54 protein-coding genes, 1 pseudogene and 1 other annotated feature (1 of these 56 cut by a window edge) are annotated in these 57,671 nt (G+C 52.4%); of the genes and pseudogenes, 28 read left to right on the top strand and 27 right to left on the bottom strand.

From position 1 onward, the window contains the following. Window positions 1-4 precede the first annotated feature (4 nt). The 4 genes from fimW (at window position 5) to fimZ (ending at window position 3,462) form a co-directional block, all read left to right on the top strand. Window positions 5-598 (top strand): fimbria biosynthesis transcriptional regulator FimW, encoded by a 594-nt coding sequence (gene fimW, locus QMN38_RS10845; RefSeq protein ID WP_323605044.1) that lies wholly within the window; start codon window positions 5-7, stop codon window positions 596-598. Window positions 599-765: 167 nt separating this feature from the next. Continuing rightward, window positions 766-1,494, top strand: a complete 729-nt coding sequence (locus QMN38_RS10840) for an EAL domain-containing protein (protein ID WP_323605043.1) — start codon at window positions 766-768, stop codon at window positions 1,492-1,494. 23 nt (window positions 1,495-1,517) lie between these two features. Beyond that, on the top strand, window positions 1,518-2,240 hold the full coding sequence (gene fimY, locus QMN38_RS10835; protein WP_323605055.1) for a fimbria biosynthesis regulator FimY: 723 nt from the start codon (window positions 1,518-1,520) through the stop codon (window positions 2,238-2,240). A 589-nt stretch (window positions 2,241-2,829) separates the two neighbouring features. Next, window positions 2,830-3,462, top strand: coding sequence for a fimbria biosynthesis transcriptional regulator FimZ (gene fimZ / locus QMN38_RS10830; RefSeq protein ID WP_323605042.1), 633 nt, complete (start codon window positions 2,830-2,832; stop codon window positions 3,460-3,462). Window positions 3,463-3,512: 50 nt separating this feature from the next. On the opposite strand, the gene sfmF is transcribed toward fimZ, so the two are convergent. The 6 genes from sfmF to fimA form a co-directional block, all read right to left on the bottom strand. Beyond that, window positions 3,513-4,031: a fimbria assembly protein gene (gene sfmF / locus QMN38_RS10825; protein WP_271449446.1), complete on the bottom strand. Its 519-nt coding sequence runs from the start codon at window positions 4,029-4,031 to the stop codon at window positions 3,513-3,515. Between the two features lie 10 nt (window positions 4,032-4,041). After that, window positions 4,042-5,049, bottom strand: coding sequence for a type 1 fimbria D-mannose specific adhesin FimH (fimH, locus tag QMN38_RS10820; protein ID WP_271441958.1), 1,008 nt, complete (start codon window positions 5,047-5,049; stop codon window positions 4,042-4,044). Between the two features lie 19 nt (window positions 5,050-5,068). Then, window positions 5,069-7,675: a fimbrial biogenesis usher protein gene (locus QMN38_RS10815; RefSeq protein WP_323605041.1), complete on the bottom strand. Its 2,607-nt coding sequence runs from the start codon at window positions 7,673-7,675 to the stop codon at window positions 5,069-5,071. A 7-nt stretch (window positions 7,676-7,682) separates the two neighbouring features. Beyond that, the gene (gene fimC, locus QMN38_RS10810) at window positions 7,683-8,375 is read right to left on the bottom strand and encodes a type 1 fimbria chaperone FimC (RefSeq protein ID WP_005122054.1); all 693 of its coding nucleotides are present in this window, start codon (window positions 8,373-8,375) and stop codon (window positions 7,683-7,685) included. Between the two features lie 41 nt (window positions 8,376-8,416). Then, window positions 8,417-8,950 (bottom strand): type 1 fimbrial protein subunit FimI, encoded by a 534-nt coding sequence (gene fimI, locus QMN38_RS10805; RefSeq protein WP_271453994.1) that lies wholly within the window; start codon window positions 8,948-8,950, stop codon window positions 8,417-8,419. Window positions 8,951-9,026: 76 nt separating this feature from the next. After that, a complete protein-coding gene (fimA, locus tag QMN38_RS10800) occupies window positions 9,027-9,581 on the bottom strand; it encodes a type 1 fimbrial major subunit FimA (protein WP_271449448.1) in 555 nt (184 codons plus the stop codon). A 574-nt stretch (window positions 9,582-10,155) separates the two neighbouring features. Here fimA and folD point away from each other — a divergent pair. The 3 genes from folD (at window position 10,156) to QMN38_RS10785 (ending at window position 11,883) form a co-directional block, all read left to right on the top strand. Continuing rightward, a complete protein-coding gene (folD, locus tag QMN38_RS10795; RefSeq protein WP_069324002.1) occupies window positions 10,156-11,022 on the top strand; it encodes a bifunctional methylenetetrahydrofolate dehydrogenase/methenyltetrahydrofolate cyclohydrolase FolD in 867 nt (288 codons plus the stop codon). Between the two features lies 1 nt (window position 11,023). Next, window positions 11,024-11,236, top strand: a complete 213-nt coding sequence (gene ybcJ / locus QMN38_RS10790; RefSeq protein ID WP_003831111.1) for a ribosome-associated protein YbcJ — start codon at window positions 11,024-11,026, stop codon at window positions 11,234-11,236. Between the two features lie 122 nt (window positions 11,237-11,358). Further along, window positions 11,359-11,883, top strand: a complete 525-nt coding sequence (locus QMN38_RS10785) for a metal-dependent hydrolase (RefSeq protein WP_323605040.1) — start codon at window positions 11,359-11,361, stop codon at window positions 11,881-11,883. 94 nt (window positions 11,884-11,977) lie between these two features. On the opposite strand, the gene cysS is transcribed toward QMN38_RS10785, so the two are convergent. After that, on the bottom strand, window positions 11,978-13,363 hold the full coding sequence (cysS, locus tag QMN38_RS10780; protein ID WP_271449450.1) for a cysteine--tRNA ligase: 1,386 nt from the start codon (window positions 13,361-13,363) through the stop codon (window positions 11,978-11,980). Between the two features lie 173 nt (window positions 13,364-13,536). On the opposite strand from cysS, the gene ppiB reads away from it, so the two are divergent. From ppiB to mnmH, 5 genes are all read left to right on the top strand, one after another. Then, a complete protein-coding gene (gene ppiB, locus QMN38_RS10775; protein WP_003021875.1) occupies window positions 13,537-14,031 on the top strand; it encodes a peptidylprolyl isomerase B in 495 nt (164 codons plus the stop codon). A 2-nt stretch (window positions 14,032-14,033) separates the two neighbouring features. Further along, complete coding sequence (gene lpxH / locus QMN38_RS10770) at window positions 14,034-14,756, top strand: UDP-2,3-diacylglucosamine diphosphatase (protein WP_323605039.1); 723 nt, start codon at window positions 14,034-14,036, stop codon at window positions 14,754-14,756. Between the two features lie 240 nt (window positions 14,757-14,996). Continuing rightward, on the top strand, window positions 14,997-15,506 hold the full coding sequence (gene purE, locus QMN38_RS10765; protein ID WP_323605038.1) for a 5-(carboxyamino)imidazole ribonucleotide mutase: 510 nt from the start codon (window positions 14,997-14,999) through the stop codon (window positions 15,504-15,506). Next, window positions 15,503-16,570 (top strand): 5-(carboxyamino)imidazole ribonucleotide synthase, encoded by a 1,068-nt coding sequence (purK, locus tag QMN38_RS10760; RefSeq protein ID WP_323605037.1) that lies wholly within the window; start codon window positions 15,503-15,505, stop codon window positions 16,568-16,570. The genes purE and purK overlap by 4 nt, the downstream gene beginning before the upstream one ends. Window positions 16,571-16,666: 96 nt before the next feature. Then, window positions 16,667-17,752, top strand: a complete 1,086-nt coding sequence (mnmH, locus tag QMN38_RS10755) for a tRNA 2-selenouridine(34) synthase MnmH (protein ID WP_323605036.1) — start codon at window positions 16,667-16,669, stop codon at window positions 17,750-17,752. On the opposite strand, the gene QMN38_RS10750 is transcribed toward mnmH, so the two are convergent. The 6 genes from QMN38_RS10750 to ybbA all read right to left on the bottom strand — a co-directional run bounded on the left by QMN38_RS10750 (window position 17,753) and on the right by ybbA (window position 25,009). Next, a complete protein-coding gene (locus QMN38_RS10750; protein WP_005125237.1) occupies window positions 17,753-18,412 on the bottom strand; it encodes a methionine ABC transporter permease in 660 nt (219 codons plus the stop codon). It lies immediately after the preceding gene. After that, complete coding sequence (gene sfbB, locus QMN38_RS10745; protein ID WP_137384584.1) at window positions 18,405-19,421, bottom strand: virulence-associated ABC transporter ATP-binding protein SfbB; 1,017 nt, start codon at window positions 19,419-19,421, stop codon at window positions 18,405-18,407. The genes QMN38_RS10750 and sfbB overlap by 8 nt, the downstream gene beginning before the upstream one ends. Window positions 19,422-19,483: 62 nt before the next feature. After that, the gene (locus QMN38_RS10740; RefSeq protein WP_271454002.1) at window positions 19,484-20,314 is read right to left on the bottom strand and encodes a MetQ/NlpA family ABC transporter substrate-binding protein; all 831 of its coding nucleotides are present in this window, start codon (window positions 20,312-20,314) and stop codon (window positions 19,484-19,486) included. 275 nt (window positions 20,315-20,589) lie between these two features. Beyond that, a complete protein-coding gene (locus QMN38_RS10735) occupies window positions 20,590-21,723 on the bottom strand; it encodes a porin (RefSeq protein WP_271441946.1) in 1,134 nt (377 codons plus the stop codon). A 188-nt stretch (window positions 21,724-21,911) separates the two neighbouring features. Next, window positions 21,912-24,326, bottom strand: coding sequence for a putative ABC transporter permease subunit YbbP (ybbP, locus tag QMN38_RS10730; protein WP_323605035.1), 2,415 nt, complete (start codon window positions 24,324-24,326; stop codon window positions 21,912-21,914). Then, window positions 24,323-25,009 carry a putative ABC transporter ATP-binding protein YbbA gene (gene ybbA / locus QMN38_RS10725; RefSeq protein ID WP_271441944.1) on the bottom strand — a complete coding sequence of 229 codons (687 nt, stop codon included), beginning with the start codon at window positions 25,007-25,009 and terminating at the stop codon, window positions 24,323-24,325. The genes ybbP and ybbA overlap by 4 nt, the downstream gene beginning before the upstream one ends. Between ybbA and tesA the strand changes: the two genes are divergently transcribed. The 3 genes from tesA to QMN38_RS10710 all read left to right on the top strand — a co-directional run bounded on the left by tesA (window position 24,977) and on the right by QMN38_RS10710 (window position 27,442). Beyond that, a complete protein-coding gene (gene tesA / locus QMN38_RS10720) occupies window positions 24,977-25,594 on the top strand; it encodes a multifunctional acyl-CoA thioesterase I/protease I/lysophospholipase L1 (protein ID WP_271455941.1) in 618 nt (205 codons plus the stop codon). The two genes, ybbA and tesA, sit on opposite strands and share 33 nt — an antisense overlap. A 163-nt stretch (window positions 25,595-25,757) precedes the next feature. After that, the gene (locus QMN38_RS10715) at window positions 25,758-26,528 is read left to right on the top strand and encodes an SDR family oxidoreductase (RefSeq protein ID WP_323605034.1); all 771 of its coding nucleotides are present in this window, start codon (window positions 25,758-25,760) and stop codon (window positions 26,526-26,528) included. 59 nt (window positions 26,529-26,587) lie between these two features. Next, window positions 26,588-27,442, top strand: a complete 855-nt coding sequence (locus QMN38_RS10710; RefSeq protein ID WP_271441941.1) for a co-chaperone YbbN — start codon at window positions 26,588-26,590, stop codon at window positions 27,440-27,442. A gap of 94 nt (window positions 27,443-27,536) precedes the next feature. On the opposite strand, the gene fetB is transcribed toward QMN38_RS10710, so the two are convergent. Together fetB and fetA are read right to left on the bottom strand one after the other, a co-directional pair. Then, window positions 27,537-28,316 carry an iron efflux ABC transporter permease subunit FetB gene (gene fetB / locus QMN38_RS10705; RefSeq protein WP_271441940.1) on the bottom strand — a complete coding sequence of 260 codons (780 nt, stop codon included), beginning with the start codon at window positions 28,314-28,316 and terminating at the stop codon, window positions 27,537-27,539. Continuing rightward, the gene (fetA, locus tag QMN38_RS10700; protein WP_271449459.1) at window positions 28,309-28,980 is read right to left on the bottom strand and encodes an iron efflux ABC transporter ATP-binding subunit FetA; all 672 of its coding nucleotides are present in this window, start codon (window positions 28,978-28,980) and stop codon (window positions 28,309-28,311) included. Before fetA ends, fetB begins: the two co-directional genes overlap by 8 nt. Before the next feature lie 134 nt (window positions 28,981-29,114). Between fetA and QMN38_RS10695 the strand changes: the two genes are divergently transcribed. The 4 genes from QMN38_RS10695 to QMN38_RS10680 are packed head-to-tail and all read left to right on the top strand — an operon-like array spanning window position 29,115 to window position 33,338. Beyond that, on the top strand, window positions 29,115-30,032 hold the full coding sequence (locus tag QMN38_RS10695) for an SPFH domain-containing protein (RefSeq protein ID WP_005125227.1): 918 nt from the start codon (window positions 29,115-29,117) through the stop codon (window positions 30,030-30,032). Then, window positions 30,029-30,487 carry an NfeD family protein gene (locus QMN38_RS10690; RefSeq protein ID WP_137384593.1) on the top strand — a complete coding sequence of 153 codons (459 nt, stop codon included), beginning with the start codon at window positions 30,029-30,031 and terminating at the stop codon, window positions 30,485-30,487. Before QMN38_RS10695 ends, QMN38_RS10690 begins: the two co-directional genes overlap by 4 nt. 20 nt (window positions 30,488-30,507) lie before the next feature. Next, window positions 30,508-32,652, top strand: coding sequence for a PA5441 family protein (locus tag QMN38_RS10685; RefSeq protein ID WP_323605033.1), 2,145 nt, complete (start codon window positions 30,508-30,510; stop codon window positions 32,650-32,652). After that, entirely contained in the window at window positions 32,622-33,338 is a 717-nt protein-coding gene (locus QMN38_RS10680) for a DUF3142 domain-containing protein (RefSeq protein WP_323605032.1), read from the top strand. The genes QMN38_RS10685 and QMN38_RS10680 overlap by 31 nt, the downstream gene beginning before the upstream one ends. Here the strand turns inward: QMN38_RS10680 and cueR are convergent. Continuing rightward, window positions 33,335-33,745 carry a Cu(I)-responsive transcriptional regulator gene (gene cueR / locus QMN38_RS10675; protein ID WP_126318972.1) on the bottom strand — a complete coding sequence of 137 codons (411 nt, stop codon included), beginning with the start codon at window positions 33,743-33,745 and terminating at the stop codon, window positions 33,335-33,337. The genes QMN38_RS10680 and cueR overlap by 4 nt on opposite strands. Window positions 33,746-33,853: 108 nt before the next feature. Between cueR and copA the strand changes: the two genes are divergently transcribed. The 3 genes from copA (at window position 33,854) to ybaK (ending at window position 37,988) form a co-directional block, all read left to right on the top strand. Further along, window positions 33,854-36,358, top strand: a complete 2,505-nt coding sequence (gene copA / locus QMN38_RS10670; protein ID WP_323605031.1) for a copper-exporting P-type ATPase CopA — start codon at window positions 33,854-33,856, stop codon at window positions 36,356-36,358. Window positions 36,359-36,512: 154 nt separating this feature from the next. Then, window positions 36,513-37,307: a TraB/GumN family protein gene (locus QMN38_RS10665; protein ID WP_271454010.1), complete on the top strand. Its 795-nt coding sequence runs from the start codon at window positions 36,513-36,515 to the stop codon at window positions 37,305-37,307. A 201-nt stretch (window positions 37,308-37,508) separates the two neighbouring features. After that, window positions 37,509-37,988 (top strand): Cys-tRNA(Pro)/Cys-tRNA(Cys) deacylase YbaK, encoded by a 480-nt coding sequence (ybaK, locus tag QMN38_RS10660; RefSeq protein ID WP_137384598.1) that lies wholly within the window; start codon window positions 37,509-37,511, stop codon window positions 37,986-37,988. A 112-nt stretch (window positions 37,989-38,100) separates the two neighbouring features. On the opposite strand, the gene ushA is transcribed toward ybaK, so the two are convergent. Continuing rightward, the gene (gene ushA / locus QMN38_RS10655; RefSeq protein ID WP_271441933.1) at window positions 38,101-39,753 is read right to left on the bottom strand and encodes a bifunctional UDP-sugar hydrolase/5'-nucleotidase UshA; all 1,653 of its coding nucleotides are present in this window, start codon (window positions 39,751-39,753) and stop codon (window positions 38,101-38,103) included. 174 nt (window positions 39,754-39,927) lie between these two features. Between ushA and QMN38_RS10650 the strand changes: the two genes are divergently transcribed. After that, complete coding sequence (locus tag QMN38_RS10650; RefSeq protein ID WP_323605030.1) at window positions 39,928-41,148, top strand: MFS transporter; 1,221 nt, start codon at window positions 39,928-39,930, stop codon at window positions 41,146-41,148. A 225-nt stretch (window positions 41,149-41,373) separates the two neighbouring features. Then, complete coding sequence (ybaL, locus tag QMN38_RS10645) at window positions 41,374-43,053, top strand: YbaL family putative K(+) efflux transporter (protein ID WP_323605029.1); 1,680 nt, start codon at window positions 41,374-41,376, stop codon at window positions 43,051-43,053. Window positions 43,054-43,144: 91 nt separating this feature from the next. Here ybaL and gsk read toward each other — a convergent pair whose 3' ends face one another. Further along, the gene (gene gsk / locus QMN38_RS10640; RefSeq protein ID WP_323605028.1) at window positions 43,145-44,449 is read right to left on the bottom strand and encodes an inosine/guanosine kinase; all 1,305 of its coding nucleotides are present in this window, start codon (window positions 44,447-44,449) and stop codon (window positions 43,145-43,147) included. A 153-nt stretch (window positions 44,450-44,602) separates the two neighbouring features. Between gsk and aes the strand changes: the two genes are divergently transcribed. Continuing rightward, the gene (aes, locus tag QMN38_RS10635) at window positions 44,603-45,562 is read left to right on the top strand and encodes an acetyl esterase (RefSeq protein WP_323605027.1); all 960 of its coding nucleotides are present in this window, start codon (window positions 44,603-44,605) and stop codon (window positions 45,560-45,562) included. On the opposite strand, the gene hemH is transcribed toward aes, so the two are convergent. Continuing rightward, the gene (gene hemH, locus QMN38_RS10630) at window positions 45,559-46,521 is read right to left on the bottom strand and encodes a ferrochelatase (RefSeq protein WP_323605026.1); all 963 of its coding nucleotides are present in this window, start codon (window positions 46,519-46,521) and stop codon (window positions 45,559-45,561) included. The two genes, aes and hemH, sit on opposite strands and share 4 nt — an antisense overlap. Before the next feature lie 82 nt (window positions 46,522-46,603). On the opposite strand from hemH, the pseudogene QMN38_RS26985 reads away from it, so the two are divergent. Further along, window positions 46,604-46,684, top strand: a pseudogene (locus QMN38_RS26985) (hypothetical protein); the annotation flags it as partial. 16 nt (window positions 46,685-46,700) lie between these two features. Here the strand turns inward: QMN38_RS26985 and adk are convergent. The 7 genes from adk to QMN38_RS10595 all read right to left on the bottom strand — a co-directional run bounded on the left by adk (window position 46,701) and on the right by QMN38_RS10595 (window position 53,902). Next, window positions 46,701-47,345 (bottom strand): adenylate kinase, encoded by a 645-nt coding sequence (gene adk / locus QMN38_RS10625; RefSeq protein ID WP_003021773.1) that lies wholly within the window; start codon window positions 47,343-47,345, stop codon window positions 46,701-46,703. 237 nt (window positions 47,346-47,582) lie between these two features. Continuing rightward, window positions 47,583-49,457, bottom strand: a complete 1,875-nt coding sequence (gene htpG / locus QMN38_RS10620) for a molecular chaperone HtpG (protein WP_271449469.1) — start codon at window positions 49,455-49,457, stop codon at window positions 47,583-47,585. A 110-nt stretch (window positions 49,458-49,567) separates the two neighbouring features. Continuing rightward, a complete protein-coding gene (gene recR / locus QMN38_RS10615; RefSeq protein ID WP_323605025.1) occupies window positions 49,568-50,173 on the bottom strand; it encodes a recombination mediator RecR in 606 nt (201 codons plus the stop codon). Next, on the bottom strand, window positions 50,173-50,502 hold the full coding sequence (locus QMN38_RS10610) for a YbaB/EbfC family nucleoid-associated protein (RefSeq protein ID WP_003021764.1): 330 nt from the start codon (window positions 50,500-50,502) through the stop codon (window positions 50,173-50,175). The genes recR and QMN38_RS10610 overlap by 1 nt, the downstream gene beginning before the upstream one ends. A gap of 57 nt (window positions 50,503-50,559) precedes the next feature. Beyond that, window positions 50,560-52,485 carry a DNA polymerase III subunit gamma/tau gene (dnaX, locus tag QMN38_RS10605; protein ID WP_271449470.1) on the bottom strand — a complete coding sequence of 642 codons (1,926 nt, stop codon included), beginning with the start codon at window positions 52,483-52,485 and terminating at the stop codon, window positions 50,560-50,562. Continuing rightward, window positions 51,163-51,227, bottom strand: a sequence feature (DnaX frameshifting element). Its footprint overlaps the gene before it by 65 nt. Window positions 52,486-52,695: 210 nt before the next feature. Continuing rightward, window positions 52,696-53,247 (bottom strand): adenine phosphoribosyltransferase, encoded by a 552-nt coding sequence (apt, locus tag QMN38_RS10600; RefSeq protein WP_006685676.1) that lies wholly within the window; start codon window positions 53,245-53,247, stop codon window positions 52,696-52,698. A 277-nt stretch (window positions 53,248-53,524) separates the two neighbouring features. Beyond that, a complete protein-coding gene (locus QMN38_RS10595) occupies window positions 53,525-53,902 on the bottom strand; it encodes a DUF454 family protein (RefSeq protein WP_323605024.1) in 378 nt (125 codons plus the stop codon). Window positions 53,903-53,971: 69 nt separating this feature from the next. On the opposite strand from QMN38_RS10595, the gene priC reads away from it, so the two are divergent. Then, a complete protein-coding gene (gene priC / locus QMN38_RS10590) occupies window positions 53,972-54,499 on the top strand; it encodes a primosomal replication protein N'' (protein ID WP_271441598.1) in 528 nt (175 codons plus the stop codon). Between the two features lie 14 nt (window positions 54,500-54,513). Next, window positions 54,514-54,681, top strand: a complete 168-nt coding sequence (gene rsmS, locus QMN38_RS10585; protein ID WP_096758034.1) for a pleiotropic regulatory protein RsmS — start codon at window positions 54,514-54,516, stop codon at window positions 54,679-54,681. Window positions 54,682-54,934: 253 nt separating this feature from the next. On the opposite strand, the gene mscK is transcribed toward rsmS, so the two are convergent. Next, window positions 54,935-57,671 carry the 3' portion of a mechanosensitive channel MscK gene (mscK, locus tag QMN38_RS10580; RefSeq protein ID WP_271454015.1) on the bottom strand. It continues 629 nt past the right edge of the window, so only the last 2,737 of its 3,366 coding nucleotides appear in the window; the start codon falls outside the window, past its right edge — the gene reads right to left on this strand; it ends in the stop codon at window positions 54,935-54,937.

The following is a 57,671-nucleotide window of genomic DNA, read 5'->3' as shown; positions in this document are numbered from 1 at the left end:
GTCAATGTTAAGTATCGCTATCAAGGAAGAAAATAGTCATTTCGAACATGGGCTGAAAATCATCATCTCCCGCCTGGCAAATCAGTGGCATCAGGACATCTGCTTTTTACCTACCGAAGCTATCGATCGCGCAGACATCGCCTTTATTTCGCTGGATGACGATTGGCTCAGTGCAGGATGTTATCAGGTTCCCATCCACACCAGACGCCAACATCGGGTTATCATCTGCAACGGAGGCGATAAGGATAAGCTGATGTTTCGCCCCTGCCTGTATATGCTGCCGCTGATCTATCGGGAAGATAATGTGGAAGCGATAACCCAAAAACTGATCCTAATTCTGCAAAAACGCGCGCTCCGCCACAGTGTGCCTGCAACCGTCTGCCATTTCTGTACCACCCGCAACTTTTCGGTGGAGGAACGCCAGTTCTTAATGCTACTTGCCAGCGGTAACACGCTCGCTGAAACGGCACATCTTCTCTCCATCAGCGATATACAGGCCAGAGCAACTCGCCGCCGTATTATGAAAAAGCTGGATGTGAAAAATGATCAGCAATTTTTAAGGTATATCAGGGCACACCTGAGTTTTCTGCAACAGTAGAGTGGGCCTTGCTGTCGGGCATTTTATTGAGAAATGTCTCATCATCAATTAAGTATCGGCACCTACTGTACCTAACCGCATGCTGCCAGAATACCCTATGTATATTATTTCCGGGGAAACAAATAGACATACTCGGTAATATTTGCTCTGACGCCAGGGGGGATATCGTGGCACCGAGCCTGTTATTATGGAATGATAAATCTGAGCACTCTGTCTTTACCGCCAAAAACAGCGATGCAGAACCCCTGCAATTCGCACTTAAATTCGAGCCCATTGTCGATTTGTCTACCGCGTTGAGATACGGTTGTGAGGTCCTCACACATCTTCCCGCGAATATAAACAGTGAAAAATATTTTCACCAACTGTCGGTTCAACATCGACTGCATCTGTTTTATCAGCAAATTGACAAAATTAAGTGCTATCAACAGGGTCTGCGCTACTCATTGAATTTACCGATGCAAGCCTTCCTGAGTTGGCCGTTATTCCATTCTTTGATTACGCCCTCTCCGTCCAGCTTGATTATCGAAATACAAGATCCAAATACGTTTTATTCTTTAAGTACACCTCAGCGGACGATCGTCTATGGCGTAATTCAACATCTTGAAGACCATGGTATCCCAATATGGCTGGATGACGTCAATGAGGAACTGCTGGGCGCATTCACCGCAGCCAACTGGCATTTGTCAGGGGTGAAATTGGATAAAAATACGTTCTGGACACTTAGCCATGTGCCGGAAAAACTCCGCCAGGTTATTCAGATGGGGCGCGCAATCGCCGGCCTGGTGGTCGTTGAAGGAATCGAAACGCAAAAACAGCAGGAAATTGCCCTGCGCGCTGGCGCAAATTTGGGTCAGGGATATTTGTGGCCAGCAATTTATCCAGAGCAGGCGCAATAGATACGGACAGGGAAAAAGGAAGGATGCGCAGTGTAAAACGCCGGGAACGGCATCGCCGTTTACGAAACGCCCACTGTACCTGGCAATATGATCACTGTGCACCGCAAGAATTTGACAGAATTGAGTATCTGGCTCAAAAACTTGATTACACATTACCGGGCGACACAATATCTCAAGCAATTATCACAACAGATAACTATCTCGGCTACACGCTTAATCGCTATTTATTTTCTGGTACACACACAGCCATCTTCCAGACGATTGAATCGGCCCTACCACTGTTGAAGGAGTCTGAAGTTAGTCAGTTAGTAGTTGATATGGATGGTGCATCAAGCTCATATTTCGATGTTCTGGAATATCTTCGCCGACTCATTAAAGAGCAGAGTAATATTCAAATTTTCATATTACTTCCCAGTCGCCACGAAGCGCTCAGGCACTTTATTGCGATGGCTGGGCAATTTGATATCCTGCCGCGCCGCCAGCGCCTCCCGGAGATGCGCCATGCTTTATTATCGATGAAGCAGGATCACATTCACTCCGGGTACATAAATCAGGCTGATTGGGAGATGATCTCATTACTCTTGCAAGGTAAATCATTAAAGAAGATTGCTCTCGTGCAGGCCCAACCCTATCACCGCATTATCTATCGCCTGAACCAACTGATCACACGGCTGGGGTTGCCACATCGTCAACATTTTTTGCATCTGATACATCGCCTGAGCGTTACCTCTCCCCATTTAATTTAACACCCTAACCCTCTGTGATATAAGAATTTATAGGAAATTACTTATTTTCAACTGAGAAAACGAATGTGATTTTTACAAACATTTAATATTTACAACTATTCCTGGTATTATATATCGCGCGGGTATCCTGCTTTAGCCGACAGATTCAGTACATTTCGACAAAAAAGAATTGCCTCGCCGCCTTAACAAAACCTAAACAATTAGCCCATTGTGTCGTTTTTACTATTTAAAAAATTTTTTCAATCTGCCATAATTCAAACAGCAGGAGATTAATATCAATAGTCATTACCATACCCTGGTCTTTCAGGATATCCTAACAGACATTATGAACTTACGTGCTGTAAGCCTTTTCCGAAAGTGCAGAGCAGGTATAATCCTCACTGTTTTCTGATTAATTGTAAGTTTTCCCTGGTGTGAAATGGATATTCCACAAACTCATTGTTCTGACGTAGAACAACCGAATAAACAAGGATGATATAATATTTATTCGGTTCTTCTTCCAGAGCAATCCTTGGCTATTTGACAATATTATAACGCCTGATGTTTTATCAAAATCGCAAGATACACAAACAGTTTGAGGCATACAACAATGAAACCAGCATCCGTTATCATTATGGACGAACACCCTATTGTCAGAATGTCGATAGAAGTACTGCTCGAAAAGAATAGTAATATTCAGGTTGTTCTGGAAACCGACGACAGTCGCACGGCAATAGACCATCTGCGGACCTATCCAGTCGATTTGGTCATTCTGGATATTGAGTTACCTGGCTCCGATGGGTTTACATTACTCAAGAGAATAAAATCTCTGCAGGAAAAAACCCGGGTATTGTTTCTATCCTCAAAGTCTGAATCGTTTTATGCCGGACGGGCGATCCGTGCCGGTGCCAATGGTTTCGTCAGTAAACGAAAGGTTCTCAATGATATCTATAACGCGGTAAAAATGATTTTATCAGGATATTCATTTTTCCCTTCAGACACGCTTAATTTTATTAATAATATTAATATACGTAAAGGCATGCTGAATGACATGCCATTATCGAATCGCGAGGTTACGGTTTTACGTTATCTGGCGAACGGGTTATCTAATAAAGAAATTGCTGAGCAACTTTTATTGAGTAATAAAACAATCAGTGCTCACAAAGCTAACATCTATTCCAAGCTCGGACTACATACCATTGTTGAGCTAATCGATTATGCCAAGATGCATGAATTAATGTGATCGCACTCCCGACGAGGCGTCGTTCGGGAGTGAATTATCAGCGCATGATGTCAATTGTAGTTAATCATAAACGTAGCATCTGCTTTCGCGATCCCCGGTTGAACGCCATCTGCCAGCGCAATATAGTTGGCAAAAAAAGTCAGCATAGCATTGCCATTTTCATCAATGTTTACTGTCTGGCTGGCTTGTTCAAGCGGTAATCGCGTATGGTCACTATCGTGCAATTCAATCGCGACCTTTTGTGCCATCACGGCATCGTCCAGCGCCAACAACGTGGTACCCACTGCTGGCGTGCCGGAAAAGGTTATCGAGGCCGACCCCGGCGGGCAACCTTCAAGTTTCAACGTAAAGGGAACCGGTTGGGTCGTATCCCCGGTGGTCTTTAATTGTTTTGTTGGCCAGGTACCTAATTCAACCAACTTATTGTTGTCACTGGCAATAACCGCACAGGTGAAGTCCACGATATTGCCGTGCAGTTCGATATTAATCTCACCCAGCGAGGTATCCGCCTGGCATAGCGAACTGGCTGACACTGCGGATATCAATACGAAAAGTGCACGACGTCTCATTGTTTTCTGCTTATTCATAATCAACTCGCAGATAGCCACGGGCGGTGAAAGGCCCTTCTGCTGGTTTATTGCCCGTCACGCTGACTGGCCATGCTCTAATGCCAACCCGCGCGGCAGCGTTATCATCCAACTGAAAGGGAATGGTGCTGGACAGATTGTTGGGGGTCAGCGGTTTACCGCTGCTGTCAGCCACGATAAAACCTAAATCCGGGTTGTCCGATATCATCATTTGCCCGGACGCTTTTTCGGCCTCGACCCGCATGGTCAGATAAGCTTGTGCGGCAACGTTAGTGCACTTTATGGCGACCGTTTTCGTTTGCGTATTGACGCCTTCGGGCCGGTTACCAGCCCCCGCCTTGCTGAACAACGAGGCACCAATATCGCCAAAATCAAACTCCACGATTTGTCCGGCATTCACCTCACAGTTTTGTGGAACTTCCACCTTGCCACTGTAGCTTATGGTGTAAACCGGCGTACTCAGCGCATCTCCCGTGCTGGTTGTGACGTAGACACTGAACATCGTCTGTCGCGGGATCGGCACCATGTTGATAAATGAGCGAATCACTTTTAATTTAAACACCAGCTTAGAATCCATCACGCCAAAAGGCTGCTGTTTGGAAACGTTTGGGTGATTCCCCATGCGGATATAATTGCGTGGGGGATAAAACAACCCGGCATAGCTGTCTGTAATACTCATGGCCCCCAACAGGTAATCATTGAGTTTCAGATACTGAAAATTATTTTCCGTACTTTGCACGGGGAGCTCAGTCACATAACTTCGGTAGGTGTAATTCACCGTCGTCCCTGCCGGACAGGTTGCATTCACCCCGACCCAGCCTGACTTTTCTGGCAATGTCACTACCTGGCCCGGTTGGTTATTGCTGCTGTTAAAAACATTCGACAGATCGTAATAAACGTCCGTTGGCGTTCCGTTCGAGTTATGGCAGACCTTCGCCCATGATGTATTAGCTATAAGCAGTAAAGCGCTTCCCAGTAGCAAACCGGTTTGTCGTTTCATCATATTATCCCTGACGTGCCTACGGTCGTTGGCACGTCACGTTGGTGAGCGTTACGGCCTGTTTCAGGCTCTCCTCAGGCAAGGTGTAGTGCGCTTCGCAGCGTGCGTTTGCGCCTTCACCCCATTGGATCAGCAAGTTGCCTTTGAGCGGCAAACCACTGAGATAAATTTGTCCATCTTCACCGACCATGCTGGTGACGCCGCTCGTGGTTTCGCGTACCACCGACCCAAATGGCACCGGTTTTCCATCCCGGTTAACCGTGATAAGCGCACGCACGCCAATGCGTGTATCAAACGCCGCACGTACCAGTGCCCCCTGCGTTGGCACAACGCTGCTAACGTTATTTTCCACATCGGTGTTGTTATTCATTGAATTGGTATCCAGCGCGACGCGGTTGTAGCGATAAACGGTGGCATACGGCATGACCGCGTAGCCACGCCAGTCAGTCTGCACGCCGGTCTGGTTTTCTATCCGCACTCCCTGGGCACCTGGTGCTTTTATCAGTACGTTGGTATCGCCCAGTGGTTGGCTGAGCGTAATGCCGTCCGCATGTCCGATGACGCCACCGGAGAGTTGCCAGTTATAGTCATGCTGGTCACGGTCATAGTTGTAACCCACGCCCAGCGTGCCATAGGCCGCCTGCCAGTTCGCGTTGGCGCTCCCGCTGTACCCGTTGGAACTGCTGTGTCCCTGATTAACGCTGTAGCTGAGATTGCGCCCATCTAACAGCGTGCCGCCAATACCGCTTTGCCAGCTGTTTTGTCCATTGCTGTTACGGTTCGCATTAAACGTGGCGTAGGTGCGATCGAGTGCGTTATCACGCGAGTAGCGCCGCCCGGTCAGCAGACTGAACGGTACGGACACATTGAAGGCCAGGATGCGGTCGGTATCGGCGATCCCGACCGATTCATTCCATGACCAGGAGAGTGAATAGCTAATCCCCTGCCAGCCGCTGGCATACCCCAGCTGGTACCAGGTATTAGTATCTGAGGTGTTCCAGTACGTTTGCTGGCTACCCGAAACATACAGTGAACCGTAATCGCCAAGGTTCTGCGAAATGTTGATCTGAAAACGGCCCTTTTTGCTGTAGCTCAGATTGTGATAGCTCTTCACTTGTGGAACATCGTGGCGATTCCCTTCGCTGTCATATTCGTACTCGTAACCTTCCATACTGCGATACGCCACATCATCGAGGGTATAAAACCCGCGCGTCGAATAGCGGTACCCCAACAGCTGGAAGTTGGTACCGAAGTTGTTCAGTGATTTTGCATACAGGAAACGCAGCGATTGCCCCTGATGCGTACTGTCATCCGCCAGTTGGCTACGGGCATGCGTTAAATCGACAGAGACGGCTCCCCAGTCACCCAGGTTGCGGCCGGTGCCTAACACCAGTGCGGTGTAGCGTGAAGCTAACTGCGTGCCGCCATACGCGGTGTAACCTTCTGGTAACCCGGCGATTAACGTTCCCTGGAAAAAGAATGGCGAAGACTGCTGGCTATTACCGCTACGAAAATCCCCAGCGACAACGTCATATTTGAAACGCCCTTCACGCTGTAGCAGAGGTACCGTGGAATACGGCACCGTATAGCGCTGTTGACTGCCGTCCTTCTCATCAACCGTTACGTCCAGGTCACCACTCGACGAGGTGGGGTTGAGATCGGTTATTGAAAAAGCGCCTGGCGAAACATAGCTTTGATAAATCACGTAGCCATTCTGGCGAATAGTCAGTTTCGCTGCGGTACGCGCAATCCCACGGACGGTTGGCGCGTAGCCCTGTAAACTGTCGGGATACATGCTGTCAGACGAATAGAGACGCGCACCACGAAAACCGATGCTGTCAAAAACGTCGTTGCCAGTGTTACTGTCACCCATCACCAGCTCACCCTTCAGCGGAATAATCGCGCGCTGAAGCCATGTGCCAATATTTTTCCAGCTTTGCGAATGGTAGCCGTCACCTTTCGAGTAGTTCCATGCACCGTTATTCCTCAGCCGCCATGGGCCATAGTTAAGGCCGCTTAACATACTTAAGAAATAGCTGTCGGTATCGCTGCCGCGACTGCCAGTAAAGCTGTAGTTAACCAGCGCCGCCGGAATACCCTCATCCCACTCCTCTGGCGGAATATAACCACGCGCACTGTTCAACATTGAGGCTTGCGGCAGGCTGACATTTAAGCGCAGCGTAGAAAAATCGAAGGCAATTTCGCTACCAGGAATCGCCTCTGGCAAATTAATACAGGTATTGTTCGCATCCTGACTGAGTGCCGGAAACGCAGTGATATTGACGCCAAGGCGTTTAACCCAGTCGAGATCAAAGCACGGCATCAGCCCGCCGGATTTTTCTCCGGCTTTCCCCGCGCTGGTGGAGAAATGAATATCCTGGGTGGCCACAAACTCATCATTGCGCCAAATATCCACACGATAAACGCCTTCAGGCTGGTGATTCCCTTTTTCGAAACGAGACAAATCCGCCACGGTAGCGGTATCCGCAGATAAAAATGCCGGATTGAAATAGCTTTCACCGTGGCTAAAAGAGGGAAAGAGCGCGGCCAGCGTGGACAACGCCACCCCCGCCAGCGGTGGCGTAACCCCCGGTAACAGGCCAGGAAAATACGTTGTCTTATTCATCGTTTTCTCAACGCACGCTAACCGTTTTAGCGGTGGTTACTGCGCCATAATCGTTCACCGTCTGGAATGTAACGTTTCCCTGAACACCCGTCGGCAACAGGACCTGCGTGTCATTTTTTGGCGCAACCATGACGTTATCAATCTTCGTATTTCCGACATTGAGATTGACCAACGTGACGTAATACGCTGACGGGTTGGTGATTTTCAGGTGGTTGCCGGTACGGGAAAACTGCAGCATGCCTGGTGCATCTTCCGCGATTTGTGGCAGATTATTTGGGCGGACAAAAAGTTTGATACGCGACAAAATCGCCAGTTGCAGAACGTTTTTTCCCTCAAGACTGTTTTTATTGACCGACGGAATAGCCTTCACATTCATCCAGAACAGTGATTCACGGTCTTTGGGCAGCGGCTCGCCCGCGTAGATGATACGCAGCGTGTTTTCGCTTTTAGGTTCACTGACAAACAGCGGCGGTGTGACCACAAACGATTTATCTTTGACGCCTGCGCTGTTCTCTATCCATGAATTAATCAGGAAACGTTCTTTGGTATCACTATTACTAATGGCGAGGGACGTTTGTTTGGCCTCGGCAGGATAAATAACACGAGTTGCACCTAATGCAATTCCACCAGATGCCTGCACACTGGTGGCAGAAAATAAGGCCAGTAAAATGATAAAGCCTGATTTTAGATAATTAAACATAGCTACAAATACCTTTGGCGTGATTATCGTTAGGAAATAAATCAGGGATACACCAACGTAAACCACACATCTGAACGAAGCGTTCCCGGTGTTATATATTCCGAGACAGCCCGATAGCGCGCAGTGAAATGAAACGTCATCTCTTGCGTTAAAATCGGGGCATAATGAAGCGGCAGCGCATTCGGAATTATTTGTCGTTGTCGCTCATCAAATAACGCCAAACCAATACCCGAAGCCGCAGACGCATCACCGCTGGCAAGAAAGACCTGTGGGTCTTCGGCTGGCGTAACGCCCGCAAAGGCAATCCCCACGTGGTCATAAACATCAGCACTGCACGACGTCAGGCGCAGCGAAAACGGTACGCTGGTAGAGGCAAAGCTTCCCGTCCCGGAGAACGCGTTAGTGCGGTACTGCCCCATTTGCACCCGCAAACTCTGGCTGTCCGTGGCAACCGTACAGGCACCATTAACCAGCTGCCCGCGTAAATGAAGACGGCCACTTTCCAGTATCACTGTGTGTGCAAACGCCGGCATTACGCAGACTATTCCCGCCAGCGCTACGCCTTTCCCTATCATCTGCCACATCCTTCATCATCCCCGGATAGTGCCTCATCCCATGAGGCGGTAGTCATCCCTGCGAGAATCAAACGGCTTATTCGTACTTCATGATGAAAGTCGCATCCGCATTTGCCTGACCCGGCGTAGCGCTGGTTGCAGTGGCTTTATAACGCGCGGAGAAACGCAGGGTGTTGGTACCTTCCACCAGCGCCTGAGCGGTTGAGAAGGTCGCGCCATCTGGCTTCAGTGCGGTGGACGTGTTGTCCAGGATTTCGATCCCTACACCGCCCGCCGTGGTGCTGTTATCTGAGGAGGAGATAGCCAACAGGCTGTTGTTGGTAAGATCCGTCTGGCCCGAGAAAGCAACAGCAGCAGTCGCAGCAACTTTCGGATCACAGTCGTTCAGCACGATGGAGAACGGAATTTGCGCCGTGGTGTCACCAACCGCGGTGAAGCTGGCGGTACGATATTGGCCTAATGTGACAACCTGGTCGGCTGACTGAGTGCTCACCGCACAGGCTGCATTGACCAGTTCACCTTCAAAGTGAACCGTACCGCCGCTCACGCTTACCGGATCTGCCGCCACCGCTGCGCCCGCCATTAACATCATGCTGGCAAAAACAGAAGAGGTCATTAATTTACGTTTCATGGATTTCCCTTGAATTACACACATCCGGCTCCAGCGTCCTGCGGGATCCGTTTGAATCATTATCGACATTAAATGTCAGGCAAATTATCTCTGCGTCCTGTAAAGATATATATCGAGAGAGAATTAGCGAAACGTGTACCCCCACTCTCCTGAGTATTTGATTCACTAATTAATCTTCACGAATATGACAATTCGTCACAGGGATAAATTAAACATTTCAATTAATGAAAAATACCTGTAATTCCTTTTAATGACCCTGGCTTATTCTTATTGGACTCTAAGAAAATTCCGGGTGGAAATGAGGCAAAAACATCCATAACAAGACGTAACAGTCTGGTTTCTGAGATATTACCCATGAAAATACCAGGGTGATGAGTTGTTTCATTTAGGTTAAGTTTCATTAGCATGCTCATGAATCACGCGCCAACATCCAACACCTGTTGCCGCGCACACGGGCTACGCGAAACACGCCAACGCACGTAAAAACGCAAACGAAAACTGACAGCACGCCCCGCTTCTGACAAAATAGTCACATCCCCTTCGACTTAACGTAACAGACGGAATCCTCTCTCTGATGGCAGCAAAGATTATTGACGGTAAAACGATTGCGCAGCAGGTGCGCTCTGAGGTTGCTCAAAAAGTTCAGGCGCGTTTAGCGGCTGGATTACGCGCCCCAGGACTGGCTGTTGTGCTGGTAGGTAGCAACCCGGCTTCGCAGATTTACGTGGCAAGTAAACGCAAAGCCTGCGACGAAGTGGGGTTTGTCTCCCGCTCCTATGACCTGCCTGAAACCACCAGCGAGGCGGAGCTTCTTAAGCTGATCGATACGCTCAATGCAGATACCACCATCGATGGTATCCTGGTACAACTGCCGTTGCCGGCGGGTATCGACAACGTCAAAGTTCTGGAGCGCATTGCACCGGACAAAGACGTTGACGGTTTCCATCCGTATAACGTCGGTCGTTTGTGCCAACGCGCACCGCGCCTGCGCCCATGTACCCCACGCGGTATCGTGACCCTGCTTGAACGCTACAACATCGACACTTATGGCCTGAACGCCGTGGTGATTGGCGCTTCCAATATTGTCGGTCGCCCAATGAGCATGGAGTTGCTGCTGGCGGGTTGCACCACCACGGTCACCCACCGCTTCACGAAGGATCTGCGTCGCCACGTCGAGCACGCCGACTTGCTGATTGTTGCCGTTGGCAAACCTGGTTTTATTCCGGGTGAGTGGATCAAAGAAGGTGCAATTGTGATTGATGTCGGCATCAACCGTCTGGAGAATGGTAAGGTTGTTGGCGATGTGGTCTTTGAGGATGCTGCCGCACGTGCGTCGTATATTACGCCTGTGCCGGGTGGCGTTGGCCCAATGACTGTCGCCACGCTTATCGAAAACACGCTGCAGGCGTGTGTTGAATATCATGATGTAAAGGACGTTTAAGATGGCCACATTTTCACTGGGTAAACACCCTCACGTTGAACTCTGCGATTTGCTGAAGCTGGAAGGCTGGAGCGAAAGCGGCGCCCAGGCAAAAATTGCTATTGGCGAAGGGTTAGTGAAGGTCGACGGTGTTGTTGAAACGCGTAAGCGCTGCAAAATCGTTGCCGGACAGACCGTCAGCTTTGAAGGTCACAGCATTAACGTCGTCGCGTGATCCCAGGTGCCGGATGACGGTTTGTTCCTTATCCGGCCACTTCCCCCATTTTCAGATAATGACTTCATCCCCACTTCACCGTGGCCTGTTAGCATGCTGTTTTTTCACACGAAGCGATCATCATGCCAACAATCGTTACCCACGCTGCCGTTCCACTCTGTTTAGGGTTAGGTCTCGGACTTAAAGTCATCCCTGTGCGATTACTGTTTACCGGAGTCGCTCTGGCGATGCTGCCAGACGCTGACGTTCTGTCATTTAAGCTTGGTGTTGCTTACGGTAACGTCTTCGGCCATCGCGGATTTACCCACTCGTTGTTGTTCGCCTTCGTCGTTCCACTGCTCTGTCTCATGGTTGGCCGACGATGGTTTAAGGCAGGGCTAATACGCTGCTGGTTATTTTTGACGGTGTCATTGCTGTCGCACAGTTTGCTGGATTCAGTGACAACCGGAGGGAAAGGCGTTGGCTGGCTGTGGCCATGGTCAGATGAACGTTTCTTTGCGCCGTGGCAGGTGATTAAGGTCGCGCCGTTTGCGCTGTCGCGCTATGCCACGCCGTACGGGCATCAGGTTATTCTTTCGGAGCTAATGTGGGTATGGCTGCCGGGAGCCGTCATGATGGGGGTGTTGTGGTGGTATCGGAAACACTAATGTGCCGGATGCGACACTAGGAGTCTTATCCGGCCTACAAAAGCATGCCTGTAGGCCGGATAAGGCGTTAACCGCCATCCGGCAATCGAGAGATTTACTTACGGCGCCAGGTGGTACCCTGTGGACCATCTTCCAGCACGATACCCATCTCGTTCAGACGATCGCGTGCCGCATCCGCCGCCGCCCAGTCTTTCGCTTTACGGGCATCTAAACGCTGTTGAATCAGCGCTTCAATTTCAGCCACTTCTTTATCGTCTGCCTGCGCACCACTTTGCAGGAAGGTTTCTGGCTCCTGTTCCAGCAGACCCAGTACGCCGGACAGCTTACGCAGATGCGAAGCCATAGCGTTAGCTGCCGCCATATCTTCGCCCTTCAGACGGTTAACTTCACGCGCCATGTCAAACAGCACGGAGTAGGCTTCTGGCGTATTAAAGTCATCGTTCATTGCTTCAATGAAACGCGCTTCAAAGGCTTCGCCACCCGCAGGGGCAACGGACTTGTCGGTGCCGCGCAGCGCGGTATACAAGCGCTCCAGCGCTGAGCGAGCCTGTTTCAGGTTCTCTTCGCTGTAGTTCAGTTGGCTACGATAATGGCCAGACATCAGGAAGTAGCGAATGGTTTCGGCATCATAATATTTCAGCACGTCGCGAACGGTGAAGAAGTTGCCCAGTGATTTGGACATTTTCTCACGGTCAACCATCACCATCCCGGAGTGCATCCAGTAATTGACGTATTCACCGTCATGCGCACAGGTGGACTGCGCGATTTCGTTTTCATGGTGCGGGAACATCAGGTCAGAGCCGCCGCCATGAATATCGAAATGGTTACCCAGTTGCTTGCAGTTCATCGCAGAACATTCAATGTGCCAGCCCGGACGACCTGCGCCCCACGGGGATGGCCAGCTCGGCTCACCCTCTTTGGACATCTTCCACAGCACGAAGTCCATCGGGTTACGCTTCACATCAACCACATCAACACGCGCACCCGCCTGCAGCTGATCCAGGTCCTGACGTGACAACTGACCGTAATTCGGGTCGGTCGGTACATCGAACATGACGTCGCCGTTATCGGCAACGTAAGCGTGACCTTTGGCAATCAGCTGCTCGGTGATTTCAATAATCTCAGGGATATGATGCGTAGCACGCGGTTCAAGATCCGGACGCAGAATATTCAGCGCATCGAAATCGTTATGCATTTCCGCAATCATGCGATCAACCAGCGCCACAAAGCTCTCGCCATTTTCATTAGCGCGCTTAATGATTTTGTCGTCGATATCGGTAATGTTGCGCACATACTTCAGCTTGTAGCCGAGGAAGCGCAGATATCGGGCAACAACGTCGAAAGAAACAAAGGTACGCCCGTGTCCAATATGACAGAGATCGTAAACGGTGATGCCACACACGTACATGCCGACTTCCCCGGCATGAATGGGTTTGAATTCCTCTTTTTGGCGCGTCAGTGTATTAAAGATTTTTAACATCGAAGATTCCGTGTAGACGTGTGTGGATAACAAAGCCCTATAATACCTATAAATTGGCCCCGAAGCAGCACACTTTGCAAGGTGATCGAACCTTGCGGTTATGCTATAACAAGCCCCTATCATGTGACCCTGACCAGGGTCGAAGCACCACTCTATTGGAACAGGATGCAAAAATGGTTACTTTCCACACTAATCACGGCGATATCGTAATCAAAACGTTTGATGATAAAGCGCCTGAAACAGTTAAAAACTTCCTGGACTACTGCCGCGAAGGTTTTTACAACAACACCATTTTCCACCGTGTTATTAACGGTTTCATGATCCAGGGCGGCGGTTTTGAGCCGGGCATGAAGCAAAAAGCCACGAAAGAGGCTATCAAAAACGAAGCCAACAACGGTCTGAAAAACACCCGTGGAACGCTGGCAATGGCGCGTACTCAGGCTCCGCACTCCGCGACAGCTCAGTTCTTCATCAACGTTGCTGACAACGACTTCCTGAACTTCTCCGGCGAAAGCATGCAGGGCTGGGGTTACTGTGTATTCGCTGAAGTTGTTGAAGGTATGGATGTCGTTGATAAAATCAAAGGCGTTTCCACCGGTCGCAGCGGTATGCATCAGGACGTACCAAAAGAAGACGTTATCATCGAAAACGTGACCGTCAGCGAGTAATCGTGACGACACTGTTTATTGCAGATCTCCATCTCTGCACGGAAGAACCGGCGATCACCGCCGGTTTTCTGCGTTTTTTAGCCGGCGATGCACGAAAGGCCGATGCGCTGTACATTCTTGGCGATCTGTTTGAAGCCTGGATAGGCGATGACGATCCCAATCCCCTACATCGTGAAATGGCCGCAGCGATAAAAGCGCTGACGGATTCCGGTGTTCCCTGCTTTTTCATTCATGGCAATCGTGATTTTCTGATCGGCAAGCGTTTTGCCCGTGAGAGCGGCATGACCCTGTTACCTCAGGAAAAAGTGCTCGACCTGTATGGTCGCAACGTACTGATCATGCATGGCGACACATTGTGCACCGACGATGCTGGCTATCAGGCGTTTCGCGCTAAGGTTCATCAGCCCTGGCTACAAAAACTGTTTCTCTCCCTGCCGTTATTCATTCGCCAACGTATTGCCGCGAAGATGCGTGCCAACAGCAAAGCGGCCAATAGCAGCAAGTCGCTGGAGATCATGGATGTAAATCCACAGGCCGTCATTACTGAAATGGAGAAACATCAGGTCCAGTGGTTAATTCACGGTCATACCCATCGCCCGGCAGTCCACGAACTCACGGCCAATGCGCAACCCGCTTTCCGCGTGGTGTTAGGTGCCTGGCATACCGAAGGTTCGATGATTAAAGTCACACCTGACGACGTTGAACTGATCGCTTTTCCATTTTAATTCTGCAGATACCCAACTCCTCTTTACACAAAACTATTCGAGTTGCATCGAGGCGGCAAATCTGTGAGTCCCCTGGAGCTTACAAAAGTAAGTGACTGGGCTGAGCAGATGCAGCCAACAAAGAGGCAGCTTGAAGAGTGAAGTGTAAAGCAACGCAATCGTTTTCCTTGTTTTTAAAACGTGCTATTCTCTCTCGCCTCTAAAGCAGTGTGAAGCACACCCACAGGAGTTTTTAGACGCATGTCTTCCCGCAATAATCCGGCGCGTGTCGCCATCGTGATGGGGTCCAAAAGCGACTGGGCTACCATGCAGTTCGCCGCCGAAATCTTCGAAATGCTGGACGTTCCACACCATGTTGAAGTCGTCTCAGCCCACCGTACCCCTGACAAACTGTTCAGCTTCGCCGAAAGTGCTGAAGAGAACGGTTATCAGGTCATTATTGCGGGTGCTGGCGGTGCAGCGCATCTGCCGGGCATGATTGCCGCGAAAACGCTGGTCCCCGTGTTAGGCGTTCCGGTACAAAGCGCAGCGCTGAGCGGCGTAGATAGCCTCTATTCGATCGTGCAGATGCCACGCGGCATCCCTGTGGGTACGCTGGCTATTGGCAAAGCGGGTGCGGCCAATGCGGCCCTGCTGGCAGCACAAATTCTGGCAACACACGACAAAGCATTACATCAGCGTCTAAGCGACTGGCGCAAAACACAAACCGATGAGGTACTGGAGAACCCGGACCCGCGAGGTGTGGCATGAAGCAGGTCTGCGTACTCGGTAACGGTCAGTTAGGGCGTATGCTGCGTCAGGCCGGCGAGCCGCTGGGCATTGCGGTCTGGCCAGTCGGGCTGGATGCCGAACCCGCCGCCGTTCCCTTTCAGCAAAGCGTCATTACCGCTGAGATCGAGCGCTGGCCGGAAACCGCGTTAACTCGCGAACTGGCGCGTCATCCGGCGTTCGTGAATCGTGATGTCTTCCCGATTATTGCCGACCGCCTGACGCAAAAGCAGCTTTTTGACAAACTCAACCTGGCAACCGCGCCGTGGCAACTGCTGGCAGAGAAAAGCGAATGGCCTGCGGTATTCGACAAACTGGGCGAGCTGGCGATTGTTAAACGTCGCGTTGGCGGCTATGACGGTCGCGGTCAGTGGCGTTTGCACGCGAATGAAACGGAACAATTGCCGGGTGATTGCTACGGTGAGTGTATCGTCGAGCAGGGCATTAACTTCTCGGGCGAAGTGTCACTGGTAGGCGCTCGCGCACACGACGGCAGCACGGTTTTCTATCCGCTGACCCACAACCTGCATCAGGACGGCATTCTGCGTACCAGCGTGGTCTTCCCGCAGTCTAACGCCAGACAGCAGGAACAGGCCGAAGCGATGCTTTCCGCCATCATGCAGGAGCTGGGTTATGTCGGCGTGATGGCGATGGAATGTTTCATTACCCCGGAAGGTCTGCTGATTAACGAACTGGCACCTCGCGTGCACAACAGCGGGCACTGGACACAAAACGGTGCCAGCATCAGCCAGTTCGAGTTGCACCTGCGCGCCATTACCAACCTGCCGTTACCGACGCCGGTAGTGAACAATCCTTCGGTGATGGTAAACCTGATTGGCAGCGACCTGAACTATGACTGGCTGAAACTGCCGCTGGTCCATCTGCACTGGTACGACAAAGAAGTGCGCGAAGGGCGTAAGGTCGGCCACCTGAACCTGAGCGACAGCGATACTGCACGTCTAAATGCCACGCTTGAAGCGTTAATTCCCCTACTGCCGCCGGAATATGCCAGCGGAATTATCTGGGCGCAATCAAAGCTGAAATAAGCCATTAATGCCGGGGAGTTGATTTTATCCTTCCCCGGCCCCTCTTCGGGCGCGTAAAATCCCCTCCATTGCTGTTTTGTATTTTCAGGACTGAACATGAACGATGGAACGGACTATCGCGCGATTCTGCTCGCCGGTACGCCTTTAATCGATGTACGCGCCCCCGTCGAATTTCAACAGGGTGCGATGCCGGGTGCGATCAACCTCCCCCTAATGAACGATGACGAGCGCGCCGCCGTCGGGACCTGCTATAAACGTCAGGGACCGGAGGCGGCGCTCGCATTGGGCCACCAACTGGTCTCGGGTGAAACCCGCCAGCAGCGAATGAACGCCTGGCTGGAAGCCTGTCGCCAGCATCCAGAGGGATACTTGTGCTGTGCCCGCGGTGGCCAGCGCTCGCATATTGTGCAGCAGTGGCTGCACGAGTCCGGCATTGACTACCCGCTAGTAAAAGGCGGTTACAAGGCACTGCGTCAGGCGACGATACAGCTGACGGAAACGCTGGTGCAAAAACCTATCGTCCTGATTGGCGGCTGTACTGGAAGCGGTAAAACGCAACTGGTGCAACAGCAGCCAAATGGCGTGGATCTCGAAGGTCTGGCACATCATCGCGGTTCCTCGTTTGGACGTACAGTGGAACCACAGCTCAGCCAGGCGAGTTTTGAAAATCTGCTGGCGGTCGAAATGCTGAAAACCGACAGCCGACAGGATTTGCGCCAGTGGGTGCTGGAAGATGAAGGCCGGATGATCGGCGCTAACCATCTGCCCGAATGCCTGCGCGAGCGCATGACCGAGGCATCCATTGCGGTGGTGGACGATCCTTTTGAGCTGCGTCTGGAACGGCTGCGCGAGGAGTATTTCGTGCGCATGCACCACGATTTTACCCACGCTTACGGGGAAAATCAGGGCTGGCAGGAATACAGCGACTATCTGCATCACGGCCTGTTCGCCATCCGCCGTCGTCTGGGGTTACAACGCTTTGCGGAGCTAACCGCGCAGCTCGACGTTGCCCTGCGCGAACAGCAGACGACAGGCAGTACCGACGCCCATATGGGCTGGCTGGTGCCGTTACTCAACGAGTATTACGACCCGATGTATCGCTATCAACTGGAAAAGAAAGCCGCGAAAATCGTCTTTCGCGGCACATGGCAGGATGTTGCCGAATGGCTTAACGCACAGTGATCAGTGTCTGTCGCGCTTATCCGCGCGTTTCGCCAACCAGTCGCCCAGCACCTGAACCACCTGAACCAGAATAATTAGCGCCACGACCGTGACAATCATGACCTGGGTTTCGTAGCGGTAATAACCAAAGCGAATGGCCAGGTCGCCTACCCCGCCACCACCCACGATCCCAGCCATCGCGGAGTAACCGATCAGACTCACCAGCGTTATCGTCAGCCCACGCAGTAATCCCGCGCTGGCTTCCGGTAACAGCACGGTGCAGATAATACGCATCGGGCTGGCGCCAAACGCTTCCGCGGCTTCGATAATGCCTTTATCAACCTCACGTAACGCGCTATCCACCAGTCGGGCATAAAACGCAATCGCCGCTACAGAGAGCGGAACAGACGCCGCAATCGGTCCGATGGTGTTCCCGAGCAGAAACTGGGTTAACGGCAGCAACAGCACCAACAGGATCACAAACGGTACCGAACGGATAATGTTCACCAGCACAGAACTGAGCAGATACACGAAACGGTTCTGCCAGAATAAATGCCGGTCGGTGACAAAAATAAGAAACCCTAACGGCAGGCCGCCAACGATCGCCAGCACGGTTGAGATACTCAGCATCTGGAAGGTTTCATTAAACGCCAGCGTCAAATCCGGCAATAAATCATCCACGAATCACCTCCACCTGTGCGGTACGTTGACGAATATGTTCCACAGCGGCATCGACCGCCGAAGGGTTATGCGGCGCGGTCAGTTGCACGACCAAAATACCCAGCGCGCGCTCACCGATATATTCAATTTTGCCGTGCAGGATATTTACCGCCACGCCAAACTTTACCGCCACTTCAGACAGCACTGGCTGTTCCGCTGAGTCGCCGATAAACAAAATTTTCAGCAGTTGCCCTGGCAGATGTTGCCGCAAGCGCTCCGGGAGTGTCAGATTAAGCGTGTGCGAGACCAGTTGCTGAGTAAAAGCGTGCTGCGGGTGGGCAAAGACATCAAACACCTCACCTGACTCCACCACCTTGCCACCGGACATGACCGCCACACGATCGCAAATTGATTTGATCACATTCATTTCGTGAGTGATCAGCACGATCGTGATCCCCAGTTGTTGGTTGATCTGTTTGAGCAGAGCCAAAATGGTGGCTGATGTTTCCAGATCTAACGCGGAAGTGGGTTCATCGCAAAGCAGTACATCCGGGTGGTTGGCGATGGCGCGGGCAATGCCAACACGCTGTTTTTGACCACCACTGAGCTGTACCGGAAAACGGTTTGCTTTATCCGCTAACCCGACCAGTGCTAAGATCTCCGCCACGCGTGGGGCGATTTTGCTGCGCTCCCATCCGGCAGCCTTCAGGCTGAAGGCAACGTTTTGCGCCACCGTGCGGGTGTGCATCAAATTAAAATGCTGAAAAATCATCCCAATACGCTGACGGGCCTTACGTAAGTGCGTTCCTTCCAGCGCTGAAATTTCAACACCGTTCACCTTCACGCTTCCCTGGCTTGGGCGCGTTAAGGCGTTCAGGGTACGCAGCAGCGTACTTTTCCCCGCCCCACTGGTTCCCACAATGCCAAATATCTCACCTGCGCCGATGCGCAGGCTGACCTCATCTACCGCCCGGGTTGACGGTCCTCGGCCTGCGCTGAAATCCACGCAAACCTTATCTATCTCAATCATACCGACCTCAGAAATGCGAAAAGGGCAGTCGTTGCTGCCCTGTTAAACTTTAAGCGCAGCGATTATTGGGCTGCCGTCATCCATTCCGGTTTCTGGAAGGCACTGTAGATGTTTTTCGGATCGTCTATCACCGCACGATAAGCCGGAGATTTCACCGCTTCAACAATGTCTTTGGCGAACGGTTTATCTGCATCTTCACTGCGTACCGCAATGATATTTTTCAGGTTTTCATCCAGGTGCTCTTGCTTGATCGCACTGGCGAGATCCAGTTTTGCCGCAACCGCAAAGTTACCGTTAACCAGAGCGCCGGTCACACCATCCAGCGTACGCGGCAACTGCGCAGCTTCCAGCGGTTTAAACACCAGCCCTTTCGGGTTACTGGCGATATCACGTTCAGAGGCTTTAGTGGGATCAATATTGTCTTTGATAGTGATAAGGTCGATAGATTGCAGGAAGCGCAAACCGCGAGCCAGGTTCGTCGGATCGTTAGAAAGCGTGATGACATCACCTTTCTTCAGTTCATCCAGACTTTTGATTTTATGCGAGTAAAAACCCATCCCCGCCGTTGGAACAACGATGAGCTTACTCAATTTCAACCCTTTATCGGCAGTGAATTTGTCAAAATAAAGCGAGTGCTGAAACAGGTTTGCGTCAATGCTGCCGTTGGAGAGCGCCATGTTTGGCTGAACATAGTCACTAAATTCGCGCACCACCACCTTGTAGCCCTTTTCTTTCAGCGTCGGTGCAATAGCCTGCTTCACCATATCACCATACGGACCCGGTGCGACGCCAAACACGATGGTATGCGGGTCGCTATTCGCATGAGCAAACTGTAATCCGCAGGCCAGCAACAGTGCCCCAGTCGCGACGCGTAAACTCTGACGCAATCCCATAATATCTCCATTTTAACGTTGTGATGTAATGTCTCACGCCGTTCTTGCGGCGTTGTTCTTGTTGGCCTGTTAACAGGCTGATTGTTAACATGACACAGATCACAACCTGCTGTCCTTGAAATTATTTCATGATGTTGCAGAGTATATTTTTAAATGAGAGAAAGCATGAAAAAGCCGGATGTCGACACAAGTGCCTTATCCGGCTTACAAATAACGCGATCCCCCTGCACTCCCAGGCCCGATAAGCGCAAGCGTATCGGGCGGCAGGGGTTCGATTAGAAGTCGTAACGCAGACGAACCAGGTTCATATCACCCAGGTTGTCGGTGCTGGAGGTAAAGACGTGTTCATAATCAACACGGAAACCGTAGTCCAGTTGGAAGCTGATACCCAGACCGTTATCGGTACGCAGGTAGTTACGACCGTTCACGTATTCAATGCGATCGCCCATGACGTAAGGCTGAACAGATTTCAGCGCATACTGACCCACCGGGAAGGTGTAACCCGCGAAGTATTCCAGACCCCAGGCATCACCCGCAAAGTAGTCGTTTACAGACACTTTTTTGGTGGTCATGAAGTTCTGGTACCAGCCGCCGCCCATTGAGAAGGTCCAGTTGTCCGGTTTCCAGCTCAGTGCAGTACCGACGATGTTTTGATCGTAGGTTTTGCTGGTGTTGCCACGCATCTCCGCGCGGGTGTAGTTCCACGCTGTACCCCAGGTCAGGTCATCCGTAATGTGATAATCCACACCCAGTGAACCGCCGCCTTTACGTTTGTAACGCAGGCCGTTATTCGGGTTGTAGTCATCGCTGAACAGATAAGAAGCGTAGAGATCAACATCTCCCACGGTGTTTTTATACTTCAGTGATTTACGTGTACGATATGAACCGTCATAGTCGCCGTTGATCCCGTTACCTGGTGCCTGACCGATCATGTCGTAGTCCCAGATATCCGTTTTCGCGCCAACCACATCATAGTAGATGCTGTTCTGTTGACCGAAGGTCAGCGTACCCCAGGTCGCGCTCTTCAGACCGGTGTACAACATACGGCGCGTGGTATCGTTGGCGCCGTCAGCATAGTGATTATCCCAGTTGAACATGGCCGGGAAGTTAACGCCCAGCTCGTAGTAACTCACCCAACTGATGTCATCAAACAGATAGTAATCAGCAGCGAAACGGAAACGAGTACCGCCATCGAAACCATTACGTTTGTAACCATTCTTACCATCATCGCCAGCCATATTCTGGAACTGTGGACGAATACTCCCGCCAACGGTGAAGTTAAGACGACTCAGCGGATTGCCCGCCTGCGGATCTTGTTTCAGGACCGTGATTTCCGCCTGAGAGGCGAAAGTCGTTAATGCCACTGCTGCGCCAATCGATACTGCCAGCGCTGTTTTTTTTATAGTCATTATTTTTACCTTGATAGATAGCCTGCCAATTATTCAGCATACAAATATTAACTTTTATTAATACTCTCGTGTTGTCGGGTTTTTATTGATTTGTGCTGTTAAATATCAAGGGTTTATCAATTTGTGCTCTATAGACCAAAAAATACACACCGATGGCAAAATCGGTGCGCATTCATCAAGGAAATGAATTAATTGCTGAACTGACGGAAAAGTGCTTTGCCTTTTAACAGACGCGAGCCAAGCCATCCACCGCATAGAGAGAGTAGCAACGCCCCACAGAAGGGTAAGACTACCCACAGTCGCCAGTCAGGTTCCCAAGGGAAATCAAAAACTTTTGTTTGCAGAACCGCCAGCGCCGTTTCCGCACCGATGGCCGCCACCAGGCCGGAGACCATCCCCAACATGGCGAACTCGCACCACAGCGTAGTACGCAGCAATTTCTTACCCGCTCCCAGCGTACGCCAGACCACCAGCTCCTGATGACGCTGACGCATCCCCACCTGAACCTGCGCCAGCAGCAATAACATGCCGCAAGCGGTGACCAGAACCACCATCACTTCCAGCGCCCGGCTCACCTGCTCCAGTACCTGGCTCACCTGTTTGAGGATCGCGCCAATATCCAGCAGGCTGATGGTCGGGAATTCGCGGTTAAGCTGCGTCAACATGCCGTTGCCGTTCTCCCAGCGAAAGCTGGTCAGCCAACTTTGCGGCTGCCCGTCAAGCGCACCGGAAGGGAAAATAAAGAAGAAATTCGGTCGCAGGCTTTCCCAATCCACTTTGCGCAGGCTGCTTACCGTAGCACTGAAATCCTGGGTATCGCCCATAAAGGTCACACGATCGCCAAGCTTCACGTTTAAGCGCTTCGCCAGCCCCTCTTCCATCGACACTTCACCCGCTTTTGGCGGCCAGCTTCCAGCGGTAATCGGGTTATGATCCGGCCGGGTATCCTGCCAGGTCAGATTCAGTTCACGATTAAGCGCCTCGTCCTGATTACCTTCGGTTGCTTTGTCATTGATCGCCGTCAGACGCGCCCGCACGATGGGATAAAACGACTCCGGGATCACCTGATGTTCAGACAGGAACGCTTTCAGCGGCACCACCTGCTCGCTGGCGATGTTAATTAGGAAGTAGTTGGGGCTTTCCGGCGGCATTTGTTGCTGCCAGCGATCGAGCAGATCGCCACGCAGTACCAACAGCAGCGCCAGCAGCATAAAGGACAGCGAAAAGGCCGATAGCTGGCTCAGCGTCGACCACGGCTGGCGCAACAGTCGACTGACCGCTAAACGTAGCGGTAGTGACGTTAACGTCAACCCACGCAGTACGTTGAGCAGCATCCAGCCCAGCACGCCGCACAAGAGCGCCAGTACAACCGCGCCGGCCAGCACCGCCCACAGCAGCATGCTCCCCCCCATCAGCCCGGCAAGCAGCGCGACCACAACGATCAATACCACAGGCAAATAGAACTTCAGTGGCCAGACGTTGGCGACGACATCACGACGCAGTACCCGCAATGGCTGTGTCGCCAGCAACAATCGATAAGGACGTAGCCCCACTAACAGGGAAATGACCGTCATCGTGCCTAATGCCCACAGCCACGGCCAGGGGCTGGCAGGCGGCAACTCGCCGGGCAGAACCGGCTTGAGCAACACCACCAGGACACGTTCAAATAACAGCCCAAACAGCCCCCCGGTTACACCAGACAGTACCAGCACCATCAGCCACTGACCGATAATCAGCTTGCGCAGCTGCGCCCTGCCCGCGCCGAGTGTTTTCAGAATCGCCACCAGGTCGTAACGACTACGGCAATAATGGCTCATCGCTACGGCAACCGCGGCCACCGCCAGCAGCAGCGTTAACAGCGCCGACAGCAGCAGGAATTGTTGCGAACGCTCAAGCGATTTCCCCAGTGCCCCCTCATCCTGTTCCAGCCCATACCAGCGCTGTTCTGGCTTCAGTTGTGGCAGCAGCCACTTTTCATAGCCTTCTAATTGCTGCAGTGTCCCGCCAAATTTATAGCGCCAGGTCACCCGGCTTCCCGGCTGGACCGCCCCCGTTTTTTCAACATCCGCCATGTTCATCATCAGACGCGGCGCTATCTGGAACGGATTAAAACCAGAGTCAGGCTCCTGCACCACTTCACCCGCAATGCGCAACGTGGCATCGCCAACGTCGATGGGGTCTCCGATTTTTAAGTTGAGCAGCGCCATCAAACGCGGTGCCAGCAGCACCGAGCCTGGCTGTGGTTTCAGCCCCGGCGGATGGGTCTGCAACGAGCCGTACATCGGATACACATCATCCACCGCTTTGACGTTCGCCAGTTGCGGCGTGTCCCGGGCAAAGGTCATCGTGGCAAAAGTCAGTTGTTCCCCCACCTTCAGACCACGCTGTCGCGCCATGTCAATCCATGCTTTCGGGACTGCTCGTGAACTTTGCAGCGACCGGTCACCCGCCATAAATTCGCGACTTTGCTGGCTCAGCCCTTTTTCCATACGATCGCTGATATTGCCCAGCGCCAGCACACAGGCCACCGCAAGACTCAGTGCCAGCCAGACTATCAGTAATGAAGGCGAGCGCCATTCGCGCCAGAACCAGCGTGCTATCATGCCTCCTCCTGCAACAGCCCGTTCACCAGACGTAAACGCCGATCGCAGCGCGCCGCCAGTTGTGGGTCGTGCGTCACCAGAATCAGGGTCGTGCCGTGCTCGCGGTTCAAAGAAAACAGCAGATCGGCAATTTTGTCCCCAGTCTGCCGATCCAGATTGCCCGTAGGTTCATCGGCAAACAGGACATCAGGGCGCCCATTAAACGCCCTTGCCAGCGCCACACGCTGCTGCTCACCACCGGAAAGCTGCGCCGGAAGATGATCGAGACGTTTTCCCAACCCCAATTGTTCAAGCAGCGTTTTCGCACCATCGCGGCTTTTCCCACTGTGTTCTCCCCGCAACAGTGCAGGAAGCTCAACGTTCTCCAGTGCGTTCAGCGTTGGAATTAACATGAATGACTGGAAGACAAAGCCAACATGTCGCGCCCGTAACTGCGCCCGAGCCTCTTCGTCCATGGTATGCAGCGCCTGTCCCACCAGACTCACTTCACCGCTGGAGCCATCGTCCAGCCCGGCAAGGATCGCCAGTAGCGTAGATTTCCCCGATCCTGATTCGCCAATCAGCGCAATGGTCTCGGCGCGTTTGACAACCAGTTCAACTCCGGTAAGGATGGATAGCTCGTGATCACCCTGACCGACGGATTTCTTAAGATGATGAACTTCAACAATGTTTTCCGCTGGCATTTGCCTTTCCTGTTCCTGGTTCTGTTAACTTTCCGCGCCGCCGCAGCGGACACGTTACTTATTCTGGGTGACAGCCTGAGCGCCGGATACCGTATGTCAGCCAGTGCGGCATGGCCTGCACTGCTTAATGATAAATGGCACAGCAAAACACCGGTGGTAAATGCCAGTATTAGCGGCGATACCTCGCAGCAGGGTCTGGCCCGTCTGCCCGCATTACTGAAACAACATCAGCCGCGCTGGGTGCTGGTCGAACTGGGTGGCAATGATGGCCTGCGCGGGTTTGCACCTGCCCAAACTGAACAAACCCTGCGTACCATTTTGCAGGACGTAAAAGCGGCGAATGCCGAACCGCTGCTGATGCAAATTCGTCTGCCAGCAAACTACGGTCGCCGTTATAATGAAACCTTTAGCGCGATTTATCCCAAGCTTGCCAAAGAGTTTGATATTCCTCTGCTGCCCTTTTTTATGGAGGAGGTCTATCTGAAACCCCAATGGATGCAGGATGATGGTATCCATCCTAATCGTGACGCCCAGCCGTTTATTGCCGACTGGATGGCGAAACATCTCACCCCTTTTCTATCCTAAATAATTCGAGTTGTATGAAGGCGGCAAGTGAGAGAGTTCCCTGGAGCATAGATAACTATGTGACTGGGGTGAGCGAGCGTAGCCAACGCACAGACAACTTGAAGTATGACGGATATAGTAAATCACGACTCGTAAATCAACGGAGATCCTGACAGGTAAAGTTATGCAAAAATCGGTCTTAATAACAGGATGTTCCAGTGGTATTGGCCTGGAAAGTGCGCTTGAGCTTAAACGTCAGGGTTTTCGAATTCTGGCTGGCTGCCGCAAACCTGAGGATGTCGCGCGCATGAACGGTATGGGATTCACCGGCATATTGCTGGATCTCGACTCACCAGAAAGCGTGGATCGCGCCGCCGATGAGGTGATCGCCCTGACCGATAACCGTTTGTATGGGATCTTTAACAACGCAGGATTTGGCGTTTACGGCCCACTGTCCACCATCAGCCGCGAGCAAATGGAACAGCAGTTTTCCGCCAACTTTTTTGGCGCTCATCAGCTCACTATGCGCCTGCTACCCGCCATGTTACCTCATGGCGAAGGGCGTATTGTGATGACCTCTTCAGTCATGGGATTAATTTCCACACCAGGGCGAGGCGCGTATGCCGCCAGCAAATATGCGCTGGAAGCCTGGTCCGATGCGCTACGGATGGAACTTCGCCATAGCGGAATTAAGGTCAGCCTGATTGAACCCGGCCCCATTCGCACCCGCTTTACTGAAAACGTCAACCAGACCCAGAGTGATAAGCCCGTCGAGAACCCCGGTATTGCTGCTCGGTTTACATTGGGTCCGGAGGCCGTTGTCACCAAAGTGCGCCATGCTTTTGAGAGCGACAAACCCAAATTGCGTTATCCCGTTACGCTGGTGACCTGGGCTGTGACGTTTCTCAAACGCCTGCTCCCGGGCCGCGCAATGGACAAAATTTTACACGGCTGAGTTGAAGCCTGCTCGTCAGCCCCCATGTAGAAACAAATAGACGAATAGAGAGTGACTCCATGTCCGCACAAAATATTGTCAATATTAACGAATCAAATCTGCAGCAGACCCTTGAATTGTCGATGACCACCCCGGTCCTGTTCTATTTCTGGTCTGAACGTAGCCAACATTGTCTGCAATTAACGCCGGTACTGGAGAGCCTTGCTGCACAGTACAACGGCCAGTTTATTCTTGCCAAGCTGGACTGTGACGCCGAACAGATGATCGCGTCTCAGTTTGGTCTACGCGCAATTCCAACGGTTTACCTGTTCCAGAACGGTCAGCCGGTCGATGGCTTCCAGGGACCGCAGCCGGAAGAGGTTATCCGCGCACTGCTTGAAAAAGTATTGCCGAGTGAAGAAGAGCTGAAAGCACGCCAGGCAATTGAGTTTATTGAAGCGGGTAACCACGCCGACGCCCTGCCGCTGTTGAAAGAAGCGTGGCAAATCTCCAACCAGAGCAGCGAAATTGGTCTGCTGCTGGCGGAAACGCAAATTGCGCTGAATCGTACTGAAGATGCTGAAGCTGTACTCAAAACCATCCCATTGCAGGATCAGGATACCCGTTATCAGGGGCTGGTCGCGCAAATTGAACTGCTGAAGCAGGCGGCTGATACACCAGAAATTCAGCAGTTACAGCAACAGGTTACGAATAACCCACAGGATGCAGCACTGGCAACGCAACTGGCTATTCAATTGCACCAGGTTGGACGTAACGAAGAAGCACTGGAACTCCTGTTCAGCCATTTGAAGAAAGATCTCGCGGCGGCTGATGGTCAGGCACGTAAGACCTTCCAGGAGATCCTCGCTGCGCTAGGTACCGGTGATGCGCTGGCGTCAAAATATCGTCGTCAGCTGTACGCACTGTTGTACTAATCCGTTTCATTTTGCCCGATGGCGCTGTGCTTATCGGGCCAACAAATACCACTCTCGTAGGCCGGATAAGCGGTAACCGCTATCCGGCATCACATCACGGTTTCTTTAATGGTGTCACCACCAACTGGTGGCGTGAATTATAGAACTTCCGATAGGTTAAATAGCAGGCGATAATGGTCGACAGGCTGGCGGTAGAGAGCAGCATAAACGTCACCATAATCTGATACTTAATCGCTTTTACCGGATCGATACCGGCAAAGATCAATCCTGACATCATCCCCGGTAAACTTACTAACCCGACGGTTTTTGCGGAATCGATCGTTGGGATCAGCGATGCGCGAATACTGTCCCGAATAAGCGGCGCGGACGCGACTTTCGGAGAAGCGCCGAGGCTTAATTTCTCCTGAATTTGCTGCTGCTCACTGCTAAAGCGCTGCCCCAGGTTGTTGTAACATAACCCGACGGCCACCATCGCATTCCCGGCGATCATGCCGGAAATCGGGATCACTTGCATCGGTGCAAACTCGATGGAGCCTGACAGCACCAAGACGGCCAGCGTGACCCCCGCCCCCGAGGTAATAGCGATAAATGAGGAGATAAAAGCCTTATCAATATATTTACTGCGTTTTTGCGCGTTATATGCGGCGTTAAAGCAGATAAACAGCACCATCACTAAGGTCAGAATGCTGTGGTTCACGCCGAAAATATATTTCAGCACGTAGCCTACGATAATAAGCTGGACAACCGCCCGGCAAACGCTCCAGAGAATATCTTTTTCCAGTGCCAGTTTTTCTTTATGGCTGATCAGCATCGCCACCACCACCAGCATCATCGCTAACGCCAGTGACTCATTGGTAATATTATGCTCATTCATTGCTTACTTCCTGCATTTCTCCGGCATGCGGCTGAAGGATAATGACATTATCCGCATGATTAATTTCATCTTTGTCGTGCGTCACCCATAGCACAGCAATATTCTTATCGCGCACATAGCGGTGAATTAGCTCATTCACATTCCGTTTGTTGGCTTCATCCAGCGCGCTGGTTATTTCATCAAGCAGCAGGATTTTCGGCAGAAACTGCAAATTGCGAATCAATGAGATACGCTGTTTTTCGCCGCCGGACAGCTCATTGATGTTTTTTTTGAGGATTGCCTCGGGTAACTCAAATCGGGCCAGATCGGCCAGAAACACATCCGAATCCGGACGTTTATCGCGAATTTGCCAGGGAAAAATAAGGTTGTCGTAGACGGTATCACCAAACAAAGCGGGCGTTTGTGCGCAATAGGAGACCTGCTGACGATATGCTTCCGGCTTGAGGGTCGTTATCTCCTTGCCCTCAAAGATAATCTCACCCGCGCTCGGGCTAATTAACGACGCGACAATTTTCAACAACGTGCTTTTACCGCAACCGGACTGGCCGGTAATCAGCTTAAATTCTCCGGCATTAAGATTAAAACTGATGTTATTAAGAATTTTCGTTGTTCCCGCCTGCCAGGCGACATTCTTTAACTGAAGCAGCATTCTGCTTTCTTCCATTACCAATCCCTTTTTTACCTCTTTCGTGCAGACAGTCTATCCCTGTAATTTATTATAGGGGAGCCCACCTTGATAAATCGGGTATAATTTGATTAATCAGGCAGTAAAGGACAGCACAACAGGAGGTTTCATCGATGCTCATTTTTATTCCTATTCTTATTTTTGTCGCACTGGTCATCGTCGGTGCGGGCGTGAAAATCGTCCCGCAGGGATACCAGTGGACGGTGGAACGTTTCGGGCGTTACACCAAGACCCTGCAACCGGGGTTAAGTCTTGTTGTGCCATTTATGGACCGAATTGGTCGTAAGATCAACATGATGGAACAGGTTCTTGATATTCCGTCGCAAGAGGTCATCTCCAAAGACAACGCTAACGTTGCCATTGATGCCGTGTGCTTTATTCAGGTCATCGACGCGCCAAAGGCGGCGTATGAAGTCAGCAACCTGGAACTGGCGATCATCAACCTGACCATGACCAACATCCGTACCGTTCTTGGCTCAATGGAACTCGATGAGATGCTCTCCCAGCGCGACAACATCAATACGCGCTTGCTGCATATCGTTGATGAAGCCACCAATCCCTGGGGCATCAAAATTACCCGTATCGAGATCCGCGATGTTCGCCCACCGGCAGAGCTTATCGATGCGATGAACGCGCAGATGAAAGCAGAGCGTACCAAGCGTGCCTACATTCTTGAAGCCGAGGGTATCCGTCAGGCGGAGATCGTCAAGGCCGAAGGTGAGAAACAGTCGAAAATCCTGAAAGCAGAAGGTGAACGCCAGTCCGCTTTCTTACAGGCCGAAGCACGTGAACGTTCAGCGGAAGCGGAAGCTCGTGCAACGCAGATGGTATCTGAAGCCATTGCCGCTGGGGACATTCAGGCTGTGAATTACTTTGTGGCACAGAAATACACCGAAGCGCTGCAACATATCGGTTCGTCGAATAACAGTAAAGTGGTGATGATGCCGCTGGATGCCAGCAGTCTGATGGGTTCCATCGCCGGGATCACTGAGCTGATTAAGGACAGCGCCAGCGAACGGAAAAAATCATGATAGCGATGATCCTGGTTCACCCACATATCTTCTGGCTTAGCCTCGGGGGCCTGCTATTGGCCGCCGAGATGCTGGGCGGTAACGGTTATCTGCTATGGAGCGGTGTAGCGGCGGTGATAACCGGGCTGGTTATCTGGCTCGTACCGCTCGACTGGGCGTGGCAGGGAGCAATGTTCGCCGTATTAACACTGCTGGCGGCCTGGTTGTGGTGGAAATGGCTGGCGAAGCGCGTGCAAGAGCAGAAACCGGCCGACAGTCATCTTAATCAGCGCGGACAACAGTTGGTTGGCCGTCGGTTTACACTGGAAACCGGGCTGGTCAATGGTCGCGGGCATATGCGCGTCGGCGACAGCTCGTGGCCCGTCAGCGCCAATGATGACTTAAGCGCCGGAACACACGTTGAAGTGGTTGCCGTTGAAGGCATTACTCTGGTAATCAAAGCCGTATCACCATAAAACAGACAGGAAATAAGACTATGGTCAGGAAGACACCCCTCGCCTTTGCCCTTTTCACACTACTGGCAGTCGCTCCTCAGGCGTTTGCCTCATCAGATATAGAAGATTGCAAATGGAGCGATGACCACTGTCTGCTGAAAGGCACGCCTACCTTCAGCCCCGGAAACGACAGCCGTGATAACCTGCTACGACTGCTGAGTCAGGAGAAATCGTTCGCCCTGCCGATACAGGCGATGCCTGAGGATATCACCCGCTCCCGTGATTTCTATTTCGCTTATCACCCGCAGTGGGATGACATCACGTCGCCCGCAGCCGCAGCCCCGGAGCAAAATGCTGACGACACGCTAACCCGGCAAATGGCTGAACTGCACATCAGCGCGGATGAGGTAATCCGCAATAGTGATGATCTCGAAAACCGCCACGTTTCGAATAATATGAGCAGTGCCAGTCAATTCTTTGCCGCGCTGCTCGCCGATACCTCGTTGACGGTTGAACAACGCCAGGCTCTGGCGCAAGCGCGGATGGGGCTGTTGTCCGGCGCAACCCGTGAGCAGATTGATGCCTCATTGACTACTCTGCCTGTGGATTCCAGTGCCCAACGCTATAAAACGTACCTGATTGCCGCCGCCAATTTCTATGCCGGTGATTATGTGAATGCCGAACAAGCGTTTACTCAGTTGGCGAAAAGCGATCGCCCATGGCTGGCAGAAACGGCGCAGTACATGCTAATGCGCACAGCACTGAATAAAAGTAGTCAGAACAGCGTAGGTGAATACGGTGATTTTGATATCGCCAGAATTAACCACCAGGATGCCGCTCAGGCACAGACACAGGCGCAAGCCTATCTGCATCGCTGGCCGCAAGGCCAGTACGCCGATTCGACGCGCGGTATGCTGCGGCGTATCAACTGGTATTTACAAGCCTGGCCACAGCTGGCCGGACTGTATGAGCAGGCTCTCGATACGTCGGCCAATGCGCAGCAGTTGCGTGAGACCGTGACAGAATACGATAACGTCTACGGTATGCAATTCTATGATCAATCCGTAATTGAAGCCTTTCCTGATGCCCCCCGCGTGAGCTATATCGAACTGTTACGCGCACTGCGTCTGAATAGCGATAAAAAACCCACGCTGACCCAGGCGCAACTTGATGCGAGCAAGCCGGTATTTGAACAAAGCCAACACATGCCGCTGTGGCGCAATTTGCAGCTGAATTTATGGATGGCGGCGGGCAACTACGCGGCCATTGTTCAGGCAGTAACCCCGGCCCAACAACTTTCCGCACACGATACGCTCGCGTTTAGCGAACAGGTGCTGTACGGCGAAGCGTTGATGGGCCAGAAGAATTGGACCGCGGCACGTGATTTCTGGCAGCAGCTGCTGAAAGTGAGCAAAGATAACGAGCAGCAGCAATATGTACAGGCCAAGCTGGCGGCTACGCTGGTTTACAGTGGTGACAGCGCGGCGATATTCGCCCCGGACAGTGCGGTAACCAATCTGCGTTTCCGCTCTCAGGTGCTGAAAACACAGGCAACGCCTGAACTGCTACGCCAGCAAGCTACCCATGGGCCTAACAATGAAGAGCGCACAATAGCCCTGCATACTTTGCTGGTTCGGGATCTTACCGAGAACCGTTTTGCAGACTGGTTGAATGACCGAAAACTGGCCCGAGCCATTAGCCAACCGGTTGTTGGCACTGCATTTGATGACGTCAATCTGAGCGTGTTTGACTGGAACGGTGATGCCGCTCAGGCCGGCTATACCTGCCGCAGCCTCAATGAAACGGTCACGGTATTAAGCCACAAAGCCGATGATGCCCACGCGCTGAACTGTCTGGGTGAGTTCTTCCGTACCACACAAACCCATGTCGATCTGTGGAAGAACAGTAGCGGTAACGATGTGCTGGAAGTGGCCATTACGCGACAGGAGCCGTTCGGCCAGTTCGACAGGCAGCGCTATTACCAACAGGTTATCGCGTCCCCAACAGCGGAAGTCGAGGATAAAAGCTTTGCGCTGTATCGGGCCATCATGTGCTACTCCCCGTCAGGTTATAACGAATGCGGCGGTGAAGACGTGGATAAATCACAGCGAAAAGACTGGTTCGCGCAGTTAAAGACGCAGTATCCGGGAAGCCCGTGGGCGCAAAAACTCAAATACTATTGGTAATTGCGCTGCTGGTCGGTCAGGCACAGGCGGCGGATATCGTCGCCGCCCGTGACCATTCGGCCTTCTGGCTGTGGTCCGGGGTGAAAGCCAGTGCTGAACTGCAAAATGCGCAAACGGTCTATCTGCATCAGGGCGAGGTGCTGGTTCGATCGGGTAACGTGGTTTTCCAGCGTCTGGGACTGCCAGTCAGTCGTCTGACTTTTCCCTCAATCTGGCTGACGGTCCGCTTTACCACGCTCGACGTACCGGAGGAGATTCCTGCCCGAATCATACGGCTGATGCAACGCTGGCAGAGCGCCGGCAACCACGTCGTCGGCCTGCAGGTCGATTTTGACGCGGCGACCCACCAGCTTGCTGATTACGCCCGTTTTCTGCACCAATTGCGTCAACAGTTGCCGCCAGAGTTTGCGCTTGGCGTGACAGGTCTGCTGGACTGGGCAAAAACCGGGGATGTCGCCACGCTAAACGCACTGGCGGTCGATGAACTGGTGGTGCAGAGCTATCAGGGGCGTCAGACGGTGGCAAATTATCAGGCGTATCTGCCTGCACTCGCCCGTCTGCGTATTCCGTTTAAGCTGGGGCTGGTGCAAAACGGTAGCAGGGACCTGCAGGCTGAGGCTCAGCTTGAAAAATCCCCGTGGTACCGTGGCACAGTGGTGTTTATGCTCAATCCCTCTCGCCGTTAAGCCTTTGCTTTGTGATGGCAGCAGCCGGAGAGATTATCCATGATCGGGCATTCGGCGCTATCATCACCAGGGCAACTGTCCGCCAGCGCCAGCAAATGCAAGCGCATGGCCTGCAGCTCGCTGATATGCCGCTCGATGTCCGCCACTTTTTCTAACGTGCGCTTTTTGACATCCGCGCTGTGACGCGCCGGATCGTTAAACAAATTGACCAGCTCACCACACTCTTCCAGGTTAAAGCCAACCTGCCGCGCCTGACGCAACAGCGTCAGTTCATTCAGATGCTGCTGGTTGTATGTGCGATAGCCGTTTTCGCTACGTAGTGGCGGCGTCACCAGACCTTTTTCTTCATAAAAGCGTATCGCTTTACTGGTTAAACCGGTTTTTTTAGCAACATCGGATATATTCACATCTTCCCCCTTGACCTTCCCCTTGATGGAAGGTTTAACCTTTATAACAGTTAGTCAAAACGACTGCTAAGGTCAACGTTTACCGACCAATCATAGAGGAAATTTGTTATGTCTCAAACTATCGATCTGACTCTGGACGGTCTGTCCTGTGGTCACTGCGTAAAACGCGTTAAAGAAAGTCTCGAACAACGCCCGGACGTGGAACTCGCGGATGTCACGGTGACAGAAGCCCATGTCACCGGTAGCGCCAGTGCCGAGGCGCTGATCGAAACCATCAAACAAGCCGGTTATGGCGCGGAGTTAAGCCACCCAAAGGCTAAACCGCTGGCGGAGTCATCAATCCCGTCGGAAGCACTGGCAGCGGTCCCCCCTGAGCTTCCGGCAGCTACGGCTGAAGAAGATGATAGCCAACAGTTGCTGTTAAACGGCATGAGCTGCGCCAGCTGTGTCTCCCGCGTACAAAATGCGCTGCAAAGCGTACCGGGTGTCACGCAGGCACGGGTAAACCTGGCGGAGCGCACTGCGCTGGTAATGGGCAGTGCATCCGCCGCAGATTTAGTGCAGGCGGTGGAAAAAGCCGGCTATGGCGCGGAAGCGATCGAAGACGACGCTAAGCGTCGCGAACGCCAGCAGGAAACCGCCGTGGCGACCATGAAACGTTTTCGCTGGCAGGCGGCGGTTGCGCTGTTGCTGGGTGTCCCGGTCATGGTATGGGGCATGATTGGCGATAACATGATGGTGAGTGCCGACAACCGTAGCCTGTGGCTGGTCATTGGTCTGGCAACACTCGCCGTGATGGTCTTCGCAGGCGGTCATTTCTACCGCAGCGCATGGAAAAGCCTGATGAACGGCACCGCGACCATGGATACACTGGTCGCGCTGGGCACGGGGGTCGCCTGGCTCTATTCCATGAGCGTAAACCTCTGGCCGCAATGGTTCCCAATGGAAGCGCGGCATCTCTATTATGAAGCCAGTGCCATGATTATCGGTCTGATTAACCTTGGCCATATGCTGGAAGCACGCGCCCGCCAACGCTCTTCCAAAGCGCTGGAAAAACTACTCGATTTAACACCGCCAACCGCACGTGTCGTGACCGATGACGGTGAAAAAAATGTGCCGCTGGCCGATGTACAGGCAGGTATGTTGCTACGTCTGACTACCGGCGATCGCGTTCCGGTAGATGGCGAAATCACTCAGGGCGAAGCATGGCTGGATGAAGCCATGCTGACCGGGGAGCCGATTCCGCAACAAAAAGGCGAAGGCGATAGTGTCCACGCCGGTACGGTCGTACAGGACGGCAGCGTGCTGTTCCGCGCCAGTGCCGTCGGTAGCCACACGACGTTATCGCGTATTATTCGCATGGTGCGTCAGGCGCAAAGTAGTAAACCGGAGATTGGCAAACTGGCTGACCGCATCTCTTCAGTATTCGTTCCGGTGGTGGTCGTTATTGCGCTGGTTAGCGCAGCTATCTGGTACTTCTTCGGACCGGCGCCACAAATTGTCTATACGCTGGTGATTGCCACTACCGTTTTGATTATTGCCTGCCCTTGCGCACTGGGTCTGGCGACGCCGATGTCGATTATTTCCGGTGTAGGGCGCGCCGCTGAGTTTGGCGTACTGGTACGCGATGCCGATGCGCTGCAGCGCGCCAGCACGCTCGATACCATTGTGTTTGATAAAACCGGGACGCTGACTGAAGGTAAGCCACAGGTTGTCGCCATCAAAACGTTCGGCAATATCGACGAAGCACTGGCTGTTCGCCTGGCAGCCGCCCTTGAACAGGGTTCCAGCCATCCACTGGCCAGGGCGATTCTGGATAAAGCGGGCGATGTTACGCTGCCGCAGGTCAATGGTTTCCGTACGCTGCGCGGTTTAGGCGTCAGCGGGGAAGCTGAAGGCCATACGTTATTACTGGGTAACCAGGCACTGCTCAACGAACAGCACGTTGTTACCACCGAAATGGAAGCCGAGATCACGGCTCAGGCTTCCCAAGGGGCAACCCCGGTGCTGTTAGCCATTGACGGGCAAGCAGCAGCCTTGTTAGCGGTACGTGACCCATTGCGCAGCGACAGCGTGGCAGCGCTTCAGCGTCTGCACCGCGCCGGCTATCGTCTGGTGATGCTCACCGGCGATAACCCCACGACGGCCAATGCCATTGCCAAAGAAGCAGGTATTGATGAGGTGATAGCCGGCGTACTGCCAGACGGTAAAGCGGAAGCAATTAAACGTCTGCAGAGCCAGGGACGTCAGGTCGCCATGGTCGGTGACGGCATTAACGATGCCCCTGCCCTGGCACAGGCCGATGTGGGTATTGCAATGGGCGGAGGCAGCGATGTGGCGATTGAGACCGCTGCGATCACGCTGATGCGTCATAGCCTGATGGGCGTTGCGGATGCGCTGTCTATCTCGCGGGCAACGCTGCGTAATATGAAGCAGAACCTGCTCGGCGCATTTATCTACAACAGCATCGGTATCCCCGTTGCCGCCGGGATTCTGTGGCCGTTCACCGGAACCCTGCTGAACCCGGTCGTTGCCGGAGCTGCGATGGCGCTCTCTTCTATTACCGTGGTGAGCAACGCCAACCGACTGCTGCGCTTTAAACCGAAAGAGTAACTCTTTGCCAAACGGCACTTTCGTTTATCCGGCCTACAAAAAGTAAGTGATAATGTAGGCCGGATAAGACGATTTTGCGTCGCCATTCAACGATTCACGGATTGCACCTTCCTGGACCACGCGCTAGCATGGAAGTCTACTCAAGGGAGGCCGTATGGATTTGTTATACCGGGTAAAAGCATTATGGTCTGCACTGCGCGGTAACCATTATACCTGGCCGGCCATCGATGTCTCTTTGCCTGGCAACCGCCATTTTCATCTGATTGGCAGTATTCATATGGGTAGCCGGGGTATGGCCCCTCTGCCTGCCAGGTTACTGAAAAAACTCAGCCGCGCTGACGCACTGATTGTCGAAGCCGATGTTTCCGGTGACGATGCACCGTTTGCCAATCTTCCGGTTTTTGCTGCGCTGGAAGAACGCATCAGCGAAGAGCAGTTGCGCAACCTGCAAAAAGTTTCTGGCGATCTTGGTATTTCCCCCTCCCTGTTTTCGACTCAACCCCTGTGGCAAATAGCCATGATCTTGCAAGCCACGCAGGCGCAACAGCTGGGATTACGGGCGGAATATGGCATTGACTACCAACTGCTCAAAGCGGCTAAACAGGCGCAAAAACCCATTATTGAACTGGAAGGCGCTTCCAGCCAAATCGACCTGTTATGCCAATTGCCTGATAACGGTTTGGCTTTGCTCGACGATACCCTGACACACTGGCATACCAACGCCAGGTTGCTGCAACAAATGATGGGCTGGTGGCTTGAATCACCACCACAAAATGGCGAACTCACATTACCCAACACATTCAGCCAGTCGTTATATGACGTACTCATGCACCAGCGTAATGAGGCATGGCGGGACAAACTCAAGGCAATGCCTGCGGGTCACTATGTGGTCGCTGTGGGCGCACTGCATCTGTATGGGGAGGGAAATTTACCGGAGATGATGCGATAAAAAAATGGCCAATATTTCTATTGGCCCGTCAAAGAGGAATTTCATCATTATTATTATGCCGACGCTTAAAGCATCGGTGTAGGTCGATTGTCGCTCAAAGTCGTCATCCTGCCAATACTATTGCGCAAGATGGTACTATTTTTTCCACCGCCATCAGGCGTATGCTTATGGCGTATTTTGTCTGGGCCAGGAAAAATTGCTATGACACCCGCCGTTAAACTACTCGAAAAAAACAAAATTTCTTTTCAGATCCACACCTACGATCACGATCCGTCCGAGACCAACTTTGGCGACGAAGTGGTCCGTAAATTAGGACTGAATGCGGATCAGGTCTACAAAACACTGCTGGTTGCCGTGAATGGTGATATGAAACATCTGGCGGTTGCCGTCACCCCGGTAGCCGGACAGCTGGATCTTAAAAAGGTCGCGAAGGCGCTGGGCGCCAAAAAGGTCGATATGGCCGACCCAATGGTTGCGCAACGCACAACGGGATATCTGGTCGGCGGTATTAGCCCACTTGGGCAGAAAAAACGTTTGCCAACGCTGATTGATGCCCCCGCTCAGACATTCGACACTATTTATGTTTCCGGCGGCAAACGCGGGCTGGATATTGAACTGGCGGCGAACGATCTGGCGAAAATTCTGGATGCGAAATTTGCCGACATCGCACGCCGCGATTAAGCCGGTATGGAAGATTGCCTGATGGCGCGCAGCTTTAAGGCCTACAAACCGAATACGCTTACAGCCTGTAGGCCGGATAAGGTGCCAGCACCGCCATCCGGCACTCCCCCTGTTACTGCCAGGTAACTTCACCCTTCGGCTCATACACACTGGCATCCAGCGGTGAGTTTTTCTGCACGTACTCTTTCAGCACTTCCGCATCAATAAACCCGGTATTCACATACCCTGGTTTGTCAGCGATCTGCGGATAACCATCGCCACCGGTGGCATTGAAGCTCAGCGTTGCCATGCGATACGTTTTAGCCGGGTCAACAGGTTCGCCTTTGATTTTCAGATCGTTAAGTTTACCGTCTTTCGCCACAAAGCTGACGTTGGCAAACTGCGGATAGGCCCCGGAGTCCGGCTTCATTTGCGCCACGGCGGTCAGATAGTCAATCACCTCTTTCCCACTCATGTCGGCATACACCACAATATTGCCGAACGGTTGTACCTTCAGCACACTCTTATAGGTGATATCACCGGCTTCGATGGAATCACGGATGCCGCCGCCGCTCATCACGCCAAAATCAGCGCCGGTGCGTGCCATTTGCGCAGCAAGCAGCAGATGCCCCATGTTGGTCTGCACAAAGCGCACCTTGCTACGGTCACCTTCCAGACGCGCATTTACACTGCCAATTTTGACATCCAACTGCGCTTTGCCTTTATTCTGGAATGGCGTCAGTAACGACAGCATTTGCTGATTTTCAGCGATTTCCGGGGTGTAGAGTACGCGCTCACTTTTACCGTTGTCCCAAGTCACTTTTTTCTTCAGGTTTACCGGAATGAGTTGGTAGTTGACCATTTTCATTTCGCCATTGCGGAATTCAAAGTCCGCCCGGCCAACGTATTTACCCCACTCATGCGCCTGCACAATCCAGATACCGTTTTGCTTATCTGGCGCACATGGCGTACCCGGTACGTAATCAACCTGCTTTTTGTTTTCCGATGCCATGCACACCGGATCCTGTGAGTGACCACCCACAATCATCGCCAGCGCCCCGGTAGGCAAGCTACGCGCCATTTCCACATCACCCGGTGCGTTCGAGCCGTGATTGCCGTTGTCATAATGCCCCATATGCGTGGTGGCGATGATGATGTCTGGCTTTTCATTCATATTGAGTTCCTGGATAACCAGCTTTGCTTCTTCCGCAGGTTTGCGAAACTCAATATCGGTGAAGAACTCCGGGTTGCCAATTTTCGCCGTATCATCGGTTGTTAAACCAAGAACCGCGATTTTTAAATCCTGGCGCTTAAAGATAGCCCACGGCTTAAACAAGCGTTCGCCAGTGCTTTTCTGGTAGATATTGGCCGAGAGAAACGGGAATTTGGACCATTTTTCCTGCTGGCGTAGCACGGTAAGCGGGTTATCAAATTCGTGATTGCCAACTGCCATCGCGTCATAGCCAATCAGGTTCATGCCGCGAAAATCAGGTTCTGCATCCTGAAGATCGGATTCTGGTACACCGGTGTTGATATCACCGCCGGAAAGCAGCAGTACGCTTCCCCCTTCTTCCGCCACTTCTTTACGAATACCGTCCACCAGCGTTTTTTGCGCTGCCAGCCCGTATTCCCCATATTCACTGCGCCAGAAGTGACCGTGATGATCGTTGGTATGCAGAATGGTAATTTTGTAGGTTTTATCTTTTTCGTACGCTTGTGCAGGCTGGCCTGCCAGCGTAAATGCGGCTAATAGCGCCAGCGCCACGCCCCGTTTCAAAAACTTCATATTTCTCTCCCTGAGCCAAAATCAACGACTGAAATTACAATGATATAAAATAATAGTCGAAAATGTTTTCAGAAATGAGACTTCCTTCAAACACCTTCCGCAGGTATGTTAGGCAAGTAATAATAACAAATTAGATTACCCTCATAATCGCAACCCAAACAGAAGTGACTTTCTATGGCAATAAGTGAACCAACCCAGCCAGCGGCTGGCGCGTCAGCGTCGGTTGCTAAAGCACGCACCTCATTTGGCATTTTAGGGGCGATCAGCCTCTCTCATCTGCTAAACGATATGATCCAATCGCTGATTCTGGCGATTTATCCGCTTTTACAGTCAGAGTTTTCACTGACGTTTATGCAGATCGGGATGATTACGCTAACCTTCCAGCTCGCCTCTTCGCTGCTGCAACCGGTTGTCGGCTACTGGACGGACAAATACCCTATGCCATGGTCGCTACCGATTGGAATGTGCTTCACGCTGAGTGGGCTTGTGCTACTGGCGATGGCAGGCAGTTTCCATATGGTCTTGCTCGCCGCAGCGCTGGTCGGTACCGGGTCTTCAGTATTCCACCCGGAATCCTCTCGTGTGGCACGTATGGCCTCCGGTGGCCGTCATGGGTTGGCTCAATCTATTTTCCAGGTCGGTGGTAACTTCGGTAGTTCTCTGGGACCACTACTGGCCGCTGTCATCATCGCGCCATACGGTAAGGGGAATGTGGCCTGGTTCGTACTGGCGGCCCTGCTGGCGATTGTGGTACTGGCACAGATTAGCCGTTGGTACGCCGCACAACATCGGATGAGTAAAGGGAAACCGAAGGTCGCCATCGTCAATCCGCTACCACGAAATAAAGTGGTACTGGCGGTGGGTATTCTGCTGGTGCTGATTTTCTCCAAATACTTCTATATGGCGAGCATCAGTAGCTATTACACCTTTTATCTGATGCAAAAATTCGGATTATCGGTACAAAATGCTCAGTTCCACCTGTTTGCCTTCCTGTTTGCCGTTGCGGCCGGGACGGTAATTGGTGGGCCATTAGGTGATAAGATTGGCAGAAAATACGTTATTTGGGGCTCTATCCTCGGCGTAGCGCCGTTTACCCTCATTTTGCCCTATGCAACCCTTGAATGGACTGGGATTTTAACCGTGATTATTGGTTTTATCCTTGCATCGGCCTTTTCTGCCATTCTGGTCTACGCGCAGGAGCTGCTTCCGGGCCGTATCGGTATGGTTTCTGGGCTATTTTTCGGTTTTGCCTTCGGCATGGGCGGCTTGGGTGCCGCGGTGTTAGGGCTGATTGCCGACCATACCAGTATCGATTTGGTCTATAAAATATGTGCTTTCCTGCCTCTTCTGGGGATACTGACCATATTCTTACCTGATAACCGACATAAAGCCTGATTTTCTGACGGCCAAAAGTAAACTTTGGCCGTCATCACTTACAGTGACCATCAGCCTTTGCCTCATACATCCCCCCGTAGTTTTCCGATCCGTGCTTTTTTACGCTTAAAATCCTATTTTCATCAAAATTCAATAATTATTCATAAACATAAACATTAAAATTGTCATAAACTATTACTCGGAATTTGGGTTTTCAGGATCAACACAGCAACCAAAGGAGACGGAATGCATCACGCCACCCCGCTTATCACCACCATTGTCGGCGGCCTTGTGCTCGCTTTTATATTAGGCATGATTGCCAATAAACTACGTATTTCTCCTCTGGTGGGATATCTGTTAGCGGGCGTTCTGGCCGGTCCATTTACACCTGGTTTTGTTGCTGATACTAAGCTTGCACCTGAACTGGCGGAGCTTGGCGTTATCCTACTGATGTTCGGCGTGGGGCTGCACTTCTCCTTGAAGGATTTAATGGCGGTAAAGTCCATCGCCATTCCCGGCGCTATCGCCCAAATTGCCGTGGCGACGCTACTGGGTATGGCGCTTTCAGCGATAATGGGCTGGTCGCTGATGGTCGGTATCGTCTTTGGGCTGTGTCTTTCAACCGCCAGTACCGTGGTGCTGTTACGTGCGCTTGAAGAACGGCAGCTCATTGATAGCCAGCGCGGGCAAATCGCGATTGGCTGGCTGATTGTCGAAGATTTGATGATGGTGCTGACGCTGGTTCTCCTGCCTGCTGTCGCCGGAATGCTGGAAAAAGAAAACGTCGGCTTTACTTCGCTGGCCGTGGATATGGGCATTACCATCGGTAAGGTCGTGGCATTTATCGCCATTATGATGCTGGTGGGTCGCCGGCTGGTACCGTGGATTATGGCCCGCAGCGCCGCAACAGGTTCCCGCGAACTGTTTACCCTGTCGGTGCTGGCGTTAGCGCTGGGTATCGCCTTTGGCGCGGTGGAGCTGTTCGATGTTTCCTTTGCACTGGGTGCGTTCTTTGCCGGTATGGTGCTGAACGAGTCAGAATTGAGCCACCGAGCGGCGCACGATACCCTACCGCTACGCGATGCTTTCGCCGTACTGTTCTTTGTTTCCGTCGGTATGCTGTTTGATCCGTTAGTCCTGATCCAGCAGCCACTGGCCGTGCTGGGTACTCTGGCGATTATTATCTTCGGTAAATCCGTCGCTGCCTACTTCCTGGTACGCCTGTTTGGTCACTCTCAGCGTACAGCGCTCACCATTGCTACCAGCCTGGCGCAGATTGGTGAATTTGCCTTTATCCTGGCGGGCCTCGGTATGGCGCTGAATCTTTTACCCCAAGCCGGGCAAAACCTGGTGCTGGCAGGGGCGATTCTCTCCATTATGCTCAACCCGGTACTGTTTGCTGTATTAGAGAAATATCTCGCCAAAACTGAAACGCTGGAAGAGCAGACACTGGAAGAGGCTATCGAAGAAGAGAAGCAGATCCCGGTTGATATTTGTAATCATGCACTGCTGGTCGGTTTTGGTCGTGTCGGCAGCCTGTTAGGTGAAAAGCTGATGGCGGCGGGTGTCCCGCTGGTCGTTATTGAAACATCGCGTACCCGCGTGGATGAACTGCGTGAACGTGGGATCCGCGCCGTGCTCGGTAATGCGGCTAACGAAGAAATTATGAATCTGGCGCATCTGGATTGCGCACGCTGGCTGCTGCTGACCATTCCAAATGGTTACGAAGCGGGTGAGATTGTCGCGTGTGCACGTCAGAAGTGCCCGTCGATTGAGATTATCGCCCGGGCTCACTATGACGATGAGGTTGAGTACATCACGGAACGTGGTGCCAATCAGGTGGTGATGGGTGAACGTGAAATCGCCCGCACTATGCTGGAACTGATTGAAACACCGCCTGCCGGTGACGTTGCTACGGCCAGTTAATGTTACGTGCCGGATGGCGCTTACGCTTATCCGGCCTACGTATTCCCACACTGGAGTAAGCCCGATAAGCGCAGCGCTATCGGGCAGTAACTCAGCGATCCCAGTACGACTCTTCGAGACTGTCTTCACGCTCCGGCAACCCCCGCGTCAGACGCGGTGAATGCTGATTCAGCACCTGATAACTCACGCGGTTGGCATATTTACACACCTGGGCTAAAGATGAATATGTCAGCCAGGTATATTTGTGCTTGCTGGAGTTGGGTACATTGCCGCGGTGATAGCTGTTCGCGGTAATATCATGCAGCAATGCAGCCAATGCACCGTCGCCAGCACCGTTGGTGTTCATGATTTTTTCAGGCCCGCCCATATATGGTGCGATATGTGAATACACACGCAGCGGATTCGTACAATCTTTATGGCGCATTGCGCGGCTAAATTCGTACTGGTTGAATTCAGCAATAGCGCCTGGCAGCAGCGGATGCTGAGTTTTGCGTTTCGCCTCTTCTTCAGTAAAGCCGGCCATATACAGTCCCACCGGCCCGGCAGTACACAAGACTAAATCTACCCAATCCAGTGCTTTATCTGACGCCAGCAGCGGATCGTTTTCACCGGTCAGCGCTTCAGCTTCTTCTTCGTTCATCGCCAGAATAGAGACATTCTCTTTCAGAAATTCCTGCCACCACTGTGGGTTATCCGCAATAACGAATTTGGTCCCCAATGTCAGTACCACCGGAACGTTGTGCTTTTTGGCAAATTCAATCGCCTTCATGGTCGCTTCAGGCATCGGTTCGCCCGGCTTACAGCGCACCAGATAAGAGGTCAGCACCAGCGCGGAAGCCCCGGCAATCACCGATTCAGGGATGCTATCCGCGCGCAACTGGTTCATGTGACCGGGGCTAATGGCAAATGTGCGCTCGCCGGATTCACCAATCAGCGTAAAGCAGCGGCCAATCGGGCCATCTACACCCTGTAGATAGTTCAAATCGGTGCGGCTGGAAGTGTTGCATAAATAGCGATACGCGTAGCTACCAATTTCGATATTGCTGCACATCACACCCAACAGTACCGAGCGGTCATCTGCCAGCACGGAGTAGTTGTGCATGGTGTTACCGATGGTGCCGCCTGCAAACTGATGGGTGATCAGGTTTTCGCGTACCAGCTCCTGGTAGAGTGCTTCCGCAACATCATCTTCAATCACCAGAGAGTGCCCGGCGCTTAATCCATAACGTTTTACAAAATCATCATCCACTTTGGCTTCAATATCCACCAGCGTTTGGTCGATACCAACTACCCAGGCCGCGCTGGTCTCATTTTCAGGCTGAATTTGTTGCAGCAACGGATCGCGCGCGCTGACGGGGAAATAGTGTTTGGATTTACGTTTACCGGGAAATTTCATGGTCGATTATATGGGTGGTTAACTGAGCGATGCATGGTAGCACATTACCTGATATGCATGCGATGCGGCGCTAAGTTTCAATATCGGACGGCGGGATCGCAGTTTATCCGGTCTCAGTTTCTACAATAAATCATCGTCCACAAGGAGCGTTTTATGAAGCCGGATAACAAGATCCCCGTACTCGACAGAATTTCAGATGAAATGAACGTCGTGGTGAATTTTCATCGCGATGACCTGCCACCCTGGCCCGCTGCCGATGATATCGTGGCCCAACGAAAGTACTACATACATGAACGGCAATTCTGGAATGCTGATGCACCGCAAATGAGTACCCAAGAGTGTGCGGTTTCCACCCGCTATGGCTCTGTTAACACACGTATTTATTCACCGCAGCCTCACAGCCAGGCCACGCTCTATTATTTACACGGCGGCGGCTTTATTCTCGGTAATCTGGATACGCACGATCGCATTATGCGTCTACTGGCGCACTACACGCAGTGCACAGTCATTGGCATCGACTACTCACTGTCGCCAGAAGCGCGCTTCCCGCAGGCCATCGAAGAGATTGTCGCCGCCTGCCAATATTTCCATCACCACGCCGACGATTATTCTCTCAATGTGAAACAGATTGGTTTTGCCGGCGATTCTGCAGGCGCCATGCTGGCGCTGGCCAGTGCGCTGTGGCTGCGGGATAAACACATTGTCTGCGGCAAGGTGGCTGGGGTGCTGTTGTGGTATGGGTTGTACGGTCTGCAGGATTCGCTTAGCCGCCGACTGATGGGCGGAGCGTGGGATGGCTTAGGACGAGAGGATCTGCAGATGTACGAAAACGCCTATCTGCGTAACACCGACGATCGTGAGTCGCCGTATTATTGCCTGTTTAATAACAATCTTACACACGATGTGCCGCCCTGCTTTATCGCCAGCGCCGAGTTCGATCCGTTGATTGATGACAGCCGGTTACTTTTCCAGACGCTGCAAGCGCATCAGCAGACCTGTCAGTATCAAATGTACCCTGGCATGCTGCACGCCTTCCTGCATTATTCGCGGATGATGAAAACCGCCGATAAGGCTCTGCAGGATGGCGCGCGTTTCTTTAAGCAACAGCTTTAGCGGTAGGCTTCAGTCAGTTTTACCATCATTTCAATATGCTCCGGCGCGGCATTCAGCGCCGGAATATACTCATATTTCTTACCACCCGCTTCAAGGAAAATCTCCCGGTTTTGCACCGCAATCTCTTCCAGTGTTTCGAGGCAATCTGCCGCAAAGCCTGGGCACATAACCTGGATATGCCTGGTCCCTTTCTCCGCCAGCATTTTTAACGTTTCGTCAGTATATGGCGTCAGCCACGGCTCACGGCCAAAGCGTGACTGAAAGGTCATCATCACTTTTTCCGGGGCCAAGCCAAGCGCAGAGACCAGTTCACGGGTGGTATCACGGCAGCGCTGCGGATAATCGTCGCCCTCATCAGCATAGCGTTGTGGAATACCATGATAGGAAAGCAGCAGTAAATCGGGTTCACCGTGCTGTGCAAACGAATCGCGGGCACTTTTGGCCAGCGCATCAATATAAGCGCTGTCATCAGCGTAATCACGGATAAAGGAAACCCCAGGAATACCGCGCTTACGCGCCAGGATACGCGCCAGCTCGTCCCAGACTGCCGCTACCGTCGAACAGGAGTATTGCGGGTACAGCGTTAACACCACAATGTGGTCAACGCCGCTTGCCATCAATTCATCAACCGCACTTTCCAGCGAAGGTGAACCGTAGCTCATTCCCAGTGCGACGGGCGTATCGGGTAAACGCTCCGCCAGTGCCTGCTGCTGCGCACGACTGTAAACCATCAGTGGAGAACCCTCCTCCATCCAGATTGACTGGTACAGCTTTGCCACACGCGGCGCACGCAACGGTAAAATCACACCACGCAGCAACGGCCACCACAGTAGACGGGATGTATCAACTACGCGGGTATCGCTTAAAAACTGGCGCAGGTAACGTTTAACAGCTTCAGGGGTTGGGGCATCGGGAGTGCCGAGATTAGCCAGCAGGATACCGGTTTTCGTCTGACGCATTACCGCCTCTTATCGATTCAAATTGTTGATAATTGTAGCGGAAAAGCGGAGAAGAAGAACTAATTGCTGTGAGAGGTAAGACGAGAATTTGCCTGATGGCGCTGCGCTTATCAGGCCTACAAAAAATCGTAGGCCGGATAAGGTGTATACACCGCCATCCGGCATTAAGCGCGAAAAAATTAACCGAGGATTTTTTCCAGCGCTGCGCGAACGTCAGCCACGGCCTGAGTGCCGTCAACTTTCGCGTATTTGGTGTTACCCGCCTGCGCTTCTTTAGAGTAGTAGCCGATCAGCGGAGCAGTCATCTGATGGTATTCCACCAGACGCTTACGTACGGTCTCTTCCTGATCGTCTTTACGGGTGGTCAGCTCTTCGCCGGTCACGTCGTCTTTACCTTCAACCTTAGGCGGATTGAATTTGATGTGGTAAACGCGGCCAGAAGCAGCGTGTACGCGACGACCAACGATACGATCAACGATCAGCTCATCCGGAACGTCAAACTCCAGAACGTAGTCCACGTTGATGCCCGCTTCTTTCATGGCATCAGCCTGCGGGATAGTACGCGGGAAGCCGTCCAGCAGGAAACCATTACGGCAGTCTTCCTGAGCAATACGCTCTTTTACCAGCGCGATCACCAGCTCATCAGTCACCAGCTTGCCGGCGTCCATGATGTCTTTCGCTTGTTTGCCCAGCTCGGAGCCAGATTTCACGGCGGCACGCAGCATATCACCGGTGGAGATTTGCGGAATACCATATTTCTCCATGATGAACTGAGCCTGAGTTCCTTTACCCGCGCCCGGAGCGCCAAGCAGAATGATACGCATTACGAAAATCCCCTTAAAGGTTGTCGATATTTTTTAAAAAGCGCTAAACGATACCACCATCACGCAATTGGCTCAAGAAAGACGCCTGACGCTGAAACGGTTAACGGCGGGAAAATTGAAAATAAGAAGAGAAAATGCCGGATAGCGGTGTAAACACCTTATCCGGCCTACGGTATACGAGATTTTGTAGGCCGGATAAGCGTTAGCGCCATCCGGCATCACGTAACGCAACCGCTATCAGGATACCAGCAACTGGTTCATTCGACGGATGAACTGGTTAGGGTCTTCCAGCGTACCGCGCTCAGCAAACAACGCCTGATCCAGCAGCAATTCGACCCACTCTTTAAACTGCGCTTCGTCCTGAGTATCCGCCGTGCGTTTTACCAACACGTGGTCTGGGTTCAGTTCAAAGATATATTTCACTTCCGGCACAGCCTGGCCCGCAGCGGCAAACAGCTTCGCCATCTGGGTACTCATTTCGTCTGCGTCAGTGGTGACAATCGCTGGCGTATCGGTTAGACGGTGCGTCAGACGCACTTCTTTCACACGGTCGCCCAGCAGGGTTTTCACGCGTTCAACAAACGGCGTCAGCGCTTTTTCCGCTTCTTTTGCCGATTCATCAACTTCGTCTGCCAGCTTGTCGATAGACTCGTCAGCTTTAGCGACAGACTGGAACGCCTTACCGTCGAATTCAGTCAGGTAGTTCATCATCCACTCATCGATGCGGTCAGAAAGCAGCAGGACTTCGATGCCTTTCTTACGCAGCAGTTCGAGGTGCGGGCTGCTCTTCGCCGCCGCATAGCTGTCTGCAGTAATGTAGTAGATCTTCTCCTGCCCTTCTTTCATCCGTGAGACATAGTCTTCCAGCGACACGGTCTGTGCGGAAGAATCTGTGTGTGTGGATGCGAAGCGCATCAGCTTAGCGATGGTTTCCTGGTTAGCGTGATCTTCCGCCGGCCCTTCTTTCAGTACCAGGCCAAACTGTTTCCAGAAGGTCTGGTATTTTTCAGCGTCATCTTTTGCCAGTTTTTCCAGCATCTGCAATACACGTTTGGTCAGCGCGCTGCGCAGGTTACGGGTGACGGTGCTGTCCTGCAGGATCTCACGAGACACGTTCAGCGGCAGATCGTTGGAATCTATCAGACCGCGCACAAAGCGCAGATAGTTCGGCATGAACTGCTCAGCGTCATCCATGATGAATACACGTTGAACGTACAGTTTCAGACCATGCTTGTGATCGCGGTTCCACATATCCCACGGGGCCTGTGACGGAATGTACAGCAGGCTGGTGTATTCCTGCTTACCTTCCACACGGTTGTGGCTCCAGGTCAGCGGATCGGTGAAGTCATGCGCGATATGCTTGTAGAATTCGTTGTATTCGTCGTCTTTGATTTCTGACTTGTTACGCGTCCACAGCGCCTGTGCCTTGTTGATTTTCTCCCAGGAAACAACGGTTTCACCGTCTTTTTCTTCCTGTTTTTCAATCTCTACCGGCAGCGCGATATGATCGGAATATTTGCTGATGATGGAACGCACGCGCCAGTCATCCAGGAACTCGTCTTCCCCTTCACGCAGGTGCAGAGTGATTTCGGTACCGCGGTCTTCTTTGGTAATGTCGGCAACGGTGTATTCACCTTCGCCCGCAGATTCCCAGAACACACCGTTTTCAGGCTTATCACCCGCAGCACGGGTACGTACAGTGACTTTATCCGCCACAATAAACGCGGAATAGAAGCCTACCCCGAACTGGCCGATCAACTGGCTGTCTTTTGCCTGATCGGAGCCCATGGATTCGAGGAAAGATTTGGTACCGGATTTCGCAATGGTCCCCAGATGATCGATAACGTCATCACGGTTCATCCCCACGCCGTTATCCGCAATAGTCAACGTACGCTTATCTTTATCGAAGGAAACACGCACACGCAGCTCACCATCACCTTCATACAGGTCCGGATTAGACAGGGCGCGGAAACGCAGCTTGTCTGCCGCATCCGAGGCGTTAGAGATAAGCTCACGCAGGAAGATTTCTTTATTGGAATACAGAGAATGGATCATCAGGTGCAGAAGCTGTTTTACTTCTGACTGAAAACCACGAGTTTCTTGTCCTTTCATGTAGATCTACCTCAACAATGCCATTTTTAATGGTAAAAACACGTTGAGGGTGAAATGGGGACAAGCGGGAAGGATTTCAAGCGGAAGCCGCCGTCGCGGCCTCCGTTTGTTCAGAATTTAATCTTGTGTCGTCCTGCCAGAGAGTGCGACAGTGTCGTACCGTCGACCATTTCCAGCTCGCCGCCTACCGGTACGCCATGAGCGATACGGCTGGCTTCAACGCCATATTGCATACAAAGCTCAGCAATATAGTTGGCGGTTGCCTCTCCTTCGACCGTGGGATTGGTCGCCAGGATCAGTTCGTTGATGCGTTCAGACGCCAGTCGCTGCTCCAGACGATCGAGCCCGATATCATCAGGCCCGATGCCATCCAGCGGCGACAGGTGTCCCATCAGCACAAAGTAACGTCCGGAAAACTGCCCGGTTTGCTCAATGGCGTAGATGTCCGCCGGACTCTCCACCACACAAATCTGACCATTTTCCTGGCGACGCGGGTTTGAACAGATGTTGCAGACGTCTTGCTCCGTGAAGGTGCGGCAATCGGCACAGTGGCCGATTTCCGACATCGCTTTCGTTAACGCCTGCGCCAGACGCATCCCGCCGCTGCGATCGCGCTGCAGGAGCGTGAACGCCATGCGCTGCGCCGACTTCGGGCCAACACCCGGCAGACAGCGCAATGCTTCCATCAGCTGAGTTAACAGCGGGCTGGTTTGCATCAGAACGGCATCTTAAAGCCAGGTGGCAACTGCATACCGGAGGAAACGGAGGCCATTTTCTCTTTCTGCGTTTCTTCAATGCGACGTGCCGCATCGTTGAATGCTGCAGCAACCAGATCTTCCAGCATCTCTTTGTCGTCTTCCAGCAGGCTTGGATCGATTTCCACGCGACGGCAGTTATGCGCACCGTTGATGGTCACTTTTACCAGACCTGCGCCAGATTCTCCGGTGACTTCCAGCTTGGCGACTTCTTCTTGCATCTGCTGCATTTTTTCTTGCATCTGCTGGGCCTGTTTCATCAGGTTACCCAGACCGCCTTTACCAAACATAGGCTTCTCTCTCAATCACGTTAAGGGATGACGACCGTCAAACCATTAGGCTCACGATCAAATGGGGCGAATACTCTCTTCGTCCAGGTCCGCGTCGAAAAAACGGCGCAGCGTCTGAATGTTATTATCCGCAATAATCGACTCACGCGCCTGCGCGAGTTTCTCTTCGTAAATGGCCTGACGCCATTCCAGCGGCGTACGCACCGCAGGATTATCATCTTCAACGATGGTCAATTCAACTGTTGACCCCGTTAAGGTACTCAATGCTTCAGCCAGTTTTTGCTGCGCGCCGCTGGAATTAAGATGGCGCTGCGTAGAACGCAGATGCAGGCAAACCACATTGCCATTTTCTTCTTTCCAGGCATTCAGCGCTACCTGCTCCACCAGTTTGGGCAACGAAAGCTGGCTCACCTGCGCAGCCCAGGGATCGCGCTCAATGGCTTCAGCCGCAAGCTTTGCGGCCAGCTCTGGCGTTTTTTCGTGTTCCAGCGCTTTTTTCAGCGCTTTCGGCGTGGCGACGACTTCTTTGACTTCTGCAACTGGATTGGTCGCTTTCCAGCGATAGGCTTCTTTTTTCGCCGGCGCGTTTTCCAGCGCAGAGACCGCAGGGCGAGCCTGAACACGTTCAGACACCGAAGCCAGTCTTTCCAGCGCAGCATTATTCACCGGCCGCGCGCGGGAAGCGGCTGCCGGTTCACTCTTTTTTGGTTTGGTCGCTCCCTGAGCGCGCTGCAGCTGACTACGTGCCGCCAGTACCTGGCTGGTGGCGTCAGATAACGGCACATCATGATGCACCGGTGCAGACTGTTGCGGTGGGACCTGCGTCGGGGTCAGCACCGCGGTGGGTGCTGCCGGGGCAAACGACTGTCGCGGTACTTCAGGCTCCGGAAGCGGCTGGCGCGGATGAAAAGCCAGTGCACGCAGCAGCGTCATTTCTACCCCCATACGTCGGTCTGGCGCATACGGTAATTCTTTGCGCCCAATTAACAACGTCTGGTAGTAAAGCTGCACATCGGTCGGTGGTACAGTCCGCGCCAGTTCGCGTAAACGCTGCTCAATTGCGGCCATATCACTGCCAAGCGCGGCGGGTGAAAGCTGTACCATCGCAATACGATGCAGCAAGGCCGACATCTCAACCAACAACGCTTCCCATTCAATGCCGCGCGCGGCGGCATCATGCAGCAGCGTCATGACGCGCTCACCATCCGCAGCAACAACCGCCTCAACGAGCGACAGCGCTTGATCGTCATCCAGCGTACCGAGCATAGTGCTCACCGCCTGGGTAGAGACCTGTCCATCGCCGCTGGCAATCGCCTGATCGGTCAGACTCAGCGCATCACGCAGGCTGCCATCCGCTGCACGGGCCAGCAACTGCAGCGCACGAGGCTCATGAACGATATGCTCTTCATTGAGGATATGTTCAAGCTGATGACGAATCTGCTCAACATCCAACGCCTTAAGGTGGAATTGCAAACAACGTGACAGGATAGTCACAGGCAGTTTTTGCGGATCGGTGGTCGCCAGCAGGAATTTGACGTGCGCAGGCGGCTCTTCGAGCGTTTTCAGTAAAGCGTTAAAACTGTGGCGCGACAGCATGTGCACTTCGTCGATCAGATAGACCTTAAAGCGACCACGCGCTGGCGCATACTGGACGTTATCCAGCAGATCGCGGGTGTCTTCAACTTTGGTTCGCGACGCAGCATCGATCTCAATCAGATCGACAAAACGCCCCTGCTCGATTTCGCGGCAGTTATCACATACACCACAAGGCGTAGCCGTGATGCCGGTTTCACAGTTCAGTCCCTTCGCCAACAAACGGGCGATAGAGGTTTTTCCGACGCCACGAGTGCCGGAAAAAAGATATGCATGATGAATACGCCCTAACGACAAGCCGTTCGCCAGTGCCGTCAGCACATGTTCCTGGCCGACGACGTCAGCAAAGGTTTGTGGGCGCCATTTTCGGGCTAAGACCTGATAACTCATTGGCAGGCTCTGAAAGGCTGGAGGGTGGATTCACAAGGGGGTAATGCTAACACAACCTCGCACCGACGGCGAGGTTGACACGTTATATTCGGGCGCTATCGTTACAGCCAGTTTGGTTTCGGGCAGCGCGCAGAAACCGGAACGTACACGCAGTACGTGAGGATGTTGAGCACTGACCGGAGCCAAAATGGCAAAAAAGAGAGTCCGAACTTAGTGGCCCGGGAATGGGACCAGGCTGTAACAAGTCAGCCCCTGTTTTTCCAGGCGTTGTTCGCCGCCCAGATCGAACAGATTAATGATAAAAGCAGCATCGGTCACTTCGCCGCCCAGACGACGGATCAGCTTCACGGTCGCTTCAATCGTGCCACCGGTTGCCAGCAGGTCGTCAACGACCAGAACTTTATCGCCTGGTTTGATGGCATCAACATGGATTTCCAGCTGATCGGTGCCGTATTCCAGCTCGTAGCTCTCAGCAATGACTTCACGCGGAAGCTTACGCGGTTTACGCACGGGAACAAACCCGACGCCCAGGCCCAACGCGACCGGTGCGCCAAACAGGAAGCCACGCGCTTCAGTACCGACCACTTTGGTAATACCGGCATTTTTGTAACGTTCAACCAGCAATTCGATGCTGAGCGCGTACGCTTTCGGGTCTTCCAGCAAACTGGTGACATCACGGAAAAGAATGCCCGGCTTCGGGTAGTCGTGGATGCTTTTGATGCTATTTTTGAGAAACTCAAGCTGCTGTGCAGTCGCGGTCATAAGTTTGTGCCTGATTAATACAGTATTACTTCACGGCGCACTATACACTTCATCCTTCAAGCTACCTCTTTGTTGGCTGCCTTCATTCATCCCAGTCACTTACTGATGTAAGCTCCGGGGATTCATTCAGTTGCCGCCTCGACGTATCTTGAATGATTTTGTGTCTATATTAAGGGCCAGGGTTACATTTGCTTAACCTTTGACCACCTGCGCCTGTGCTCGAAAACGGTTGAATTTACTGGCTGTGAGAGACAATTGCAACAGCGATTATTGTGCTTCAGTGCTTTTGTTGCTTTTCATCAACCACCGGGATTCGCCACATAAAAATCAGCAAACAGGTGAGAATCACCAGCAGCAGCACGCGAACCCACAACATATTAACGAACCACAACGAAACGCTAAAGGTCAGCACGATCAACAAAATAGCGCGAGGTTTGGCTCCCGGCGGCATCGCGCGGTGTTTTTGCCAGTGCCGCAAATAACCGCCAAACCACGAACGATAAAGCAGCCAGGCGTGAAAGCGAGGCGATGAACGCGCAAAACACCAGGCGGCCAGCAGGATAAATGGCGTGGTCGGCAACAGTGGCAATACAACGCCCAACGTGCCTAACACTACCGCTATCCAGCCAATGATGATTAGAATAATGCGTTGCATAATATGAGTACTTTACACAGAGAATCGCTACTTTAGCATAACAGTTCTCATTTTCATCGGAGTGTTGTCGTGAAAACCGTCATGCTACTACAGAAGCTCGAAAGTCAACTTAACAGCCTGCGCCAGCAATGTGCGCCTTTGGCTCATCACGCAACGCTCAGCGCCCGTTTCGATCGTCATCTTTTTCGTACTCGCAGCACGCTGTTGCAGGCTTGCCTGGATGAAGCTGGCGATAATCTTGCCGCCCTGCGTCGTGCCGTTGAGCAGCAACAATTGCCGCAAATTGCCTGGCTTGCGGAACATCTCGCCTCACAGTTAGAAGCGATTTCACGCGAATCTGCCACCTGGTCACTGAGAGAGTGGGACAGCGCCTCGCCGGGTCTTGCCCGCTGGCAACGTAAACGCGTTCAGCATCAGGAATTTGAACGGCGTCTGGTTGAGATGACACGCAAACGTAAAGAGCAATTGGCTCAGGCCTCGGGGTTTGAGGAGCAGCAAAAGCTGCACCGAGAAGTCGAGGCGTTCGAAGCACGACTGGCACGCTGCCGTCATGCGCTGGCAAGGATTGAAAACGTGCTGGCGCGTTTAACCCGCTAATCACCGGAGAATGTATGTCCCTTGAAAACGCCCCGGACGAGGTCAAATTGGCCGTCGATTTGATTGTTTTGCTTGAAGAGAATCAGCTACCAGCGCGCACGGTGCTACGCGCGCTGGAGATCGTTATGCGTGATTATGAAAACAAACTTAAAACTGCGGAAGACGCCTCGCAAACTGATTAATTGCTCTCTGGTCTGCCATTGGCTTCGGTGCCAGAGTCGTCGCAACATCACGACAATAACGGACCGATCATGGAACGACTCCCCACGATGCGGTCTTTCGGCAGGTTGAATCACGTAATATCGCACAAAAAATGCTCACCCGCGGTCTGGAACTGGATTTGATTACGCACCTTACGGGCCTGACGCAGGAAGAACTGGTCGCGCTGTCGCACTAAATGCAATCAGGGCGGCTATTTGCCGCCCTGATTGCAACTTAACCTACAGAAGGCGTCGGATCGTCGCCTTTGATGATGTCACGCTTAACCTCTGTCACTGTGTCACCTTTGGCATTATGCAAGTGCACTTCGAGTTGGTTAAAGGCGATATCAATATTGTTTTCACGACATAAACGATCAACCGCGCGGTTCAGTTCATCGACCGTGTGGCTGCGATCCCGCAGTTCGCGAACGTATAAACGCAGTTCATGATCCAGCGTGCTGGCACCGAAAGCAGTAAAGAACACTGCCGGCTCCGGATCGTGCATCACTTTCGGATGTTCTGTTGCCGCCTGTAGCAGCACTTTCTTCACTTTATCCAGATCTGAACCATAAGCCACACCAATACGAATAACCAAACGTGTGGTGGTATCAGACAGTGACCAGTTGATCAGACGTTCCGTCACAAACGCCTTATTCGGGATAATGACCTCTTTGCGATCGAAGTCGGTAATCGTTGTTGCACGAATACGGATCTTGCTGACCGTACCGGAGAACGTACCAATGGTAACCGTATCGCCAATACGTACCGGACGTTCAAACAGAATAATCAGGCCCGAGACGAAGTTACCGAAGATTTCCTGTAAGCCAAAACCCAGACCAACCGACAGGGCAGCTGCCAGCCACTGGAGTTTGTCCCACGATACGCCGAGCGATCCGAAGACGGTCATTGCGCCGATAGCGATAATCGCGTAATTGAGGATCGTGGTGATGGCATACGATGCGCCCTGGCGCATTTTGAGTCGCGAGAGCACCAGCACTTCGAGCAGACCCGGTAAGTTGCGGATCAGTGCCCACGCCACCATCGAGGCAATAATGGCAAACAACAAACTGCCCATGGTGACATCTTTCACCACTGCAGCTCCCGCTTCAGTACCGTTGTAATGCCAAAGCGTAATGCTGTCGAGATAACTAAACACAGTGATCAGATCGGACCAAATTGCCCAGAACAGAACACCAAACAGAGCCACCATCAACAGCATCGTAATACGCAGCGTTTGCTGGTTTACCTGTTCCAGCGCTATGGTCGGTTCTTCCTGCGGCTCTGCGCCTTCGGCCCCTTCTTTCACCAGATTCTGGCGACGCGCTAACGCGCGACGCCAGGCGATGCGGCGTGCCGCCACGCTCAACCCACGCAGCACCGTCTGGTATAGCAGGTTCCAGACAATAACCAGATAAACCGTTTCAATCCAACGACCGGACAAGCGCAGCGTGGTATAGAAATAACCCGTCGCCGTCAGCACCATCAACGCAACCGGGATAATAGACAGCACGGTAATAGTGACCAGACGCAGACCGTGCGACTCTTTGTCACGCCAGCTTTCACGGCACATTGGCCACACCAGGAAGGCGATCAGCAGCAGGTTAAGGAAAATAACGACTTGCCCTAACACATCATCCATCAGATTCAGCGGCGACAGTTCAGCAATAACTGACCAGAAGTTAAGCGGCAACAGCGCAAGGCTAATACGCACAATCTGGCGACGCCAGTGGCTGGTCTGTTTCGCTGGCATGCCAAAATGACGTATCGCCACGCCATCTTTTTCCAGTACCTTCCAGCACAGACCGAACACCAGCCAGAAAACGGTCATCTTCTTACTGAATGCCCACAGCAGATCGCTGACGTTTAATTGCATCGTCAGCAGAATCAAGCCTACAGCGAGAATAATCAGACATGCGGGTAAGGCTCTGATCAAATCAATCAGTATCGCTTTTGGCGTATTGAGCTGGCTGTCATTACGCAAGTTCCCCACCGCCGCGGCGAGTTTTGCCTGATACTCTTTCAGCCATTTCAGACGCCAGCGGATGAGCCCGGCAATAAGCAGCAACGGCAGACCGGCCAGGAACGCAATGAATACCGCCGGCCAGGCTTTTTCCCAGTTCACGGTAATTTTCATCGACTTAAACTGGTCTTTAAGCGTTTGCGGGAACGCCTTGATCCAGTCCCAGTCCATCGGGCGGTTACTGTTTACCCAGAAGATTTGCTGCGTGAGGATCCCTTTCAGATTTTTCGATACGCTCATTAACTGCTGTTGATTAATTTGCAGGTTAATGGCCATCATCAATTGGTTACCCAACTGCTTATTCAGTTGATCCAACAGTTCACGACGCATATCCACAACCTGCAGCAGGGCATCATGGACTTCGCCATTCACTTCATTGCTGTGCCCTTCTTCTAGCTTGGCGACAAACGCATCATTCTGGAATAGCGCATCACGCTGCTGGTTGACCTCGAATTGTTCCAGACGTAAGTCGGCAATACGGTTGGTCATGTCGGCAAGTTCATCTGCCGACGGCAGCGTTTGCTGTTGCTGGTACAGAATGCGTGACAACAGCAGGCTGCCTTTCAGCACGGCGATTTGTTCTTTAATATTGCGTTCAGATTGCAACGCACGATCAAGCCAGTTTTTGACTTTAATGTTTTGCTGCATCAACGTGTTGCCGTTTTCGGTGGCAGATATCAGACGCTGGCTGAGCTGATGGTTAATATCAAGTTCTTGTTTAACTAGCGGGTTGGTCTGGATACGGGCCGCTTCGTCTGGTGTTACCGCTTCCTGCGCCGTCTTTTCGGTTAGCGTCAGACGTTTGCTGTTCACCGCTTCTTGCAGCAACTGAAGCTGATGTTCGAGACGATTCGTATTCGCCGTTACATAATCACGTTGTTTCTGCAAGGTATCCTGCAAAACCGTGTTGCCTTCCAGACTCTTACGCTGTTGATCGATCTGCGCGCTCAGC

The sequence above is a fragment of the Citrobacter sp. R-1.5.2 genome, assembly GCF_035064245.1.
Taxonomy (GTDB): domain Bacteria; phylum Pseudomonadota; class Gammaproteobacteria; order Enterobacterales; family Enterobacteriaceae; genus Citrobacter.
Note: the sequence above shows the minus strand (reverse complement) of the source record. Positions and strands in the feature narration are given on the sequence as shown.

Excerpts from the sequence above, each read along its gene's own strand:
- hemH (WP_323605026.1), bottom strand. The coding sequence starts at position 46,521 with ATGCGTCAGACGAAAACCGGTATCCTGCTGGCTAATCTCGGCACTCCC.
- ybbA (WP_271441944.1), bottom strand. The coding sequence starts at position 25,009 with ATGCCAGCGGAAAACATTGTTGAAGTTCATCATCTTAAGAAATCCGTC.
- QMN38_RS10690 (WP_137384593.1), top strand. The coding sequence starts at position 30,029 with ATGATAGCGATGATCCTGGTTCACCCACATATCTTCTGGCTTAGCCTC.
- gsk (WP_323605028.1), bottom strand. The coding sequence starts at position 44,449 with ATGAAATTTCCCGGTAAACGTAAATCCAAACACTATTTCCCCGTCAGC.
- ybbP (WP_323605035.1), bottom strand. The coding sequence starts at position 24,326 with ATGATAGCACGCTGGTTCTGGCGCGAATGGCGCTCGCCTTCATTACTG.
- sfmF (WP_271449446.1), bottom strand. The coding sequence starts at position 4,031 with ATGAGACGTCGTGCACTTTTCGTATTGATATCCGCAGTGTCAGCCAGT.
- aes (WP_323605027.1), top strand. The coding sequence starts at position 44,603 with ATGAAGCCGGATAACAAGATCCCCGTACTCGACAGAATTTCAGATGAA.
- ushA (WP_271441933.1), bottom strand. The coding sequence starts at position 39,753 with ATGAAGTTTTTGAAACGGGGCGTGGCGCTGGCGCTATTAGCCGCATTT.
- QMN38_RS10650 (WP_323605030.1), top strand. The coding sequence starts at position 39,928 with ATGGCAATAAGTGAACCAACCCAGCCAGCGGCTGGCGCGTCAGCGTCG.
- apt (WP_006685676.1), bottom strand. The coding sequence starts at position 53,247 with ATGACCGCGACTGCACAGCAGCTTGAGTTTCTCAAAAATAGCATCAAA.
- dnaX (WP_271449470.1), bottom strand. The coding sequence starts at position 52,485 with ATGAGTTATCAGGTCTTAGCCCGAAAATGGCGCCCACAAACCTTTGCT.
- sfbB (WP_137384584.1), bottom strand. The coding sequence starts at position 19,421 with ATGATTGAGATAGATAAGGTTTGCGTGGATTTCAGCGCAGGCCGAGGA.
- rsmS (WP_096758034.1), top strand. The coding sequence starts at position 54,514 with ATGTCCCTTGAAAACGCCCCGGACGAGGTCAAATTGGCCGTCGATTTG.
- copA (WP_323605031.1), top strand. The coding sequence starts at position 33,854 with ATGTCTCAAACTATCGATCTGACTCTGGACGGTCTGTCCTGTGGTCAC.
- ppiB (WP_003021875.1), top strand. The coding sequence starts at position 13,537 with ATGGTTACTTTCCACACTAATCACGGCGATATCGTAATCAAAACGTTT.
- fimW (WP_323605044.1), top strand. The coding sequence starts at position 5 with ATGTTAAGTATCGCTATCAAGGAAGAAAATAGTCATTTCGAACATGGG.
- QMN38_RS10710 (WP_271441941.1), top strand. The coding sequence starts at position 26,588 with ATGTCCGCACAAAATATTGTCAATATTAACGAATCAAATCTGCAGCAG.
- purE (WP_323605038.1), top strand. The coding sequence starts at position 14,997 with ATGTCTTCCCGCAATAATCCGGCGCGTGTCGCCATCGTGATGGGGTCC.
- ybaL (WP_323605029.1), top strand. The coding sequence starts at position 41,374 with ATGCATCACGCCACCCCGCTTATCACCACCATTGTCGGCGGCCTTGTG.
- QMN38_RS10815 (WP_323605041.1), bottom strand. The coding sequence starts at position 7,675 with ATGAATAAGACAACGTATTTTCCTGGCCTGTTACCGGGGGTTACGCCA.
- cysS (WP_271449450.1), bottom strand. The coding sequence starts at position 13,363 with ATGTTAAAAATCTTTAATACACTGACGCGCCAAAAAGAGGAATTCAAA.
- tesA (WP_271455941.1), top strand. The coding sequence starts at position 24,977 with ATGATGAACTTCAACAATGTTTTCCGCTGGCATTTGCCTTTCCTGTTC.
- QMN38_RS10595 (WP_323605024.1), bottom strand. The coding sequence starts at position 53,902 with ATGCAACGCATTATTCTAATCATCATTGGCTGGATAGCGGTAGTGTTA.
- QMN38_RS10735 (WP_271441946.1), bottom strand. The coding sequence starts at position 21,723 with ATGACTATAAAAAAAACAGCGCTGGCAGTATCGATTGGCGCAGCAGTG.
- mnmH (WP_323605036.1), top strand. The coding sequence starts at position 16,667 with ATGAACGATGGAACGGACTATCGCGCGATTCTGCTCGCCGGTACGCCT.
- QMN38_RS10695 (WP_005125227.1), top strand. The coding sequence starts at position 29,115 with ATGCTCATTTTTATTCCTATTCTTATTTTTGTCGCACTGGTCATCGTC.
- purK (WP_323605037.1), top strand. The coding sequence starts at position 15,503 with ATGAAGCAGGTCTGCGTACTCGGTAACGGTCAGTTAGGGCGTATGCTG.
- fetA (WP_271449459.1), bottom strand. The coding sequence starts at position 28,980 with ATGGAAGAAAGCAGAATGCTGCTTCAGTTAAAGAATGTCGCCTGGCAG.
- ybcJ (WP_003831111.1), top strand. The coding sequence starts at position 11,024 with ATGGCCACATTTTCACTGGGTAAACACCCTCACGTTGAACTCTGCGAT.
- QMN38_RS10785 (WP_323605040.1), top strand. The coding sequence starts at position 11,359 with ATGCCAACAATCGTTACCCACGCTGCCGTTCCACTCTGTTTAGGGTTA.
- fimH (WP_271441958.1), bottom strand. The coding sequence starts at position 5,049 with ATGAAACGACAAACCGGTTTGCTACTGGGAAGCGCTTTACTGCTTATA.
- folD (WP_069324002.1), top strand. The coding sequence starts at position 10,156 with ATGGCAGCAAAGATTATTGACGGTAAAACGATTGCGCAGCAGGTGCGC.
- recR (WP_323605025.1), bottom strand. The coding sequence starts at position 50,173 with ATGCAAACCAGCCCGCTGTTAACTCAGCTGATGGAAGCATTGCGCTGT.
- QMN38_RS10740 (WP_271454002.1), bottom strand. The coding sequence starts at position 20,314 with ATGGGATTGCGTCAGAGTTTACGCGTCGCGACTGGGGCACTGTTGCTG.
- fimY (WP_323605055.1), top strand. The coding sequence starts at position 1,518 with ATGCGCAGTGTAAAACGCCGGGAACGGCATCGCCGTTTACGAAACGCC.
- QMN38_RS10685 (WP_323605033.1), top strand. The coding sequence starts at position 30,508 with ATGGTCAGGAAGACACCCCTCGCCTTTGCCCTTTTCACACTACTGGCA.
- QMN38_RS10665 (WP_271454010.1), top strand. The coding sequence starts at position 36,513 with ATGGATTTGTTATACCGGGTAAAAGCATTATGGTCTGCACTGCGCGGT.
- fetB (WP_271441940.1), bottom strand. The coding sequence starts at position 28,316 with ATGAATGAGCATAATATTACCAATGAGTCACTGGCGTTAGCGATGATG.
- fimA (WP_271449448.1), bottom strand. The coding sequence starts at position 9,581 with ATGAAACGTAAATTAATGACCTCTTCTGTTTTTGCCAGCATGATGTTA.
- fimC (WP_005122054.1), bottom strand. The coding sequence starts at position 8,375 with ATGTTTAATTATCTAAAATCAGGCTTTATCATTTTACTGGCCTTATTT.
- htpG (WP_271449469.1), bottom strand. The coding sequence starts at position 49,457 with ATGAAAGGACAAGAAACTCGTGGTTTTCAGTCAGAAGTAAAACAGCTT.
- ybaK (WP_137384598.1), top strand. The coding sequence starts at position 37,509 with ATGACACCCGCCGTTAAACTACTCGAAAAAAACAAAATTTCTTTTCAG.
- adk (WP_003021773.1), bottom strand. The coding sequence starts at position 47,345 with ATGCGTATCATTCTGCTTGGCGCTCCGGGCGCGGGTAAAGGAACTCAG.
- fimI (WP_271453994.1), bottom strand. The coding sequence starts at position 8,950 with ATGATAGGGAAAGGCGTAGCGCTGGCGGGAATAGTCTGCGTAATGCCG.
- fimZ (WP_323605042.1), top strand. The coding sequence starts at position 2,830 with ATGAAACCAGCATCCGTTATCATTATGGACGAACACCCTATTGTCAGA.
- QMN38_RS10715 (WP_323605034.1), top strand. The coding sequence starts at position 25,758 with ATGCAAAAATCGGTCTTAATAACAGGATGTTCCAGTGGTATTGGCCTG.
- QMN38_RS10610 (WP_003021764.1), bottom strand. The coding sequence starts at position 50,502 with ATGTTTGGTAAAGGCGGTCTGGGTAACCTGATGAAACAGGCCCAGCAG.